The organism is Devosia pacifica (assembly GCF_014652635.1).
Lineage (GTDB): Bacteria > Pseudomonadota > Alphaproteobacteria > Rhizobiales > Devosiaceae > Devosia > Devosia pacifica.
Genome location: NZ_BMZE01000001.1, coordinates 56,676 through 114,346, shown reverse-complemented (window position 1 = coordinate 114,346; position 57,671 = coordinate 56,676). Strand labels below are relative to the sequence as shown.

Annotated in this window: 48 protein-coding genes, 3 tRNA genes and 1 pseudogene (2 of these 52 cut by a window edge); 10 read left to right on the top strand and 42 right to left on the bottom strand. The window is 59.3% G+C overall.

Going from position 1 to position 57,671, the window contains the following annotated elements; genetic code table 11:
• The 26 genes and pseudogenes from tsf to IE127_RS00435 form a co-directional block, all read right to left on the bottom strand.
• Positions 1 to 847, bottom strand: the 5' portion of a protein-coding gene (gene tsf / locus IE127_RS00560) for a translation elongation factor Ts (RefSeq protein WP_189422423.1). 77 nt of this gene lie to the left of the window's left edge; only the first 847 of its 924 coding nucleotides appear in the window; it begins with the start codon at positions 845 to 847; its stop codon lies beyond the left edge, outside the window.
• A gap of 77 nt (positions 848 to 924) precedes the next feature.
• Positions 925 to 1,710, bottom strand: coding sequence for a 30S ribosomal protein S2 (gene rpsB / locus IE127_RS00555; protein ID WP_189422422.1), 786 nt, complete (start codon positions 1,708 to 1,710; stop codon positions 925 to 927).
• Between the two features lie 174 nt (positions 1,711 to 1,884).
• Positions 1,885 to 5,340: a DNA polymerase III subunit alpha gene (gene dnaE / locus IE127_RS00550; RefSeq protein WP_189422421.1), complete on the bottom strand. Its 3,456-nt coding sequence runs from the start codon at positions 5,338 to 5,340 to the stop codon at positions 1,885 to 1,887.
• Between the two features lie 276 nt (positions 5,341 to 5,616).
• Positions 5,617 to 6,321 carry an ABC transporter ATP-binding protein gene (locus IE127_RS00545; protein ID WP_189422420.1) on the bottom strand — a complete coding sequence of 235 codons (705 nt, stop codon included), beginning with the start codon at positions 6,319 to 6,321 and terminating at the stop codon, positions 5,617 to 5,619.
• Positions 6,314 to 7,621: an ABC transporter permease gene (locus tag IE127_RS00540; RefSeq protein WP_189422419.1), complete on the bottom strand. Its 1,308-nt coding sequence runs from the start codon at positions 7,619 to 7,621 to the stop codon at positions 6,314 to 6,316. The genes IE127_RS00545 and IE127_RS00540 overlap by 8 nt, the downstream gene beginning before the upstream one ends.
• A gap of 59 nt (positions 7,622 to 7,680) precedes the next feature.
• On the bottom strand, positions 7,681 to 9,030 hold the full coding sequence (proS, locus tag IE127_RS00535) for a proline--tRNA ligase (RefSeq protein ID WP_189422418.1): 1,350 nt from the start codon (positions 9,028 to 9,030) through the stop codon (positions 7,681 to 7,683).
• A 301-nt stretch (positions 9,031 to 9,331) separates the two neighbouring features.
• Positions 9,332 to 10,225 (bottom strand): phosphotransferase family protein, encoded by an 894-nt coding sequence (locus IE127_RS00530; protein ID WP_189422417.1) that lies wholly within the window; start codon positions 10,223 to 10,225, stop codon positions 9,332 to 9,334.
• The gene (locus IE127_RS00525; RefSeq protein WP_189422416.1) at positions 10,225 to 10,470 is read right to left on the bottom strand and encodes a DUF1467 family protein; all 246 of its coding nucleotides are present in this window, start codon (positions 10,468 to 10,470) and stop codon (positions 10,225 to 10,227) included. The genes IE127_RS00530 and IE127_RS00525 overlap by 1 nt, the downstream gene beginning before the upstream one ends.
• Positions 10,471 to 10,472: 2 nt before the next feature.
• Entirely contained in the window at positions 10,473 to 12,149 is a 1,677-nt protein-coding gene (locus tag IE127_RS00520; RefSeq protein ID WP_244639836.1) for a ribonuclease J, read from the bottom strand.
• Positions 12,150 to 12,222: 73 nt separating this feature from the next.
• Positions 12,223 to 13,053: a biotin--[acetyl-CoA-carboxylase] ligase gene (locus IE127_RS00515; protein WP_189422412.1), complete on the bottom strand. Its 831-nt coding sequence runs from the start codon at positions 13,051 to 13,053 to the stop codon at positions 12,223 to 12,225.
• Complete coding sequence (nuoN, locus tag IE127_RS00510) at positions 13,054 to 14,499, bottom strand: NADH-quinone oxidoreductase subunit NuoN (protein WP_189422410.1); 1,446 nt, start codon at positions 14,497 to 14,499, stop codon at positions 13,054 to 13,056. It lies immediately after the preceding gene.
• 8 nt (positions 14,500 to 14,507) lie between these two features.
• On the bottom strand, positions 14,508 to 16,025 hold the full coding sequence (locus IE127_RS00505; protein ID WP_189422408.1) for an NADH-quinone oxidoreductase subunit M: 1,518 nt from the start codon (positions 16,023 to 16,025) through the stop codon (positions 14,508 to 14,510).
• Positions 16,022 to 18,127 (bottom strand): NADH-quinone oxidoreductase subunit L, encoded by a 2,106-nt coding sequence (gene nuoL / locus IE127_RS00500; RefSeq protein ID WP_189422406.1) that lies wholly within the window; start codon positions 18,125 to 18,127, stop codon positions 16,022 to 16,024. The genes IE127_RS00505 and nuoL overlap by 4 nt, the downstream gene beginning before the upstream one ends.
• Before the next feature lie 11 nt (positions 18,128 to 18,138).
• A complete protein-coding gene (gene nuoK, locus IE127_RS00495; protein ID WP_189424596.1) occupies positions 18,139 to 18,447 on the bottom strand; it encodes an NADH-quinone oxidoreductase subunit NuoK in 309 nt (102 codons plus the stop codon).
• A 16-nt stretch (positions 18,448 to 18,463) separates the two neighbouring features.
• A complete protein-coding gene (locus IE127_RS00490) occupies positions 18,464 to 19,072 on the bottom strand; it encodes an NADH-quinone oxidoreductase subunit J (RefSeq protein ID WP_189422404.1) in 609 nt (202 codons plus the stop codon).
• 10 nt (positions 19,073 to 19,082) lie between these two features.
• A complete protein-coding gene (nuoI, locus tag IE127_RS00485) occupies positions 19,083 to 19,571 on the bottom strand; it encodes an NADH-quinone oxidoreductase subunit NuoI (RefSeq protein ID WP_189422402.1) in 489 nt (162 codons plus the stop codon).
• Complete coding sequence (gene nuoH / locus IE127_RS00480) at positions 19,571 to 20,665, bottom strand: NADH-quinone oxidoreductase subunit NuoH (protein ID WP_189422400.1); 1,095 nt, start codon at positions 20,663 to 20,665, stop codon at positions 19,571 to 19,573. Before nuoH ends, nuoI begins: the two co-directional genes overlap by 1 nt.
• A 9-nt stretch (positions 20,666 to 20,674) precedes the next feature.
• Positions 20,675 to 22,756 carry an NADH-quinone oxidoreductase subunit NuoG gene (gene nuoG / locus IE127_RS00475; RefSeq protein ID WP_189422398.1) on the bottom strand — a complete coding sequence of 694 codons (2,082 nt, stop codon included), beginning with the start codon at positions 22,754 to 22,756 and terminating at the stop codon, positions 20,675 to 20,677.
• Positions 22,757 to 22,770: 14 nt separating this feature from the next.
• On the bottom strand, positions 22,771 to 24,078 hold the full coding sequence (gene nuoF, locus IE127_RS00470) for an NADH-quinone oxidoreductase subunit NuoF (protein ID WP_189422396.1): 1,308 nt from the start codon (positions 24,076 to 24,078) through the stop codon (positions 22,771 to 22,773).
• Positions 24,079 to 24,159: 81 nt separating this feature from the next.
• Positions 24,160 to 25,521, bottom strand: a complete 1,362-nt coding sequence (gene nuoE / locus IE127_RS00465) for an NADH-quinone oxidoreductase subunit NuoE (RefSeq protein ID WP_189422394.1) — start codon at positions 25,519 to 25,521, stop codon at positions 24,160 to 24,162.
• Positions 25,521 to 26,732, bottom strand: coding sequence for an NADH-quinone oxidoreductase subunit D (locus IE127_RS00460; protein WP_189422393.1), 1,212 nt, complete (start codon positions 26,730 to 26,732; stop codon positions 25,521 to 25,523). The genes nuoE and IE127_RS00460 overlap by 1 nt, the downstream gene beginning before the upstream one ends.
• Positions 26,729 to 27,346 carry an NADH-quinone oxidoreductase subunit C gene (locus IE127_RS00455; RefSeq protein WP_189422391.1) on the bottom strand — a complete coding sequence of 206 codons (618 nt, stop codon included), beginning with the start codon at positions 27,344 to 27,346 and terminating at the stop codon, positions 26,729 to 26,731. Before IE127_RS00455 ends, IE127_RS00460 begins: the two co-directional genes overlap by 4 nt.
• A gap of 12 nt (positions 27,347 to 27,358) precedes the next feature.
• Positions 27,359 to 27,826 (bottom strand): annotated as a pseudogene (locus IE127_RS00450) (NuoB/complex I 20 kDa subunit family protein); the annotation flags it as partial.
• An 80-nt stretch (positions 27,827 to 27,906) separates the two neighbouring features.
• A complete protein-coding gene (locus IE127_RS00445; protein ID WP_189422387.1) occupies positions 27,907 to 28,272 on the bottom strand; it encodes an NADH-quinone oxidoreductase subunit A in 366 nt (121 codons plus the stop codon).
• Positions 28,273 to 28,557: 285 nt separating this feature from the next.
• Positions 28,558 to 29,109 (bottom strand): outer membrane protein, encoded by a 552-nt coding sequence (locus tag IE127_RS00440; protein WP_189422385.1) that lies wholly within the window; start codon positions 29,107 to 29,109, stop codon positions 28,558 to 28,560.
• Positions 29,110 to 29,425: 316 nt separating this feature from the next.
• Positions 29,426 to 29,971, bottom strand: a complete 546-nt coding sequence (locus tag IE127_RS00435) for an outer membrane protein (protein ID WP_189422383.1) — start codon at positions 29,969 to 29,971, stop codon at positions 29,426 to 29,428.
• 264 nt (positions 29,972 to 30,235) lie between these two features.
• Here IE127_RS00435 and IE127_RS19795 point away from each other — a divergent pair, with 264 nt between their 5' ends.
• Positions 30,236 to 30,370, top strand: a complete 135-nt coding sequence (locus IE127_RS19795; RefSeq protein ID WP_280516626.1) for a hypothetical protein — start codon at positions 30,236 to 30,238, stop codon at positions 30,368 to 30,370.
• A 14-nt stretch (positions 30,371 to 30,384) separates the two neighbouring features.
• Here IE127_RS19795 and IE127_RS00430 read toward each other — a convergent pair.
• The 8 genes from IE127_RS00430 to IE127_RS00395 all read right to left on the bottom strand — a co-directional run bounded on the left by IE127_RS00430 (position 30,385) and on the right by IE127_RS00395 (position 37,573).
• Positions 30,385 to 30,461, bottom strand: a tRNA-Asp gene (locus tag IE127_RS00430).
• Between the two features lie 194 nt (positions 30,462 to 30,655).
• Positions 30,656 to 30,731, bottom strand: a tRNA-Val gene (locus IE127_RS00425).
• Positions 30,732 to 30,866: 135 nt separating this feature from the next.
• Positions 30,867 to 31,154: an HU family DNA-binding protein gene (locus IE127_RS00420; RefSeq protein ID WP_280516625.1), complete on the bottom strand. Its 288-nt coding sequence runs from the start codon at positions 31,152 to 31,154 to the stop codon at positions 30,867 to 30,869.
• 229 nt (positions 31,155 to 31,383) lie between these two features.
• The gene (gene lon / locus IE127_RS00415) at positions 31,384 to 33,810 is read right to left on the bottom strand and encodes an endopeptidase La (protein ID WP_189422379.1); all 2,427 of its coding nucleotides are present in this window, start codon (positions 33,808 to 33,810) and stop codon (positions 31,384 to 31,386) included.
• 144 nt (positions 33,811 to 33,954) lie between these two features.
• Entirely contained in the window at positions 33,955 to 34,950 is a 996-nt protein-coding gene (locus IE127_RS00410; RefSeq protein WP_189422377.1) for a small ribosomal subunit Rsm22 family protein, read from the bottom strand.
• Between the two features lie 72 nt (positions 34,951 to 35,022).
• Positions 35,023 to 36,300 carry an ATP-dependent Clp protease ATP-binding subunit ClpX gene (gene clpX / locus IE127_RS00405; RefSeq protein ID WP_189422375.1) on the bottom strand — a complete coding sequence of 426 codons (1,278 nt, stop codon included), beginning with the start codon at positions 36,298 to 36,300 and terminating at the stop codon, positions 35,023 to 35,025.
• Between the two features lie 171 nt (positions 36,301 to 36,471).
• On the bottom strand, positions 36,472 to 37,098 hold the full coding sequence (locus IE127_RS00400) for an ATP-dependent Clp protease proteolytic subunit (RefSeq protein ID WP_189422373.1): 627 nt from the start codon (positions 37,096 to 37,098) through the stop codon (positions 36,472 to 36,474).
• 244 nt (positions 37,099 to 37,342) lie between these two features.
• Positions 37,343 to 37,573, bottom strand: coding sequence for a hypothetical protein (locus IE127_RS00395; RefSeq protein WP_189422372.1), 231 nt, complete (start codon positions 37,571 to 37,573; stop codon positions 37,343 to 37,345).
• 142 nt (positions 37,574 to 37,715) lie between these two features.
• Here IE127_RS00395 and IE127_RS00390 point away from each other — a divergent pair, with 142 nt between their 5' ends.
• Positions 37,716 to 38,972, top strand: a complete 1,257-nt coding sequence (locus tag IE127_RS00390) for a cytochrome P450 (RefSeq protein ID WP_189422370.1) — start codon at positions 37,716 to 37,718, stop codon at positions 38,970 to 38,972.
• 10 nt (positions 38,973 to 38,982) lie between these two features.
• On the opposite strand, the gene IE127_RS00385 is transcribed toward IE127_RS00390, so the two are convergent.
• The 3 genes from IE127_RS00385 to IE127_RS00375 form a co-directional block, all read right to left on the bottom strand.
• On the bottom strand, positions 38,983 to 40,470 hold the full coding sequence (locus tag IE127_RS00385) for an NAD(P)H-hydrate dehydratase (RefSeq protein WP_189422368.1): 1,488 nt from the start codon (positions 40,468 to 40,470) through the stop codon (positions 38,983 to 38,985).
• Positions 40,471 to 40,557: 87 nt separating this feature from the next.
• A complete protein-coding gene (gene tig / locus IE127_RS00380; protein WP_189422366.1) occupies positions 40,558 to 41,952 on the bottom strand; it encodes a trigger factor in 1,395 nt (464 codons plus the stop codon).
• 44 nt (positions 41,953 to 41,996) lie between these two features.
• Positions 41,997 to 42,081, bottom strand: a tRNA-Leu gene (locus tag IE127_RS00375).
• 326 nt (positions 42,082 to 42,407) lie between these two features.
• Between IE127_RS00375 and IE127_RS00370 the strand changes: the two genes are divergently transcribed.
• Both IE127_RS00370 and glnA read left to right on the top strand, forming a co-directional pair.
• The gene (locus IE127_RS00370; RefSeq protein WP_189422364.1) at positions 42,408 to 42,746 is read left to right on the top strand and encodes a P-II family nitrogen regulator; all 339 of its coding nucleotides are present in this window, start codon (positions 42,408 to 42,410) and stop codon (positions 42,744 to 42,746) included.
• 68 nt (positions 42,747 to 42,814) lie between these two features.
• Entirely contained in the window at positions 42,815 to 44,224 is a 1,410-nt protein-coding gene (glnA, locus tag IE127_RS00365; RefSeq protein ID WP_189422362.1) for a type I glutamate--ammonia ligase, read from the top strand.
• Between the two features lie 55 nt (positions 44,225 to 44,279).
• On the opposite strand, the gene IE127_RS00360 is transcribed toward glnA, so the two are convergent.
• The 3 genes from IE127_RS00360 to IE127_RS00350 all read right to left on the bottom strand — a co-directional run bounded on the left by IE127_RS00360 (position 44,280) and on the right by IE127_RS00350 (position 47,139).
• A complete protein-coding gene (locus IE127_RS00360; protein ID WP_189422360.1) occupies positions 44,280 to 45,791 on the bottom strand; it encodes an ABC-F family ATP-binding cassette domain-containing protein in 1,512 nt (503 codons plus the stop codon).
• 528 nt (positions 45,792 to 46,319) lie between these two features.
• Positions 46,320 to 46,634: a hypothetical protein gene (locus tag IE127_RS00355; RefSeq protein WP_189422358.1), complete on the bottom strand. Its 315-nt coding sequence runs from the start codon at positions 46,632 to 46,634 to the stop codon at positions 46,320 to 46,322.
• Positions 46,635 to 46,686: 52 nt separating this feature from the next.
• The gene (locus tag IE127_RS00350; RefSeq protein ID WP_189422357.1) at positions 46,687 to 47,139 is read right to left on the bottom strand and encodes a hypothetical protein; all 453 of its coding nucleotides are present in this window, start codon (positions 47,137 to 47,139) and stop codon (positions 46,687 to 46,689) included.
• 203 nt (positions 47,140 to 47,342) lie between these two features.
• Between IE127_RS00350 and parE the strand changes: the two genes are divergently transcribed.
• The 5 genes from parE to IE127_RS00325 all read left to right on the top strand — a co-directional run bounded on the left by parE (position 47,343) and on the right by IE127_RS00325 (position 54,471).
• Positions 47,343 to 49,370, top strand: coding sequence for a DNA topoisomerase IV subunit B (gene parE, locus IE127_RS00345; protein WP_189422355.1), 2,028 nt, complete (start codon positions 47,343 to 47,345; stop codon positions 49,368 to 49,370).
• 252 nt (positions 49,371 to 49,622) lie between these two features.
• Positions 49,623 to 51,032, top strand: a complete 1,410-nt coding sequence (locus tag IE127_RS00340; RefSeq protein ID WP_189422354.1) for a DEAD/DEAH box helicase — start codon at positions 49,623 to 49,625, stop codon at positions 51,030 to 51,032.
• Positions 51,033 to 51,168: 136 nt separating this feature from the next.
• Positions 51,169 to 52,212, top strand: coding sequence for a GGDEF domain-containing protein (locus tag IE127_RS00335; protein ID WP_189422352.1), 1,044 nt, complete (start codon positions 51,169 to 51,171; stop codon positions 52,210 to 52,212).
• Between the two features lie 81 nt (positions 52,213 to 52,293).
• Positions 52,294 to 53,745 carry a cardiolipin synthase gene (cls, locus tag IE127_RS00330; protein WP_189422350.1) on the top strand — a complete coding sequence of 484 codons (1,452 nt, stop codon included), beginning with the start codon at positions 52,294 to 52,296 and terminating at the stop codon, positions 53,743 to 53,745.
• Between the two features lie 12 nt (positions 53,746 to 53,757).
• Complete coding sequence (locus IE127_RS00325; protein ID WP_189422348.1) at positions 53,758 to 54,471, top strand: alanyl-tRNA editing protein; 714 nt, start codon at positions 53,758 to 53,760, stop codon at positions 54,469 to 54,471.
• Positions 54,472 to 54,480: 9 nt separating this feature from the next.
• Here the strand turns inward: IE127_RS00325 and IE127_RS00320 are convergent, their stop codons facing one another.
• Both IE127_RS00320 and IE127_RS00315 read right to left on the bottom strand, forming a co-directional pair.
• Positions 54,481 to 55,509 carry a transporter substrate-binding domain-containing protein gene (locus IE127_RS00320; RefSeq protein ID WP_189422346.1) on the bottom strand — a complete coding sequence of 343 codons (1,029 nt, stop codon included), beginning with the start codon at positions 55,507 to 55,509 and terminating at the stop codon, positions 54,481 to 54,483.
• 8 nt (positions 55,510 to 55,517) lie between these two features.
• Entirely contained in the window at positions 55,518 to 56,537 is a 1,020-nt protein-coding gene (locus IE127_RS00315; protein WP_189422344.1) for an amino acid ABC transporter substrate-binding protein, read from the bottom strand.
• Positions 56,538 to 56,709: 172 nt separating this feature from the next.
• On the opposite strand from IE127_RS00315, the gene metC reads away from it, so the two are divergent.
• A protein-coding gene (metC, locus tag IE127_RS00310) for a cystathionine beta-lyase (RefSeq protein WP_189422342.1) crosses the window boundary here: on the top strand, positions 56,710 to 57,671 show its 5' portion. The gene runs 232 nt beyond the window's last position; the window shows 962 of its 1,194 coding nt (coding positions 1–962); the start codon lies at positions 56,710 to 56,712; the stop codon falls past the right edge of the window.

Sequence of the window (57,671 nt, the reverse complement as noted above, 5' to 3'; positions counted from 1 at the left end):
GCACGAACCGCGTCAGCTTGATCGGAGCGCCTGCGTCCTTCTCAGCGTTCTTGATCACATCGCCGACCTTGGTCTCGCCGTCGATAACGAAGGTCTGCGCCAGAAGCGTGACTTCTTCGTAGTACTTGCGGATACGGCCTTCGACCATCTTCTCGACGATTTCGGCAGGCTTGCCGGATTCGCGCGCCTGTTCAGAGAAGATAGCGCGCTCGCGCTCCACGGCAGCCTGATCGAGGTCGTCAGGGGAGATCGAGAGCGGATTGGTGGCTGCGATGTGCATGGCGATCTGACGGCCAAGCGCATTCAGCTTGTCCTTGTCGCCGGTCGATTCCAGCGCGACGAGGATGCCGATCTTGCCGAGGCCGTCCTTGACCGCGGAGTGAACATAGCTCGACACGACACCATCGCTGACCGAGACAGTCTCGGTGCGGCGCAGGTTCATGTTCTCGCCAATCTTGGCGATTGCTTCGGTCAGTTCGGCAGAAACCGAGTGGCCGCTGCCCGGATAGGGCATTTCGCCAAGCTTGACGACGTCGCCATCGCTGTCGAGCGCCAGCTTTGCAACGTCGCTCACGATCGTCTGGAACTGTTCGTTGCGGGCAACGAAGTCGGTTTCAGAATTGATTTCGACGATCGCAGAGCGCGTGCCATCGGTTGCGACACCGACAAGACCTTCAGCAGCAACGCGATCGGCCTTCTTTGCAGCCTTTGCAAGGCCGCGCGTCCGCAGCCAGTCAACCGCAGCGTCGATATCGCCATTGGTTTCGGCCAGCGCCTTCTTGCAGTCCATCATCCCGACGCCGGTGGCCTCGCGAAGTTGCTTGACCATTGCAGCAGTGATTTCCATGAGTTCTCACCTCGTGGCTGCGGCCCGAACAGACGGGCCGCATGTTTCAGCAAATGAATGTAGCCCGTATGACGGGATCAGTTCGCGGCAGCAGCTTCCGAACCGGATTCGGCTTCAAGAGCCTCTTCCGCCGGGGCTTCCTCGGACGCTCCGAGATCGACACCAAGATCGCTCGAGGAGCGGCCGATCCCGTCGATCGCGGCGCGCGAGATCAGCGAGACGTACAGCTCGAGCGCGCGGCTTGCGTCGTCATTGCCGGGGATCGGGTAATCGACGAGGTCCGGATCGCAATTGGTGTCAACGATGGCCACGACAGGGATGCCCAGGCGGCGCGCTTCCTTGATCGCGATCGCTTCCTTGTTGGTGTCGATGACAAACAGCAGGTTGGGCACATTGCCCATGTCCTTGATGCCGCCGAGGTCACGCTCAAGGCGCTCCATTTCACGGCTCATCATCAGGCGCTCCTTCTTGGTGCGCCCTTCCATGCCTTCCGCCTCGATCGCTTCGAGTTCGCGCAGGCGCGCGATGGAGTGCGAAATGGTCTGCCAGTTGGTGAGCATGCCGCCCAGCCAGCGGGAATTGACGAAATACTGAGCCGACTGGCGGGCAGCATCGGCCACCAGCGGGGCAGCCTGGCGCTTGGTGCCAACGAACAGAACGCGGCCGCCATCGGCGACGGTGTCGCTGACAAGCTGCAGCGCGCGGCTCAGCATCGGAACGGTCTGGCTCAGATCAATGATGTGCACATCGTTGCGCACGCCGAAGATGAAGCGTTCCATCTTCGGGTTCCAGCGGTGCTTCTGGTGGCCGAAGTGAACGCCGGCTTCGAGCAGCTGACGCATAGAAAAATCGGGCATTGCCATTGGGGCAAACTCCTTTACCGGTTATGCCGCCACGAGGCCTTGCGACGGAACACTCCGCCACCGGATGGATCGCAATCAAGCGAGCCTGCCTCGTGTGTGAGATACGGTCGCATTTGACCGCGTGCGCGCTATATCTCAGTCTGTCCGCAAGCGCAACCCGCCGCCTGCCCAATGCTAGTGCAGCCTGACATCTGTGACACCCTCGAGTGCCTTGATCCCGCCCGCCACTTCTGCCGAGACCTTGAAGCCACCAGGCAGCTCGATCTCGTATTCGCGCGCACCGCCGTCACGGATCACCACGAAGCTGACCTGCCCTTCGCCCCCGCTCTTGAGCTGCGCACGAATTGGCGACAAGCACTTGACGTCGGCCGCGAAGACGGTCAGGCGGCGATCTACTTTCTCAGCCACGGCATCGAGCGGCTCCGCCGAAATCAATCTGAGGCTGACACCTTCAGCCCGTTCTTCTCCGGACACCTGCAGGATGACCGAGCGTCCAGTCTGCAACAACGAACCGAACTGGTCGATCTGCTCGGAAAAGCCGATGCATTCGTAACTGCCGCTCTGGTCCGACAACGTCACGATCATCATCGGGGTCCCCTTGCGGGTTCGCCGGTCCTGTCGGGCGGAGACAGTTCCCGCCAGCCGCCCGGCCGATGCCCCCTCCTTCACCGCGCGCTCGAACTCCGTCCATTGCTGTACGCGCAGCCGATCGAAGACATCCGAATACGCATCGAGAGGATGAGCAGAAAGGTGAAAACCAATAGCGTTGCGCTCGCGGTCTGCGCGTTCGGCCATCGGCCACGCCGGCACATTCGGTGGAACTACAATCGGCTCGGGCACATCGGCAGCAAACATATCGATGATGCCATCGCTGCGATCCGAGGCATTGCGCTGGGCAGTGCCGATGATCGTGTCGATCACAGCCACAGCCTGCTCCCTGCGCTCCACCATCGCGTCGAACGCACCGGCATTGATCAGCGTCTCGAGCGTGCGCTTGTTGAGCACCTTCGGATCGACCCGGCCGGCAAAATCCGCCAGGTCCTTGAACGGGACGTCGCCCCGCGCCTCGACGATATGCTCGGCAACCTGCCGCCCGACGCCCTTCACGGCACTGAGCGCATAGTAGATGCACTTGCGCTTGACGGAGAACAACGTCTCGGAGCGATTGATACAAGGCGGGACGACTTCGATGCCCTTTTTCATCGCTTCGCGCCGGTAGTCCGAGAGCTTGTCGGTATTGCCCATGTCGAGCGTCATCGACGCGGCGTAAAACTCATGCGGGTGGTGCTGCTTGAGATAAGCCGTTTGATAAGAGACCCAGGCGTAGGCTGCAGCGTGGCTCTTGTTGAAGCCATAATTGGCAAACTTGGCCAGCAGGTCAAAAATGGTGTCGGCCAGGTTTTCGCTCAGTTCGTTCTTGAGCGCCCCTTCACGGAAACGGACACGTTGCTTGTCCATCTCCGCCTTGATCTTCTTGCCCATCGCTCGTCGCAGCATGTCCGCTTCGCCGAGCGAATAACCGGATAGCAGCTGCGCGATCTGCATCACCTGTTCCTGGTAGACAATGATGCCGTACGTCTCGTCGAGCACCTCACTCAGCGTCGCGTGCGGATACTCTACCGGTTCGCGGCCATGCTTACGGTCGATGAAGCTGGGGATATTATCCATCGGACCGGGCCGATAGAGGGCGTTCATCGCAATCAGGTCTTCAATCCGGTCGGGCTTCAGATCCATGAGGGCGCGGCGCATGCCGGCACTTTCGAACTGGAATATGCCGTACGTGTCGCCGCGTGCATAAAGCTGATAGGTCTCAGCGTCATCAATGGGAATGGCATCGATATCGAGATCTGTGCCGGCAGCTTTCACCATCTCGACGGCGTATTTGATGGTCGTCAGGGTCTTGAGACCAAGAAAGTCGAATTTGACGAGGCCGGCAGGCTCCACCCACTTCAGATTGTATTGGGTAACCGGCATGTCAGAGCGCGGATCGCGATAAAGCGGCACCAGCTCTTCCAGCGGTCGGTCGCCAATGACGATGCCGGCGGCGTGAGTCGAAGCGTGGCGATATAGCCCCTCGAGCTTGCGCGCAATCGAGACCAAATAGCCAACAGTCTCGTCACGTTCCGCCATCATGCGGAACTGCGGCTCCTCTTTCATCGTGCGCTCGATCGACCAAGGGTCCGCTGGGTTCGCGGGCACGAGTTTGCAGATGCGGTCCACCTGCCCATACGGCATTTGCAGCACACGACCGACGTCACGCAGGACGGCCCGCGCCTGCAATGTTCCGAACGTGATGATCTGCGCGACCTGCTTCGTGCCGTACTTGTCTTGGACGTAGCGAATCACCTCTTCGCGGCGGTCCTGGCAGAAATCGATGTCGAAGTCGGGCATCGAAACGCGTTCCGGGTTGAGGAAGCGTTCGAACAGCAGATTATAGCGCAACGGGTCGAGGTCGGTGATTGTGGTGCTGTAGGCCACGAGAGACCCCGCGCCGGAGCCACGCCCCGGCCCCACCGGAATATCACGGGACTTGGCCCACTGAATGAAGTCGGCGACGATCAGGAAGTAGCCGGGAAACTTCATGCTCTGGATAATGTCGAGTTCCATCGCAAGGCGCTCGCGATACTCTTCGATGGACTTGCCTGGCGCCGGTCCAACGGTCTCCAGCCGTCGCGCCAGCCCCTCCTCGGCCATCTCGCGAAGGGCCGCGGCCTCGGCGGCCACCGCCTCGTCCTCGCCGACATCAACCGCTGCGGCGAACTTCGGAAGTATTGGCCCCCTCGTGCGCGGCCGATAGCTCACCCTGCGCGCAATCTCGACAGTGTTCTCGAGCGCTTCCGGCAGGTCCGAGAACAGCTCCATCATTTCAGCGCGCGTCTTGAAATGATGCTGATCGCTCAGCTTGCGCCTCTCGGTTTGCGCCAGCACGGTGCCGCCAGCTATGGCCAGCAATGCATCGTGCGCTTCGTAATCATCTGACTTCTTGAAAAACGGTTCGTTCGTCGCGACCAGCGGGATGCCGTGACGATAGGCATAGTCGATCAGTCGCGGCTCGACAGTTGCTTCCTGCGGCCGTCCGTGGCGCTGCAGTTCGATATAGAAGCGGTCCCCGAATAGCTCGCGCAGTCGGTCCAGGCGCTTGCCGGCATTAATCTCGTGCCCCGCGGCAAACGCGGCGTCGACTGCGCCCTCCGGTCCACCGCTCAGACAAATGATGCCTTCGAGCGCCTGGGGGGTCATCCAGTCCAACCTCGCCTGCGCAAGCCCATCGTCACCTTCTAGATAGGACTTGCTGACCAGGTCAGACAGATTCCGGAAGCCGGTTTCGGTTGCCGCCATCAGGACGACGCTCGATTTCCCGCGCCAGCCCTGAAAGCCACGCTCATTGGTCCGCTCTTCGGCGGCCGCGAAGTCGACCGGCAGTTCGCAACCGATCAGGGGCTGGATACCCTTCTTCGCCGCCTTTTCCGAGAATTCGAGCGCTCCGAACAGATTCCCGGTGTCGGCGATGCCTAGAGCCGGCTGCATGTCCTCCTTGGCGAGCGACAGAATCGCCTCCAACTGCAGCGCGCCCTCAAGCAGCGAGAATGCAGAATGAACATGCAGGTGAATGAAGCCGGGTGAGTTCATCGTGGTCCCTCGTCTTGATCCGGTATCCACCAGCAACGGGGGCGCAGACAACCCGACACGCGATCAATCCACATCACAGTCACAGAAAACTGGAAAGCACATCCATCCAGGCGATCGAGCCGATCGTGAAGACGCAAAGGGTGACGAAGGCTGCAAGGTCTTTGACAAAAGCGAGCATGAGATAATCTCCCGTGTTTCCCTTTTGGTCTTATATGTTCCCTTTTTGTTCACGTCTACGCTCGTGTTCTCCCCGATGTTCACAGGGAGCGTCTGTGCTTAAGCGTTCGTTACCAACGGTAGCTGGTGATCGACCACTAGGCCGTCACGCAGAGTGACGATTCGGTCGGCTTTGCGCGCCAGATCGTGATTGTGAGTCGCGATCAGTGCGGCGGCCCCCTCATTCCGGATAAGGCCAGCAAGCGCTTCAAACACCAGATCGCTTGTTGCCGGGTCGAGGTTGCCGGTCGGCTCGTCCGCGAGAATCACACGAGGACGGTTCGCAGCTGCCCGGGCAATGGCCACGCGCTGCTGTTCCCCACCGGACAATTCTGCCGGGCGGTGATCCGCACGATGCGCTACGCCTAACAGGTCGAGCAGCTCCATCGCGCGCCTGTTTGCCTCCGGACCGGCATAGCCGGCGATCATCTGCGGCAGGGTGACATTTTCGCGTGCCGAGAATTCGGGCAGGAGATGATGAAATTGGTAGACATAGCCCACTGCGGAGCGGCGCAACAGCGTACGGCCACGGTCACTGAGTGCACTGGTTTTGGTGCCGGTAATCTCGATCTCGCCCGATTGCGCCCGCTCCAGCAATCCGCACAGGTGCAGAAGGGTCGATTTGCCGGCGCCCGACGGCGCGACAAGAGCCACGAGCTCACCGCTGTGAACCGTCAGGCTCGCCGCTTCCAGGACATGCACCTTCTTGTCGCCAACCCCATAATGGCGATGCACATTCTCGAGGATCAGATGCACATCACTCATAGCGCAAAGCCTCGACCGGGTCGTATTGCGCGGCCCGCCATGCCGGGTAGAGCGTTGCGAGGAAGCTCAGGCCCAGCGCAAGGCACACGACAGTCATAACTTCAGCCGGGTCTGTGCGGGACGGCAGGGACGAGAGGAAAAACACCTCGGGCGGGAAAATCGCGACGCCGAGGGTGCGCGACACGAAAGCACGCAGCGGCTCCGCATTGGCCGCGATGATCAGCCCGAGCACCAGCCCCACCAGCGTGCCCGCTACGCCAATCGCCGTTCCAGTGATGGAGAATATGCGCATGATCGCACCGCGCGTCGCGCCCATGGTACGCAGCACGGCGATGTCTGCCGCCTTGTCCTTCACCAGCATCACCAGGCTGGAGATGATGTTGAACGCGGCGACGACGATGATCATCGACAGGATCGTGAACATCACCACCCGTTCTACCTGCAGGGCCGAAAAGAAGGTCTCGTTACGTTGCTGCCAATCCGTCAGCACCAATGGCTGATCGATCTGGGCGGCCTGGATGCGCTGCCGCATTATGCCGACGGCATCCGGATCAGATATGAAAATCTCCGCTGCGGTGGCCTGATAAATTCGCTCATAGGCAGCGTCGATTTCCTCATCGGTCGCCATCGGATCGAGCGGCTCCTGCCCCTCTCGCAGCACATCGTCATAGAGCCGGAAATACTCCTGCGCCTGCTGCAGAGGCATGAACAGGAAGAGCGAATCGAATTCCACCATGCCGAGGTCAAAAATCACCGTAACCGGATACGACCGGATCTGTGGGGTCGTGCCGAACGGTGTTGTGGCGCCATCCGGATTGATAATCGTGACCGGATCTCCCAGGCCCACCCCAAGCCGTTGCGCAAGACGATAGCCAATTGCGACACCGGAACTGCCATCCCATTCGTCCCAGCCGCCCTGGATGGCGCTGTTTCTGAGAAGCGGAAGCTTTGCGATATTCTCGGAATCCATGCCGCGCACCGATACGCCGGTCGATTGGTTGTCGCCCGATGCAAGTGCCTGTCCTTCGACAAAGTAGACCGCGAACTCGACACCGTCGACGGTTTCGATCTGCTGGACCACCTGCTGGTAGTCTGTGAACTGCTCTTCAATCGGGAATGCGGTGAAGTGCCCGTTGAGCCCGAGGATCTTGCTCAACAGCTCCTCCCGGAAACCGTTCATTACAGACATGACGACGATCAGGGTCGCAACGCCAATGGCAACGCCGACGAGGGTCAGCGCCGCGATCACCGAGATGAATGTGTCCTTGCGCCGAGCCCGCAGATACCGACCAGCTACCATCCACTCGAATTTCGAGAAGGGCCCGGCCCCTGCTCTTTTGTCTGTTTGCGTGGTCGTGCTCAAACCTGGTCCATTCTTTGCGGGACGATCAGCGACTTCAAGCGGCTGACTGCCTCCGCCAGCGGCACAGCCTCGCGCTCGCCGCTCTTTCGATGCTTCAGCTCCACCTCACCGGACTTGAGCCCGCGCGGGCCAACGATCAGCTGATATGGGATGCCAACGAGATCCGCGGTCGCGAACTTCGCTCCGGCAGCCTGGTCGCGATCGTCGTAGAGTATATCAATCCCGGCATCAGCCAACTCCGCATAGAGCTCTTCGCAGGCAGAGTTGCAGGCATCGTCGCCGGCCTTGAGATTGATCAGCACAGCCTCGAACGGCGCGACGCTGACGGGCCAGATAATTCCATCATCGTCATGACTGGCCTCGATGATCGCCGGCAAGACGCGCGTCAGTCCGATACCGTAGGAGCCCATGTGCACAGGCGTATCCTTGCCGTCCGCGCCGGTGACATTGGCTTTCATCGGTTCGGAATACTTGGTGCCGAAATAGAAGGTCTGCCCAACCTCGATCCCGCGGGCGGAGACACGCTTTTCCTCGGGCACTGCCTGTTCATACTCAGCCATGTCGACGATGTCCTCGGTCGCCGCATAGAGCGATGTCCAGTCGTCTACGATCGGCTGCAGATCACCCTCGTAATCGGTATCGATACCGGGAATGGGCTTGTCGAGAAGGTCGGCATGGCAGAATACCGCGCTTTCGCCGGTATCGGCCAGCACGATGAACTCATGGCTGAGATCGCCCCCGATCGGACCGGTCTCGGCACGCATCGGAATGGCAGTGAGGCCCATGCGACGGAACGTGCGCAGGTAGGACACGAACATCCGGCGATAAGCCTTTACCGCAGAATCCTTATCTTCATCGAAGGAATACGCATCCTTCATCAGAAATTCGCGGCTTCGCATGGTGCCGAAGCGCGGACGCACCTCGTCGCGGAACTTCCATTGAATGTGGTAAAGGTTGAGCGGCAGGTCCTTGTAGGAGCGCACATAGGACCTGAAGATGTCGGTGATCATCTCCTCGTTGGTCGGGCCATAAAGGAACTCGCGTTCGTGCCGGTCCTCGATCCTCAGCATTTCCTTGCCATAGGCGTCGTAACGCCCGCTCTCACGCCAGAGATCGGCCGATTGGATCGTGGGCATCAGCAGTTCGATCGCACCGGCGCGGTTCTGCTCTTCCTCGATGATGCGCTGAACCTTCATCAGCACCTTGTAGCCAAGCGGCAGCCAGGAATAGAGGCCGGATGCCTGCTGCCTGATCATGCCGGCGCGCAGCATCAGCCGGTGTGAGACAATCTCCGCCTCTTTAGGTACTTCGCGCAGGACCGGAAGGAAGTAACGGGAAAGACGCATGAATACTCCGACTTTTGAGCGCCGACTCAAGGGCTCGATCAGCGCACGATAAAATCGGACTCGTCCAACCGTTGCAAGCATGGAAGCCATGCAGAATTTGCGTGACAGCTTTATGGCAAGTTGTTAGGGTCCGGCTCAATAAGACGAAGGCGGTCAAAACCGCTTATCGCCGACAACGTCAAGGGAGGAGCGTTGGCCGCCGCAGAAATTGCAGGCCTAAGACCAACGTCTTGTCGTGCCACCTAAAATAGCAGGGCCTCGTGCCCTGCTTTTTTATTTGTACGGTTCTTTGCGGACTGATTTATGACGCCGACGACAGCAATTGGTTGATGCGCCCGACGGTCCATGTGCACATCTGCTGATCGTCCGCTTTCTGGTATGCCAGCAACTGCCGCAACCCGATGTGAAGCTGGTAGGCATGAACCAGTGCCATATCCCTTTCGGAAAGGCAGAATTGGTCATCCTCTTCGAACAAGCGTGCCTGAGCCTCCATACATGCGAGCCAGGTGCGCCAGAAGAACTGGTTGGCTACATCGTAGAGCGGGTCACCGATCATCGCCTCGGACCAATCCAGAACACCCGTAATTCTTTTGCCGTCCGTGAGAAGGTTGTTCGAGCCGAAGTCGCCATGAACGAGGCCACGACGGTCCGGCGCAAGTTCAGACAGCCGAGCGACCAGCATCCATGCCTTCGGATTGAGGCTATCGCCCCAGCGGGTCTGGCGAGCCGCACTCGTGCTCTCAGCCAGGTATTCGGGCCAACTGCGGAACCTGCATCTCCCTTCGCTGTCCAGAGGGCCGGCGCTATCGGGAACGGGCGGTGAGAAACGTCGCAAGTCCTGGAGAGTCTCGGCTACGCTGCGCACCACCGGTGACAGACCCTCGGCGTCGAGTGATTGCACCGTGTCTCCATCGATATATTCGGTGATGCAGACGTGAAACCCGCCCCACGCGCCGATTCGTAGGACTGCCGGAACCGGAACCGCGGTCCCGGCCAGCCAGTTTGCGACAAGGCTGTCCTTGCGATACCCTTCTGCCTCTAGGGCAACGCGGACCACGAGACGCTGGCTTGGTGTTTCCGCCAGAAAGACCGCGCTTTCGTCGCCCCCGTTGAGCCGGTTCAACCGAAGATCAGCGCTCAGAAACTCGCTCAGAAACAGCTGCAGTGCCGCTACGTCTACGTCCGGCACAGCCATCAGCGCCAGTACTCTCGCAAGGTCGGATTACCTAAAGCCCATACCAGCAGCACGGAGAGCAACGCAGCGAGCACAGAGGTGATCAGCAGCTTGCGCCAGATCCGGAACAGCGCCGGGGCCCCCGGCTCCGTGCCGGGGGTAACCTCTCCCGCGTCACTCTGGCTGCGGGCGCCCCATGGGAGAACCATGAAGAGGCACAGCCACCAGACGACGAAATAGATCGCGATGATCGACCCGATCTGCATTGTCAGACCTTGTGAACGAATACAGTGACGTTCGGCTTGCGGCCCCAGTAGGAATTGACCTCGCCCCGAATTGCCTTGAACAAAGCCGATTGCAGGCCGTCGGGATCCGACGCCCGGCGCTTCGGCGCAAAGCTCTTGAGAACATTCGCGATCGTGTCCTCGATCAGGTCGCCAATTGGCTCGTCCTCGGTCTCTGGCAGGCCCTCGACGACAAGGTCAGGGCCGGAGGCGACCTGTCCCTGCCTGTCAACGCAGATCGACAGAACGATGTGGCCACCAAACGAAAGCCGCCGTCTGCTACGAACGCCACTCTCCTCAGGTGTGCACAACACAAGTCCGTCGAGATAAAGTTCGCCCGTCGGCACCTCGCCAGGGAACGCCATTGAATTCGGGAAAAGCCGAACCAGATCGCCGTTGCGCGCTTCCATGACGTTGGGAATACCAGCCTCCCGGCCAAGCGCCGCGTGCGCGTGCAGGTGCATGGCCTCACCGTGGACCGGCACCAACACCTCAGGCTTCACCAGACTGTAGAGCTTGCGCAACTCATCGCGCCGCGGGTGACCAGTGACGTGAACCAGTTCGTTGTTCTGCGTGATCACGTCGATCCCGCGATCAATCAGCATGTTCTGGATATCGATGACTTCCCGCTCGTTGCCGGGGATCGCCCAGGACGAGAAGACCACGCGGTCACCGGCATTGAGATCGATGACGGGATGCTCACCACGAGCAATACGGGCGATGGCCGCACGCGGCTCGCCCTGACTGCCAGTGCAGATGAGCACCGTCTTGTCGCGAGCGATAGACTTGAAGGCGTCCTGGTCGTGCAGCTTCGGCAGGCCTTCGAGCATCCCCAGCTCATGGGCGATGCCCATAATCCGGTGCAATGACCGCCCTGACATCACCACTTCCCGCCCAGCCTGCTGCGCCGCGCGGACGATCGAGACCACCCGACCGACATTCGAAGCAAAGGTTGTGAAGGCGATCCGGTGCGGCGCTTCGGCCACGAGTTTGGCGAGCGTCGCGGCAATTTCGGTTTCCGAAGGCGACTGCCCTTCCTTGAGCGCATTGGTCGAGTCGCAGACGAGGGCAAGCGGCAGATCGGTGTCGTCGCCGATCTGCTCGAGGCCAGCCATATCAGTGGCCGGAGAGGCTACAGGCGTTGGATCAAGCTTCCAGTCGCCAGTATGCAGAATACGACCGATAGGAGTGGTGATCAGCAGCGCGTTCGACTCTGGGATCGAGTGAGCCACATTGATGGGCTCGACCGTATATGGCCCGATCTCGAACGCTTTGCCCGGGCGCATGATGGTAATGTCTACATTCTCGACGATCCCGTCGCCCGCGCGTTTTGCGGCCAGCATTGCAGCAGTAAACGGGGTGCAGAACACCGGCTTGTCGAAAGCTGGCCACAGATCGAGCACGGCGCCATAGTGGTCTTCGTGGCTGTGGGTGAGCATGAGGCCAACAACGTCCTCGATATGGTCCTCAAGAAAAGCCGGGTCGGCCATGATCAGCTCGATTCCCGGAAGGCTCGGATCACCAAAGGTCACGCCGCAATCCACGACCAACCATTTACGGCTGTGCTCCGGACCGAAGCCGTACGCGGCCATGTTCATGCCGATTTCGCCTACGCCCCCCAGAGGAACGAAGACCAGCTCCTGCTGCTGTTCTCTTGCCATTACTGCACTTTCTTCCATAGGCAAGCACGTCTCCGCCGCACCGCGGCGGGCAGCTTGCGCATCGCTTTGTCGGTCAGCTTCGGGCGCTGGCCGTTGCCCCAAAATGCACGTCACCCGCCGTGATGGCGATGCGAGCGTTGTTTCCGTCACGAACGATGAGCCGTCCGTCGTCGTCTATCGATTCGAAAATTCCGCGAATGACTTCGCCGTCGCGCTGCACAGCGACCGGCGCCCCAAGCCCGGCTGCGCAGCTGCGCCAGCGCGCCAGAACGTCTGCGGTCCCGTGCCCATCTCGCCAAAGCGCGAACATGGCGACCCACGCTTCACTCAGCGCGGCAAATACGTCTTGTGCCGTCACCGTTGCCCCGAGCTCCGCCAGACTGGTTGCGGGATATGGCGTTCCCGCAGGGGCAGCGACGACATTCACCCCGATACCAATGACGATGGCGCGGCGACCATCGGGCAATGCCTGCGCCTCAAGCAGAATGCCGGCTAGCTTTGCGCCATCGGCCAGCACATCATTGGGCCATTTCAGCGCGAACCGGCCCTGCCCGTCAGCTATAGCGGCGGCATCAAGCCCGAGTTGGACTCCTGCGCCCGGCACGCTTTGCGAAAGCGCAGTGTTGAGAGCTACACCTGCGACAAACCCGATAGTACCTAGGGTCTCTGGAGCGGCATCAGGGATAATCAACAGGCTCGCGGCAAGATTGCCATATGGGGACGCCCATGGTCGTCCACGACGCCCCCGGCCGTTGGTCTGCTGCAGTGCCGCGAACCACAATCCGCCTGGATCACCTGCGCGCGCAGCCTCCAGGGCCTCGTTATTTGTCGACCCGATGGTATCGAACGCGCGCAACCGATAGCCGGCAGCGCGAGCTTTGGCACCAAGGGCGAAACCACTCACCTAGAGAAGGCTTCCCGCAGCCGCGTGGGCGACGCTCGCAAGCGGGCCACCAACCGTGAAATAGTAGGTCACAAGCAGAAAGCCGCTGATCGCCATGATCGCCGTCAGTTCGCCCGGCACCTTCTCGAAACGGGCCACCGGATCATCGAAGTACATCACCTTGACCACCCGCAGGTAATAAAAGGCCGAAACTGCGGATGCCAAAACACCGATGACCGCGAGAACGAAGAGTTGCGCTTCGACGGCGGCAAGAAAGACGTGCCACTTGGCAAAGAAGCCCGCGAGCGGTGGCAGGCCGATGAGCGAGAACATCAAAATTGCCATAATCGCCGCTGCGAACGGGCGTTCCCGCGAAAGTCCTGCAAGCCCGTCGATAGTCTCAACCGGTCCGGCATCTGTCCGCACCGAAAGGACGAATGCAAAGAGCCCGACCGTCATGGTGACATAGATCGCCATATAGATCGCGACACCCTCGACACCCACTGCGGTACCAGAAGACAGACCGACGAGTGCGAAGCCCACATGGCCAATCGACGAGTACGCCACGAGCCGCTTGATGGACCGCTGCCCGATGGCGGCGAACGCGGCAAGCACCATCGAAGCGATCGACAGGAAGATAATGATCTGCTGCCAATCACCCGTGACCGGTTGTAAGGCATCCATCACCAGGCGGATGAGCAACGCCATCGCTGCGACTTTGGGTGCAGTGGCCAGGAAAGCAGTGACCGGCGTCGGCGCGCCCTCGTACACGTCAGGCGTCCACATGTGGAACGGCACTGCGGACAGCTTGAAGGCCACGCCGGCCAGCAGGAACACGATGCCGAAGATCAAGCCGATCGAACGGCCCTCGATTGCGATCGCAGCCACGATCAGCTGCAGATTGGTGTTCCCGGTAAAACCGTAGATCAGCGAAGCACCATAAAGCAGCATGCCCGATGACAGTGCACCGAGCACGAAATACTTGAGGCCCGCTTCCGTCGCACGGCCGCTATCGCGTTTGATAGCGGCGAGCACGTAAACCGCAAGCGACTGCAGTTCGATGCCGAGATAGAGCGTCATCAGGTCGTTGGCCGAGACCATGGTGCACATGCCCAGGGTCGAAAGCAGCGCAAGCACGGCGTATTCGTACTTGTGCGTCCCGTTTTCTTCAGCATGCGGCAGCGACAGCATGAGCGCAAATGCCGAGGCCCCGAGCACAAGCGTCTTCATGTAGCGCGTGAACCCATCGGCGATGAACACGCCGTTGAACAGGATGCCTTCGCTGGGCGTGATGGCGACGTATACCGCCAGACCCAGCAGGAGCACGATTGCGGCATAGGTAATGCCGATTACGCGCTCTTTGTTGATGATCGCGCCTACCAGCAAGAGGACCAGCGAGGCGACGGCCAGAACCAGCTCAGGATAGGCCGGGGCAAGGCTCGCGAAGCTGACGATATCCGAGTTCATGACAACTCCTAGTGGGCGGCAGCAGCGACCGTCGCGGTCTCAAGACCGACGGAGCTGGAATAGTGAGCGACCAGTGCTTCAACGGCACCTGCCGTCGTATCGAGGATCGGCGCGGGATAGAATCCGAATGCGATGACCATGACGATGAGCGGATACAGCACGACCTTCTCTTTCAAGGACAGATCGAGCATGCCCTTCAAAGCGTCCTTGGTCAGCGCACCGAAGATGATGCGGCGATAGAGCCACAGCGCGTACGCGGCTGAGAAGATGACGCCAAAGGCCGCGCCAAATGCTACCCACGTGTTAACCTGAAAGACGCCGATCAAGGTCAGGAATTCACCGACGAATCCGGACGTACCCGGCAATCCGACATTGGCCATTGTGAAGACCATGAAGGCAAAAGCGTAGCGCGGCATGTTGTCGACGAGCCCGCCATAGGCCGAGATTTCACGCGTATGCATACGGTCGTAGACCACACCGACGCACAGGAACAGTGCGCCAGAGATCAGGCCGTGCGACAGCATCTGGAAGATCGCGCCCTGGATACCCAGTTCATTGCCGGCAAAGATGCCCATGGTCACGAAGCCCATGTGTGCGACGGACGAATAGGCAATGAGCTTCTTCATGTCTTCCTGAACGAGCGCCACCAGCGACGTGACAATGATCGCGGCGACGGAGAGGATGAAGACGAAGTTCGCAAGCTGTGCCGAGGCATCCGGGAACATTGGCAGCGAGAAGCGCAGGAAACCGTAGCCGCCAAGCTTCAACAGGATCGCGGCAAGGATGACCGAACCAGCAGTCGGCGCCTCGACGTGTGCTTCCGGTAGCCAGCGGTGGAAGGGCCACATAGGCATCTTGACGGCGAACGACGCAAAGAACGCCAGCCACAGCCATGTCTGCATACCCGTCGGGAAGCTGTGCGTCAGCAATTGCTGGATATCCGTTGTCCCGGCATCCCAGTACATCGCCATCATGGCGAGCAGCATCAGCACCGAGCCGACGAACGTATAAAAGAAGAACTTGTAGCTCGCCTGGATACGCCGTTTGCCGCCCCAGATACCGATGATCAGGAACATCGGCAGCAACGTGCCTTCGAAGAACACGTAGAACATCGCGAGATCGAGCGTGACGAACACGCCGAGCATCAGCGTCTCCAGAACGAGGAACACCAGCATGTATTCGCGGACGCGCGTCCCCACCGAGTCCCAGCTCGACAGGATGCAGAAGGGCATTAACAGCGCCGTCAGCACCACGAACAGGACCGAGATGCCATCAACACCGACGCGATAACCGATATTGTCGCCGATCCAGGCGCTGTCGACGACAAACTGGAAGCCCGCGTTTGACGGATCGAAGGCTGCCCACATCACGAGCGACAGCGCGAAGGTGACAAGCGTCGTCAACAGCGCGATGCTGCGCACAGTGTTGTCGCTCGCCCCGCCGCGACCGGGGACGAACAGCACCGCCACTGCCCCGAGAAGAGGCAGGAAGGTGATGATGGAGAGAATGGAGTTCTCGAACGTCATTGAAGCAGTCCCCCGGCCGCGATCGCCCAGGTCAAGATGGCCGCGACCCCGATAAGCATGGCGAAGGCGTAGTGATACAAGTAGCCGGACTGAAGCCGCACGACCCAGGACGTGACGTTCTGTACGCGGCGGCCGAGACCTTCAGTGAGCTTGCCGTCAATCAGCCAGTCATCGAATCCGCGCCAGAAGGCGCGTCCGATCCATAGGGCGGGACGGACGAAGATGACGTTGTACAATTCGTCAAAGTACCACTTGTTGAGCAGGAAGCTGTAGAGCCCCGGATTGCGCTCGGCCAGACCACGCGGGGTCTCGGGCGAGCGGATATACATGAACCAGGCGGTCACAAAGCCGAGGATCATGGCAATCGTCGCGGACCACTTCACCCACAAGGGCACGTGATGCGCTGCCTCGATCAACTCATGATCGACATAGATCGAGCCCGCGAAGAAGTGCTCGATGTGCTCAACCTCATGGAAGAACATGCCGTAGAAGACGACGCCCGAGAGAACAGCGCCAATCGCGAGAACATAAAGCGGCCAGAGCATTACAGCCGGACTCTCATGCGCGTTGTCATAGGCGCTGCCGTGATGAGCGTGGCCATGATCGTCGGCGTTGTCATCATCGACCGGCTCGTGATGCGTCTCTAGAGCGGCATGCTGCGGGTCCGGGTGCTCGGAGTGACCGTGCTGCGCATCACGCGGGCTGCCGTGGAAGGTGAGATGCACCAGGCGCCACGAGTAGAAGCTCGTGAACAGCGCGGCAACAACCAGCATCCAGAAGGCGAAACTGCCCAACGTGCCGCCATAGGCATAGGCGGATTCAATGATCGCGTCCTTCGAGAAGAAGCCGGCGAAACCGATGCTCGTGCCCGGAATACCGACACCCGTAAGTGCAAGCGTACCGATCATCATCATCGCGTACGTAATCGGGATCTTTTTTCGCAAGCCGCCCATATGGCGCATGTCCTGCTCATGGTGCATCGCGTGAATGACCGAGCCGGCGCCGAGGAACAACAGCGCCTTGAAGAAGGCATGCGTGAACAAATGGAACATGCCGGCGGAATAGGCACCGACGCCGAGCGCCACGAACATGTAGCCCAGCTGAGAACACGTAGAGTAAGCAATGACACGCTTGATGTCGTTCTGGACGAGGCCAATGGTGGCCGCAAAGAACGCGGTGATGGCACCGATGGTGATGACCACGGCCAGGGCAAATGGCGAAGTCTCGAACAGCGGCGACAAACGGGCAACCATGAAGACGCCCGCCGTCACCATTGTTGCGGCGTGAATGAGCGCGGAAACCGGGGTGGGCCCTTCCATGGCGTCTGGGAGCCAGGTGTGGAGAAGGAACTGCGCTGACTTACCCATGGCGCCCATAAACAGCAGCAGACAGATCACGGTCATCGCATCGAGGTTCCATGCCAGGAACTGCATGGTCGGAAGCTCTTCACCGAGTTCCGAAACAGCATGGAACGCGCCATCGAAATCGATGTGTCCAAGCACCATGAAGGCGCCGAAAATGCCGAGAGCGAAGCCGAAGTCACCGACGCGGTTGACAACAAATGCCTTCATCGCAGCCGCATTGGCGGCCGGACGCGTGTACCAGAAGCCGATCAACAGGTAGGACGCGAGACCCACGCCTTCCCAGCCGAAGAACATCTGCAGGAAGTTGTCCGCAGTCACCAGCATGAGCATGGCGAAAGTGAACAGCGACAGATAAGCGAAGAAGCGGCTGCGATGCGGATCCTCTTCCATATAGCCGATGGAATAGATGTGGACGAGGCTCGACACGGTGGTGACCACCACCAGCATGATCGCAGTCAGCGTATCGACACGCAGAATCCAGCGAAGATCCATGTCGCCGACCTGGATCCAGCGCATGATCTCGACCTTGAGGACCGCGCCGTGACCGCCCTCTTCCACGACGGCGCCGGCGAGACCATCGCCGAACGCCACCGGAATGAAAACGACCCAAGACAGAACCGCTGCCACGAGCAGCAGCGTCGTCGTGATGAGTTCACTCGGCCGGTGCCCGATGGTGCGGCCAAGCAAACCCGCAACGAGCGCCCCGATGAGGGGCAGAAAGACAATCGCCTGAATCATGTCCGACGCCCCTAGCCCTTCATCATGTTGATGTCATCGACCGCGATGGACCCGCGGTTGCGATAAAAGATCACGAGGATCGCCAGACCGATCGCGGCCTCGGCCGCGGCGACAGTCAGAATGAGCAGTGCGAACACCTGCCCTTGCAGATCCCCCAAGTGAGCAGAAAACGCCACGAGGTTGAGGTTCACTGCCAAAAGGATCAGTTCCACCGACATCAGGATGATGATGACGTTCTTCCGATTGAGGAAGATGCCGAACACCCCTAGCGTGAACAGGATTGCTGCCACGGTCAGATAATGACCGAGCCCGATCTCCAAGCCCATTTCAGTCCCCTTACAATCCTTGCCCGCTCTTGACCTTGACCACTTCCATGGTCTCGCTCGCGCGCCGCGCAACCTGCGTCGCCGGATCCTGCCGCTTGACGTTCGGCTTGTGCCGGAGCGTCAGGACGATCGCCCCGATCATCGCAACCAGTAGCACCGCCCCGGCGCCCTGGAAGACATAGATGTAGCGTGTGTAAAGGATCTGACCGAGCGCGCGCGTATTATCAATGCCGATGCCCATAGGCACAGCTGGCGACGCCGCGATTTCCGGCGATATGACGAAGCTGCCGGCAACAAGAAGCAGCTCCAGCAAAAGAATGATCCCGACTACTAGGCCGATTGGCGCGTACTGCAGAATACCCTGCCGCATGCTGCCGAAATCCACGTCGAGCATCATTACGACGAACAGGAACAGTACAGCAACGGCGCCGACATAGACGACAACCAGGATCAGCGCGAGAAACTCAGCGCCGGCCAACATGAACAGGCCTGCCGAATTCACGAAGCACAGGATCAGGAACAGGACGGAATGCACCGGATTGCGCGATGCAATGACCATCAGGGCTGAAGCCACCGTGATGGTGCCAAATACGTAGAAAAAGAAGAGCGGAAGCGTCATCCGAGCCCTCTCAACGGTACGGCGAGTCGGCAGCGATATTCGCCGCGATCTCGCGTTCCCAACGGTCCCCGTTCGCCAACAGACGGTCCTTGGAGAAGTACAACTCCTCGCGGGTTTCTGTCGCGAACTCGAAATTCGGCCCTTCGACGATGGCGTCCACCGGACAGGCTTCCTGGCAGAAGCCGCAATAGATGCACTTCACCATATCGATGTCGTAGCGCACGGTGCGGCGCGTGCCATCGTTCTGACGCGGTCCGGCTTCGATGGTGATCGCCTGCGCCGGACAGATTGCCTCGCAGAGCTTGCAGGCAATGCAGCGTTCCTCGCCGTTCGGATAGCGGCGAAGAGCGTGCTCACCACGGAAGCGCGGGCTCACTGCGCCCTTTTCGAAGGGGTAGTTGATGGTGGGCTTTGGGCTGAAGAAGTACCGCATCGCCAGAAAGAACGACGATACGAACTCCTTCAACAGAAGCGAATTGAGAAACTGTGCGGCACGCATCAGGCAACTCCTCCGTGCCAGCCCCAGCCGGTAAGCTGGAGAACAAAAGCCACCACAAAGATCATTACCAGCGAGATCGGCAGGAATACTTTCCAGCCAAGACGCATCAGCTGATCATAGCGGTAGCGTGGAACCATGGCCTTCGCCATCGCGATCATGAAGAAGACCAGCGAGAGTTTGAGTACGAACCAGACGACTCCCGGCACCCAGTTGAACGGCGGAATATCCAGCGGCGAGGCCCATCCACCAAGGAACAGGATGGTGGTCAACGCGCACATCAACAGGATCGAGACATACTCGCCCAACATGAACATCATGTACTGGGTCGAGGAGTATTCCACCATGAAACCAGCCACCAGTTCCGACTCGCCTTCCGGCAGGTCGAAGGGCGGGCGGTTCGTCTCGGCGAGGGCAGAAATGTAGAAGATGACGAACATCGGGAACAGCGGCAGCCAGAACCAGTTGAGGAACGACAGCCAGGGAAGCCCAATGGTGTGGGCAAGCCCCATCTCATGCTGAGCAATGACGATATCGGTCAGGTTCAGAGACCCGACGCAGAGCAGCACAGTGACGATCACGAAGCCAATCGAGACTTCGTATGACACCATTTGTGCAGCAGAACGCAATGCACCGAGAAAAGGGTACTTCGAGTTGGACGCCCACCCCGCCATGATCACGCCGTAAACGCTGAGCGAAGAGACGGCGAAGATGTAGAGGATACCGACATTGATATCGGCCATCGCCCAGCCGAAATCGAGTGGGACGACGGCCCAAGCGGCAAGTGCCAGTAGCACCGTCACCAGAGGAGCCAGCAAGAACACAGTCTTGTCGGCGCCAGCCGGGATCAGCGGTTCCTTGAGCACGAACTTGAGCAGATCGGCGAACGACTGCAGAAGGCCGAATGGCCCGACCACGTTTGGGCCGCGGCGGATCTGCACGGCAGCCCAAACCTTGCGGTCTGCGAGAAGAATGAAGGCGGTAAAGACCAGCAACGCCACCAGCAGCAGCAGCGCCTTATAGATAAAGCCGACCTGAGTGCCCCCGAGCCCCGGAATGCCCAGCAGATAGTCGAGAGCAGCAAGAATGAAGTCCATGTCGCTCCCCTACTCCGCTGCCTGCCGCTGCCCGGCAGCAAGCGCCGCGCACTCACCCATCACCGCCGACGACCTGGCGATGGGGTTTGTGAGATAGTATTCGCTTATCGGCGAAGCGTAGCTCGCCTTCTTCGGATTTGCCGAAACCTTGGCAATCCTTGCCACATCGTCAGCCTTGCCTGGCTCGACGAGATCGACTCGGGCCATATGCGGCACCTCCGCATAGAGCGCCGCTCTTAGCTGCGTCAAGGAGTTGAACGGCAGTGTCTTGCCGACAACGGCAGATAGGGCACGAATGATCGCCCAATCTTCCTTGGCATCTCCCGGCGGGAACACTGCACGCGCCGCAAGTTGGACGCGGCCTTCAGTGTTCACGTAAGTCGCATTCTTTTCGGTATAGGCCGCCGCCGGCAAAATGACGTCTGCCTTATGCGCACCAGCATCGCCGTGGGTGCCGATATAGACGACCAGCGTCTCGTCACCAAGCTGCGACAGATCGACCTCGTCTGCGCCCATCAGGAACAGGACATCGACACCGCCGGACAACATCGACGCTGTATCGAGACCACCCTGCTGCGGCACAAATCCGATATCGAGAGCGCCAACGCGCCCGGCCGCATTATGAAGCACCGCAAGGCCGTTCCAGCCGGAGACAACTTCAGCGGGGCTGCCGGCAAGATGCGCGGCCATCGCCAATGTATCTTGACCTGCATCGCCAGCGATTGCGGATTCACCAACGATGACAATCGGATGCGTCGCCTTGCTCCAGATTTCGGCGAAGTCGCCTGTGCCGGAAGCTAGCTCTGCCAGGGTTTCGGTGCCCGCACCGAGATAGGTGTACCCGTAGTTCAAATCCGCCTGCTCACCGATCACACCAATCGGCAGACCAGTTGCGCGCCAGACCTTACGAATGCGCGCATTGAGCACTGCGGCTTCCAGGCGCGGGTTGGAACCCACGATAAGAATTGCATCGGCCTGCTCGATACCGGCAATGGTCGGATTGAAAATATAACCGGCACGGCCTGCAGAAGGATCGAGTGTCGATCCCGCCGGGCGGCAATCGATATTGCCAGAACCAAGTTCGCCCATCAGCTTCTTGAGAGCGTAGAGTTCCTCAACCCCCGAAAGGTCGCCGGCAATGGCGCCAACCTTTGCCCCCGGGCGCTTCACTGCTTCTGCAATTGCTCCGAATGCCTCGTCCCAGGTGCTTGCAGCAAGCTTGCCGCCGCGGCGCACATAAGGCCGATCAAGACGCTGGCTGCGCAGTCCATCCCAGACAAAGCGGGTCTTGTCCGAGATCCACTCTTCGTTGATGGCCTCATTCACACGCGGCAGGAAGCGCATGACCTCACGGCCACGGCTATCGACGCGGATGCTCGAGCCGACGGCATCCATGACATCGATGGATTCGGTCTTGTTGAGTTCCCATGGACGGGCGGCGAACGCATAAGGCTTGCTGGTCAGCGCGCCGACCGGGCACAAATCAATGACGTTGCCCTGCAATTCGCTGGTCAGCGCGCGCTCGAGGTAGGATGTGATCTCTGCGTCCTCGCCACGACCCAGCAGCCCCATTTCCGAGATACCGGCCACTTCGGTCGTGAAGCGTACGCAGCGCGTGCAGTGAATGCAGCGCGTCATCGTGGTCTTCACCAGCGGCCCGAGATACTTGTCCTCAACGGCGCGCTTGTTCTCGTGATAGCGGGAGGCATCAACGCCATAGGCCATCGCCTGGTCCTGCAGGTCGCACTCACCGCCCTGATCGCAAATCGGGCAATCGAGCGGGTGGTTGATCAGCAGGAACTCCATCACGCCTTCGCGGGCCTTCTTGACCATCGGCGTGTTGGTGAACATTTCCGGTGCTTCGCCATTCGGCCCGGGCCGCAGATCCTTCACCGACATCGCGCACGATGCCTGGGGCTTTGGTGGGCCGCCTTTTACCTCCACAAGGCACATTCGGCAGTTACCGGCGACCGACAGGCGCTCGTGGTAACAAAAGCGAGGTATTTCGGCGCCGGCGGCTTCGGCGGCCTGCATCAGCGTGTAGTGATCGGGTACCTCGATGAGCTGCCCGTCTACCTTGATATTTGCCATGCTCAGTCTCCGTCCTACTCCGCGGCAACCGAAGGTACAGCGCCTTCGGAAGTCGAATTGTAGGTATAGGCGTCAATGCGCGCCTCAATCGTTGGCCGGAAATTGCGGATCAAACCTTGGATTGGCCACGCAGCCGCATCGCCTAGAGCGCAGATCGTGTGCCCTTCGACTTGCTTGGTGACCTCGAACAGCATGTCGATTTCGCGCTTTTGGGCACGTCCTTCGACCATGCGTTCCATCACGCGCATCATCCAGCCCGTACCTTCGCGGCAGGGCGTGCACTGTCCGCAGCTCTCGTGCTTGTAGAAGGCAGACAAACGCCAGATCGCCTTGATGATGTCTGTAGACTTGTCCATCACAATGACGGCAGCCGTGCCAAGCGACGAGCCGACTTCGCGCAGCCCGTCGAAATCCATCACCGCATCACGCATCTTTTCGCCGGGCACGCACGGAACGGACGATCCCCCAGGGATCACCGCCAGCAGGTTGTCCCAACCACCGCGAACACCGCCGCAATGCTTGTCGATGATCTCGCCAAAGGTGACACCCATGGCTTCTTCGAACGTGGCTGGCTGATTGACGTGCCCGGAAACGCAAAACAGCTTGGTGCCTGTGTTATTCTGCCGGCCAATTGACGCGAACCAGGCACCGGAACGACGCAGGATTTCTGGGACGACCGCAATCGACTCAACATTGTTGACCGTTGTCGGATTGCCGTAGACGCCCATGCCTGCCGGGAACGGCGGCTTCAGCCTTGGCTGGCCCTTCTTGCCCTCGAGCGATTCCATCAACGCCGTTTCTTCGCCGCAGATATAGGCGCCGGCGCCGTGATGCACGATGATATCGAGATCCCAGCCGTGGATATTGTCCTTGCCGATCAGCTTGGCGTCGTAGGCTTCCTGAACCGCGTGCTCGAGATGCTGGCGTTCGCGAATGAACTCACCACGCACATAGATGAACGCAAGATGCGCATCCATGGCCCGCGCCGCCAGCAGGCAACCTTCGACCAGATGATGCGGATCATGACGCATGATCTCGCGGTCCTTGCAGGTGCCGGGCTCCGACTCATCGGCATTCACCAGCAGATAGTGCGGCCGTCCGTCACTCTGCTTCGGCATGAATGTCCATTTAAGCGCAGTCGGGAAGCCGGCACCGCCACGCCCACGCAGACCCGAGGCCTTCACCTCGTTGGTGATCCAGTCACGCCCCTGCTCGACGAACTCCTTGGTGCCACTCCAGGCGCCACGCTTGCGTGCGCCTTCGAGCCGCCAGTCGCCCTGACCATAGAGATTGGTGAAAATGCGATCCTTATCGGCCAGCATGATCTGTCGTCCCTCTTGCGCAATTGGAGAGGTTAATGGCGGCGGCTGCCCCGGTGGCAGCCTTCATGGCGAGGCTTTCAGTCATGACTTGGTGTCCTTCCCGAATACCCTGCGATGTTCTTCGGCACCACCGGATTCCAGCACCTTCGCCTGCTCTATCCAGTTGTCGCGCTCAATGCGACCCTGAACCGATAGAGCCTTGTTCAGCGTTCCGACATCGTCATCACTCAAGGCCGCGATCTGGCTGAAACGGGTTATACCCGTCTCATTCAGTTTGGTTTCGATGGCAGGTCCGATGCCATTGATCAGCTTTAGGTCATCAGCTGGCCCCTGCGGCGGCGTAAACAGCTGCCGATTGCCGCCCTCTTCAGCAACCGGGTCGACTTCAGGTGTCCCTTCGACGGGTGCTTGCGAAGGCACAGAGCTTCCGACCCCAGCAGAAGAGCCACCCTCTGCAGGCTCACCGTGCGTCGGCTTGCCGACAGCGCGTCCGGTATCAGCCTTTCCGCCAGGCTCCTCAGATCCGTGCGCACCCTCACGCATGGTCTCGCTCGTCGTGCCATCCGCGCCGGCTTCGTCGTCAGCCTCTTCACGCTCTTCCTCGGCTTCCGCCTCGGAGACTTTGGCTTCAGCCGAGGGCCCTTTGACCGCCGGCGCTGATTCCGCCGTAACGTCATGCGGCCGCGCGGCCGTAGTCGGTTCCTGCTCCTTGGCAGGCTTTACCTCGTCCTTCTTCGGCTCAGTCTTGGCGGCCGGCTTTTGCGGCTCGGCAGGCGGGGCCTGTTCCTCGCCTTCCGGCTCTGGCGGCACAAACTTCTGACGCTCGGCCGTTGGCTCCTCGAGCAGCGTGGTACGACCTTCGACAGGTGCCGCAAATACCCGATCAATCTGAGTGCCCGGCGGGATGGAATCACCGCGGCCCTCAGCAAAGGCATCAATGATTTCTTCCATACGCTCCGGCGTCAGGTCTTCATATGTGTCCTGGCCAATGGCGATCATGGGTGCGTTGACACACGCACCCATGCATTCAACTTCTTCCCAGCTCAGAGTGCCGGCGGCGTTGGTATGGTGCGGGTCTGGGTGGATCTTCTTCTGGCAGACTGCACGGATGTCTTCAGCGCCACGCAACATGCACGGTGTGGTGCCGCAAACCTGAATATGCGCATTAGTCCCCACCGGCTGCAGCTGAAACTGCGTGTAGAAGGTCGCAACTTCGAGCACGCGGATATATGGCATGTCCAGCATCTCTGCGATCGTCTCGATCGCGGACCGACTGATCCAGCCTTCCTGCTCTTGCGCCCGCATGAGTAGCGGGATGACCGCAGACTGCTGACGACCAGGCGGGTAAAGCCCGATACGCTTTTCTGCCCACGCGGAATTGTCATTATTGAATGCAAAGTCTGTCGGCTGGACCGACTCGTCTGCGAGACGACGCGCTACCATCAGCGATCGACCTCCCCGAACACGATATCAAGCGACCCGAGAATGGCCGCAACGTCAGCGAGCATGTGGCCCTGGCACAAGGTATCCATGGCTTGCAAATGCGCAAACCCGGGAGCGCGAATCTTGCACCGGTAAGGCTTGTTGGTGCCATCCGACACGAGATAGACGCCAAATTCGCCCTTCGGCGCCTCGACGCAGGCATAGACCTCGCCAGCAGGCACCTTGTAGCCCTCGGTGTAGAGCTTGAAGTGATGGATCAGCGCTTCCATCGATTGCTTCATCTCGCCGCGCTTGGGCGGCACGACCTTGCCGTCCTCTGACGAGACTGGTCCCCGGCCCTCAGGCGCATTGAGCTTTTCGATACACTGCTTGATGATGCGGTTCGACTGACGCATCTCTTCCATGCGGATCAAGTAGCGATCGTAGCAGTCACCGTTCTTGCCCACCGGAATGTCGAAGTCGAATTCGTCATAACATTCGTAGGGCTGGGACTTGCGCAAATCCCAGGCAGCACCGGAGCCGCGCACCATGACGCCGGAAAAGCCCCAGCTCCAGGCATCCTCAAGCTTGACGACGCCGATATCGACGTTGCGTTGCTTGAAAATGCGGCTTTCGGTCAAAAGACCACCGATATCTTCCAGGGCCTTCGGGAACTGCTCGGCAAAATCGGCAATATCATCGATCAGATCCTGCGGAAGGTCCTGATGCACCCCGCCAGGGCGGAAATACGCAGCGTGCATGCGGCTTCCGGACGCCCGCTCGTAAAACACCATCAGCTTTTCGCGCTGCTCGAAGCCCCACAGCGGCGGGGTGAGCGCACCGATATCCATCGCCTGAGTGGTGACGTTCATCAGATGCGACAGCAGTCTGCCGATTTCCGAGTACAGCACCCGAATGAGCTGACCACGACGCGGCACCTCGATATCGAGGAGCTTTTCGACTGCCAGAGCAAATGCATGCTCCTGATTCATCGGAGCGACGTAATCGAGCCGATCGAAATACGGCACAGCCTGCAGATAGGTCTTGTACTCGATGAGCTTTTCGGTCCCGCGATGCAGCAGGCCGACATGCGGATCGACCCGCGTCACCACTTCACCATCAAGCTCGAGAACGAGCCGCAACACGCCGTGTGCTGAGGGGTGGACCGGCCCGAAGTTCAGATTGAACGTGCGGACATCGGCTTCATTGGCTTCTTGCGCTTCGATGGTCATGACTTCGCCTTCTCGTCCCCCGGCAGCACATAGTCCGTGCCTTCCCATGGAGACAGGTAATCGAACGAACGAAACTCCTGCGGCAACCGCACAGGCTCGTAGACGACGCGACGGCGCTCTTCGTCGTAGCGCACTTCGACAAACCCCGTCAGCGGGAAATCCTTGCGCAGCGGATGACCGTCAAAGCCGTAGTCAGTCAGGATACGGCGCAGATCGGCGTGACCCGAGAACAGAATTCCGTAGAGATCATAAGCTTCGCGCTCGAACCAATCCGCACCAGCGAACAGCTCGGAGATGCTGGGAACCGGGTCCATGTCGTTGGCTTCGGTCTTGATGCGGATACGCGTGTTGCGATGCGGATTCATCAAATGCAGAACAACATCGAACCTGTCTTCGCGTTCGGGATAGTCCGCCCCGCACAGATCGATGAAATTGATGAACTTGCACTCCGGATCATCGCGGAGGAAGCGAACAGCCTCCACCCACGACTCACGTGCCACGATCAGCGTCAGCTCACCGAATGCAAAGTACGACGCCACGACCGCGTCGCCGATGCCTGCGGAAATATGCTCACTCAATTGCTCGAGCGGGTGCTTTTGCGGAGCTTCATCCATGCGAAGCAATGCCTATCGTTCGATTGTACCGGTACGCCGAATCTTCTTCTGCAACAGCAGAATGCCATAAAGTAGCGCCTCGGCTGTCGGCGGACAGCCCGGCACATACACATCTACCGGCAACACGCGATCACATCCGCGCACGACCGAATAGGAGTAGTGGTAGTACCCACCGCCATTGGCGCAGCTGCCCATGGAGATCACGTAACGCGGCTCTGGCATCTGGTCGTAGACCTTGCGCAGAGCTGGCGCCATCTTGTTGGTCAGCGTACCGGCCACAATCAGAACATCAGACTGACGTGGCGACGCGCGTGGCGCGGTGCCGAAACGCTCGATGTCGTAGCGCGGCATCGACATCTGCATCATCTCGACGGCGCAGCAGGCAAGGCCGGTCTGCATCCACATCAGCGATCCGGTGCGCGCCCAGTTGATCAGTTCGTCTGTCGCGGTAACCAGGAATCCCTTGTCAGCCAACTCGTCAGACAGGCCGGTAAAAAACGGATCGGTCGTGCCCGTGGCTTGCGGCGCAGATCCTGCGCTGGGGGTCGAAGGGTTTGGGCTCAATCCCATTCAAGTGCTCCTTTGCGCCACTCGTAGACGAAACCGACAGTCAGCACGCCGAGGAATGCAATCATCGACCAGAAGCCGAACCAGCCGACGTCGTGAAACGCTACAGCCCATGGGAACAGGAATGCGACCTCGAGATCGAAAATGATGAAGAGAATCGACACCAAATAGAATCGAACATCGAACTTCATGCGCGCATCATCGAAGGCATCGAAACCACACTCGAACGCCGACACCTTTTCCGGGTCGGGATTCTTTATGGAGACGATGAACGGCGCGACCAGCAGGGCCAGTCCGATCACGCCTGCAAGTCCTATGAAGACGACGATCGGGAGATATTCGCTGAGCAAATCAGTCATGCGGCAGCCTGTGTTTGAGACCGACCTGGCGGACGGTTGGCACGCTGCAAGACGGGCGATTGGGGCCCGAAAAACCGGCGTGCCGGTTGATGGTTAGGGCCTATACCTTCGCCCCCGTCGATTCAAGGGAAAGAAACATGGACGTTTTTTGTCCACTTAATGACTTTGGCTGGAATCCGGCTCCAGAAACCAAAAACGGCGAACCGTCGCCGGTTCGCCGCATTGGGTCTGCAAGACATTCTTGGACGCAGGCGTAACCGTCTGCGTCGCTTGCAATACTATATCTTAGAAGTGGTAGAAGACACCAACGGTAGCCTTCGCGCCGGTGAAGAAGTCATCACCGTCGTCCAGGGTGCCGAGGCCGAGCACTTCGCCGCGAACCGAGACGTTCTCGGTAACGGCAACTTCAACACCACCGCCGAGAGCGAAGACGCCATCGTCATCGCCGTCAGTGACGGAAACGCCAACACCGGCCGAACCATAGACGAGGACTTCGTCGGTCACGACAGCGCCAACGCGAGCGAGGGCCAGGAACAGGCCGGCGTCATCGCCGTCCATCCAGACATAGTCGCCCTGGAGTTCAGCACCGAGGAGGAACGGATCAGCAACAGTGAAGTTGACACCAACAACACCACCGATCACGCCACCGACATCGTCATCGATGCCGTCGGTGAAGATTCCGCCGGCTTCAACACCAGCATAAAGGCCATCCCAGCTGAAGCCGGCCGGCTCATAGATCGGCTCGGGGGTCGTCGGAATGATGAGGTCGGCAGCCTGAGCACCCGAAACCATAAGAGCAGCGGCAGCAACGCCGATGGACAGAGACCGTACAAACATATCTTGCACTCCCATAGAGTTAACCGTAGTCGACCGATAAATGCCCGACGCGTTCTCGCCTGGCAAGCGGTACAACGCCGAATTTGGCGCTGCGGCTAACATTCGGTGACCATTTGGAGGCAGGTGTTGCCAGAAGGTCGCGGTATTGACCCACATTGGCACAACATAACCTCTTGCGCTCCCGCTAGGCCCTGGTGTTAGGGCGCATTCAGCGATTCTTGCGGCCCTCGTGCAGGCTGGTTTTTCACCCGGCCAACTGGGCAAAAAGAAGGGCGCCCGAACAGGACGCCCTCTCAAACTGCGGCTCTAGCCAGAATCAGAAGTGGTAGGCTGCGCCGATCGTTACCTGGTTGCTGTCGCCGCCGCCGTCAGTGTCGAAGCCATGCAGGTATTGCGCGCGGACCGAGACGTCCTCGTTGACGGCCAGCTCGACGCCGCCGCCGAGCAGGTACTCGCCTTCATCGGTGTCGTCGAGGTCGAGTCCATAGCCACCGGCACCATACACAGCGACATTGTCTGTCACCACCAGTCCCGCGCGGCCAAGTATCTGCCCCTGGACCGATTCTCCTATGTCCCCGGTCAATCCCTGCACTGCGACTTCCGCACCGAGAAGGTAGAAGTCAAACTGAGCGTTGACACCCGCGTTCAATCCAAGCGCCAACTCCGTGTCTCGGTCATCGCTGTTCTGAACGCCCGTAAAGACCCCGGCATAAAATCCCGACCAGTCGAACGCCGGATCATCATAGACTGGCAGCTCTGCGCTAGGGGCAGAAATCGCAACCGTATTGAGATCAGCCGCATGAACTGCTGCTGGAACAGACGCCGTAAGCGCGGCTATGACGACACGGCTCAGGATGCGCATGCGCGTTCTCCTTGATCGTAGAGTGCACGAGGTATGTCCGCAGAACGTAGTGCTCATTTCCAAAGTTCCGCAGACACCGGCGGCTATTACCCCGCGCGGCAATAAAGTGTTTCAACGGTCGATGGAGGAATTTAGATCGCGGCGGGGCAATACCGTGGCGGTGGGGCTGAAGAGCCGCCTCTGTTCTGGCGGTGGCCTGTACGGGTTCGCACGGCAACACCGGCGTTCGAGCAGAGTTGTGAGGGTACAACTCACGGAGGCCACATGACTCGTCGAAAACTTCGCTTGCCACCAAAGCCGGCGCATCTGCCGTACATGGAAACCGACATCGCAACGCCGCTACCAGACGGACCGGCCGTCGACGGCGAAAGCCCTGCGACGACAGAAACAGTACAGTAATTTTAAAGAGAGAATGGCGGGAGTGACGGGGCTCGAACCCGCGACCTCCGGCGTGACAGGCCGGCGCTCTAACCAACTGAGCTACACCCCCGAGGCGGAAGCGTGTGCCCCGCTGAGGTGGGCTTCGTTTACTGGTCACACTGGGCCAAGTCAACGCCCAAAATACGATTTCATGACATTTCTCAAGCAGCTCACCAGCGCACTTGAATTTGTACGTGAAAAGCTGACGCGGCGAATTGCTTTCGCACACCGGGCAACGTCAAAAATAATGGAAACGCAAGGGCTTGGTGGGCGATGACAGGCTCGAACTGCCGACATCCTCGGTGTAAACGAGGCGCTCTACCAACTGAGCTAATCGCCCTCTTCAGGAATACATCCCAAGCAGGTGGGGCTCTGATTAGGGCGTCGGCCGACGCGCGTCAACTCCCAGTCAAAAAAATACGACCCCGGCACTCAGGTGGCGGGGTCGTATGAATGCTATCAGAGACTGCGCGTCTTAGTTGATGGCGTCCTTCAGGCCCTTGCCGGGCTTGAACTTGGCCTGATTCGAGGCCGGGATCTGGATCTCAGCGCCAGTGGCAGGGTTACGACCCGTGCTTGCCTTGCGCTGCGACACCGCGAAGGTGCCGAAGCCAACCAAACGTACTTCTTCGCCCGACTTCAGCGAGCTTGTGATCGCGTCGAATACCGCGTCGACAGCTTCAGCAGCCTGTGCCTTGGTGATTGTGGCCTTGTCGGCAACGACGCCAACGAGATCGTTTTTGTTCATAGCAGCGTTCCTCAAAGTAGTTGCCCGCCCTCAATGGCGAACCAGGATGCCGCCAACCCTTTGGCGATTCTAACCCAAAGGCAAGGTTTTCCGGGCGTCTCCGGCTGCCGAACGGCGCAATTCTGTTAATGAACGGGAAAGTTATCGCCTGCAAGTCAGAATCAGCGGGTTCTCCGCGCTTTCCGGACAATCTTGTGATTCTGGCTCAGAAACAAAAATGGCGCCCCAAGGGGCGCCATTTGGCTCAGTGTGGCAGGCCGGTTGTCGCATCGTCCGGCTCGACATTCGTCGAGACCGCCGGCTGTTCATCGAAGTTCCATTCGATTGCTTCCGGCTCACGCACCAGCGCGCGCTTGACCACATCGTCCATCACCGAGACCGGGATAATCTCGAGCCCTTCTTTCACGATATCGGGAATCTCGGGAAGATCGCGGACGTTCTCCTCGGGAATCAGCACAGTCTTGATGCCGCCCCGAAGCGCCGCAAGCAGCTTCTCCTTGAGACCGCCAATCGGTAGCACACGACCGCGAAGCGTGATTTCGCCGGTCATCGCCACGTCATTGCGAACCGGAATGCCGGTCATCACCGAGATAATGGCGGTTGCCATGCCGATACCGGCTGATGGACCGTCTTTCGGTGTAGCACCTTCCGGTACGTGCACGTGCACGTCACGCGTTTCGAAGGTCGGCGGTTTGATGCCAAAGTCGATCGAGCGCGACCGCACATAGGCCATGGCGGCTGTGATCGATTCCTTCATCACGTCCTTCAGGTTGCCGGTCACCGTCATGCGGCCCTTGCCCGGCGTCATCACACCTTCGATGGTGAGAATTTCGCCACCCACCGATGTCCATGCCAACCCGGTCACAAGGCCCACGCGCGCCTCGGCTTCGATCTCGCCATGCTTGAAGACAGCCGGGCCGAGATATGCGGCCAGCTTTTCTTCGTCGATAACGATCTTCTCGGCCTTGGTGCGCAGAATTTCCGCGACAGCCTTCCGCATGAGCTTGGAAAGCTCACGTTTCAGGTTACGAACACCTGCCTCACGCGTGTACTGCTGGATCAGCTTTGTCAGCATCTCATCCGGCAGCTCAAACTCCTTGGCGTCCAGCCCATTCTCCCCGAGCGTTTCGGGGATCAGATGGCGCAAGGCAATTTCGTGCTTTTCCTGTTCGGTGTAGCCCGACAGCCGGATAATCTCCATGCGGTCCATCAGCGGCTCGGGAATGTTGAGCGTGTTGGACGTCGTGACGAACATCACATCGCTGAGGTCATAGTCGACCTCGAGATAGTGATCGCTGAAAGTGTGGTTCTGCTCCGGATCCAGCACTTCAAGAAGCGCGGAGGACGGATCGCCACGGAAGTCCTGGCCCATCTTGTCGATCTCGTCGAGCAGGAAGAGCGGATTGGACTTGCCGGCCTTGCGCAGCGACTGAATCACCTTGCCCGGCATGGAGCCGATATAGGTGCGGCGGTGACCACGAATTTCGGCTTCGTCCCGCACGCCGCCAAGCGCCATGCGCACGAATTCGCGTCCGGTCGCCTTTGCAATCGACTTGCCCAGCGATGTCTTGCCGACACCCGGAGGTCCGACAAGGCACAGGATCGGCCCCTTGAGTTTGCCGGTACGCGACTGCACCGCGAGATACTCGAGGATACGTTCCTTGACCTTCTCAAGGCCATAATGGTCCGCATCGAGCACAGCTTCAGCGTGTCCGAGATCGCGCTTGGTTTTCGACTTCTTGCCCCAAGGCAGACCCAGCAGCGTATCGAGATAGTTGCGCACCACTGTGGCTTCCGCCGACATCGGGCTCATGGCCTTGAGCTTTTTCAGCTCAGCCTCGGCCTTTTGCCGCGCTTCCTTGGAAAGCTTGGTCTTTTTGATACGCTCTTCGAGCTCTGCAACCTCGTTCGAGCCTTCTTCGCCGTCGCCCAGCTCGCGCTGGATGGCCTTCATCTGCTCGTTGAGATAGTACTCGCGCTGCGTCTTCTCCATCTGCCGTTTCACCCGGCTGCGGATACGCTTTTCAACCTGCAGCACACCGATCTCGCCTTCCATGAGGCCGAGAATCTTCGTGAACCGGTCGATGACCGAAACGGTCGCCAGAAGGTCTTCCTTCTCGCTGATCTTGATCACCAAGTGGCTGGCAATCGTATCCGCAAGCTTTGACGGCTCTTCGATCTGCTGGACGGCCGAGACGACCTCCGACGAGATCTTCTTGTTGAGCTTTACATAGTTCTCGAATTCGCTCTGCGCCGAGCGGGCCAGCGCCTCGATCTCGACAGGATCCTGCTCCGGTTCCTCGAGCGCACTCGCCTCGGCCTCGAAGTACTCTTCAGTCTGAAGATAGCGATCGATCGTCGAACGCTTCAGGCCTTCCACCAGAACCTTTACGGTGCCATCGGGCAGCTTGAGCAGCTGCAGCACCGTGGCGATCGTGCCGGTCTCGTAGATCTCGTCCGGAGCCGGATCGTCGTCCTGAGCGTTTTTCTGCGTGACCACCAGAATATGCTTGTCGTCACGCATCACTTCTTCGAGGGCTTTGACAGATTTTTCGCGGCCAACGAAGAGGGGTACGATCATGCCCGGGAACACAACGATGTCCCGCAAGGGCAGAACCGGGTAAACCCGATCCCGGCTGTGTTCACCGCCGGTAGGTTTTGCTTCCGACATCTCTTATCCTTTCCGAGCGCCCGGTGGGATGCAAGCGGCGCCCGTTCTGATTGAGCCCGAATGAACATTGGGCTCGATTCCGGTTAATAAATAGGTTCCCTGACGCACGAGACAAGTCAACGTCTCAATGAAACTGTTGAGGGATCAGCCTTCGGGCGTAACCGGCGCCCTATCCCCCCATTCTAGCCGAGACACCTGCCTGAAACGGGGCTTGTCCCGCTTCAGTATTTCCAGGTTATGCTCCTTGCCATCCCGGCAGCAAAGCGAGAGCCGGGTTGAGAACTTGGTTCTCTCGACTGGTTTGATGATACGTTGCCACTCCCGCGCCGGTTCATGTTCGGGCCGTGCGACCGCAATGTAGGAGAACTTTTCGTCCTCGAAGCCCAGCGTGCCGCTCTTGAGCAAACGGTGGTCGCGACTGCGCGGCAGGCGAACTGAAAAATGACACCAATCAGGCTCTCGTAGCGGGCATTCGCGGGCGTGCGGACAGGGCGCAATCAGAGCCGCGCCGAGTTGCAGAAGGTGGTCGCGCGCTTGCATCAGGCGCCTGTAATCGTGCGGACGTCCCGGCTCGACCAGGACTAGGACGCCCGATGTTCTCTGCCAAAGCGCCTCCACCAATGGCAGTACATCGGCCGCACTGAGCTCCGTCAGCCCATAGCTGAGTATCGTCAGATCCCGCTGTCCGTCAGGGAGTCTGCCCGGGTCTCGCAGATCCCCGGCGAGCCGCCGTGCAGATCGCAGCGCTTCGGGACCATCGAGCGATAGTAACCGTCCCGCCTCGAGGAAATGCGGGTTATGGTCTAGCGCCAGCACCTCCTCAATGCCTGGCCAGGAATCGAGCGCTGCCCATGAAGCGGTTCCGGGGCCGCTCGCGGCGTCAAGAACCGTTGCGGGTTGAAAATCCGGCAGTAGCTCTGCAATCTCTTCAAGCACGTAGCGCGCGGCTGCAAATGTCGCAGGCATGCGGCTCATCGCATACGCCAGGGCATCGGTTGCTGACGTGACGGTGCTCGAAGACGCGATGTTCTCTCGATATCCCTGGGACAAACCGGCCGAGGCATCCGCCAGGACGCGTCTGTTGGCGCTGTCAGCCAATGTGCGTAAGGCGTTTTCGAGTTCTGCAGGCAGTGCGCTCAAATCATCATCCAGAAATGCATCGGGGAGAGCCCATGGCCCTCCCCGCAATAACGTTCGTCGATGCGCTGCCGGCTAAGCCCCGGCAGGCATGTCTTCCTGCTTGCGCTCGGAATAGATGTAGAGCGGCCGGGCGTCCTTGCCGTTGACGATCTCTTCCGAAATCACGACTTCCTGCACACCTTCCAGCGACGGAAGATCGTACATGGTGTCGAGAAGGATCGCTTCCATGATGGAGCGGAGGCCGCGCGCACCGGTCCGGCGTTCGATAGCCTTCTGTGCAATCGCCTTGAGAGCATCGTCATGGAAGGTCAGTTCGACCTCCTCCATATTGAACAGACGCTGATACTGGCGAACCAGAGCGTTCTTCGGCTCGGTCAGGATCTGGACCAATGCCGCCTCATCGAGATCTTCGAGCGTGGCGAGTACCGGCAGACGACCGATGAACTCCGGGATAAGGCCAAACTTGACCATATCTTCCGGCTCTACGTCCTTCAGCACATCGCCAACGCGGCGATCCTGCGGATCTTTGACCATCGCCGAGAAGCCGATAGACGTCCCCTCGCCGCGCGCAGCGATGATTTTCTCCAGCCCGGCAAACGCGCCACCGCAAATGAACAGGATATTGGTGGTATCGACCTGCAGGAATTCCTGCTGCGGATGCTTGCGCCCGCCCTGCGGCGGCACGGAGGCGACAGTGCCTTCCATGATCTTCAGCAGCGCCTGCTGGACACCCTCGCCGGAAACGTCACGGGTAATTGAAGGATTGTCCGACTTGCGGGAGATCTTGTCGACCTCGTCGATATAGACAATGCCGCGCTGTGCCTTCTCAACGTTGTAGTCGGCGGACTGCAACAGCTTGAGAATGATGTTTTCGACATCCTCACCCACATAACCTGCTTCGGTCAGGGTGGTGGCGTCCGCCATGGTGAAGGGCACATCGAGGATGCGGGCCAGCGTCTGCGCGAGCAGCGTCTTACCCGAACCGGTCGGACCGATCAGCAGGATGTTGGATTTGGAGAGTTCCACATCCTGGTTCTTCGCCGCGTGATGCAGACGCTTGTAATGGTTGTGCACGGCGACAGAGAGAACACGCTTCGCACGTCCCTGCCCGATTACATAGTCGTCGAGGACCTTGCAGATTTCCGCGGGCGTCGGCACGCCATCCGACGACTTGACCATCGAGGTCTTGTTCTCTTCGCGGATGATGTCCATGCAGAGCTCGACGCATTCATCACATATGAACACAGTTGGGCCCGCAATCAGTTTGCGAACCTCGTGCTGCGACTTGCCGCAAAACGAGCAATACAGCGTATTCTTCGAGGTCTCGCCGCTTGTTGTGTCTTTGGACATCCAGTTACTCCTGAGGGGCTAACCCCACGTTCAGAACGCTAACTTCAAACGGTAACGTTCGAGGACTAAGAAAGTCTAAGCCGAATCGACCTTAATGGCCGATCCGGCATGACGCAATTCCAGTGTGGCCACAGTCCAATCATGAACGCGAAAGCGTTAACGCGCTCGCGATCAGGGGGCTTCGGGGGCCGCGCGCTTTTCGAACACGCTGTCGATAAGCCCGAAAGTCTTTGCTTCTTCGGGGCTCATGAAGCGATCACGTTCGAGCGCTGTCTCGATTTCCTCGTAGGTGCGGCCGGTGTGCTTCTCATAGATTTGATTGAGACGGCGCTTCAGGCCTTCCACTTCCTTGGCGTGAATCAGGATGTCGGTGACCTGCCCCTGATAACCGCCGGAAGGCTGGTGCACCATCACGCGTGCGTTGCTCAACGCGCCGCGCATTCCCGGCTCGCCGGCAGCAAGAAGCAGCGAGCCCATGGAGGCAGCCTGCCCCATGCACAGCGTCTGCACCTGTGGACGGATGAACTGCATCGTGTCGTAGATCGACAGGCCCGCTGTCACCACGCCGCCGGGCGAGTTGATGTACATCGAGATTTCCTTTTTCGGATTCTCGGACTCGAGGTACAGCAGCTGCGCGACAATCAACGAAGCCATGTTGTCCTCGACAACGCCGGTCACGAAGATGATGCGCTCACGCAGCAGGCGTGAATAGATGTCGAAGGCCCGCTCACCGCGGTTCGACTGCTCGACCACCATTGGCACGAGCGTGTTCATGTAAAGATCGTGCGGATCCTTCATTGTGTAGATGCCCCTTCGCGGCCGTGACTAGGATTTACGGCCATCAAGATGTGAATACTCGGAAAGCGCACCAGAAGCCGGAGCCATAGCGCTGACCAGATGTGACGTTTGCGCCGGAGTGTTCCGGTCGGTGAAGCTACCGCAACGCATCGAGCGAGAGATAGGCGGGAATATGACCGCATTCAATAGGACGCGGTCCGCTGCTTCGCAAGGCCGGCAGATCCGGGCAAATTGAGACAATCGCTCAGCTCGCGAACGAAACCGCTACGCCGCGCTTGCGAAAATGCGATTGCATGAGCTTGCGGCCCTGCCGGTTGTTTTGCGCCAGCTTCGAGGGGTCGAACACCGCTTCGCTGACACCTTCGCGCGCCATGGCAGCCTTCAGCTCGGCTATACGCATATCAAGCTCACGATTATCGTCGTGCAACGAGGCATAGATGTTCTCGATTGCCTGGTTCAAGGTGGGTTCGGCCAACGGCCCTCTCCTCTGATGGTTCGGCGGTGCGCAACCGAACATGCACGACTTTATACCGCGTTAATCGCATGCCGATGCCGCCGATATTGCGAACGCTGATCAAGCACCTAAAGTGTCGCGTGTCAAAAAGGGGCGCGTGGAAATGGCAGCAATCGTACAGGTTCGACCGATTACCGATATCCCGCCGGATCGATGTACAAGTGCCAATCCGCGCAACGCGCAATTCTATCAGAATCCCTACCCGTTTTATGCGGAACGGCACGCAGACCGGGATGGATTTTTCTGGACGGACTATGGCCATTGGTGTTTCGCCGGCTTCGATCAGGTCAATCGCCTTTTTCGCGACAAGCGGTTCGGCAGAGAGATTCTGCATCGCGCCAGTCGTCAGGAGATCGGCCTGCCGGAGCCGAAGGCGCACACGCGCGATTTCGACAAGGCCGAGCTTCATTCACTGCTCAATCTCGAACCGCCGGACCACACGCGCCTCCGCACTCTCGTCAATCGTGCATTCGTCTCAAGACAGGTGGAGCGGCTGCGTCCACGCATCGCAGAGCTGGCACACGAGCTTATCGATGGCTTCGAAACGCATCGGGAAGTCGACCTGATCTCCGCTTTCGCCGCTCCGCTACCTGCGATCGTCATCGCCGAACTGATCGGGGTGCCGCGGGACATGGCGCCACAGCTTCTGGAGTGGTCAAACCGGATGGTACGCATGTACATGTTCGGTGTCAGTGAGGAGACGGAACGGGACGCTAACGCAGCGGCCATCGCATTCATCGGCTATCTGAAAAGCCTGATGGCCGATCGGCGCCGGGCGCCCCAGGAAGATCTTCTGTCTCATATGCTGGCAAATGCGGGCACCGAGCAGACGCTGAGCGACGATGAAATTGTCTCGACCGCCATCCTTCTGCTCAATGCCGGCCACGAGGCGACCGTTCACACCACCGGCAATGGCGTTAAGGCCATTCTTGAAAGCGGTCTCAGCCCGGCACGGCTGTTCGCCGATCAGGCGCAGACGGCAGCGACCGTCGAAGAATGCCTTCGCTTCGACGCGCCTCTGCATATGTTCACACGATACGCGCTGGAAAACATGGAACTCGATCACGGCATCGTCCTGCAAAAGGGCGACGTCATCGGGTTACTGCTTGGAGCCGCGAACCGCGATCCGAAACGCTTTACAGCACCTGATGCGTTTGATCCCTTCCGCGAGAACAATCAGAATGTGAGCTTCGGCGCAGGCATCCATTTCTGCATAGGGGCGCCGCTGGCAAGAATTGAACTGCAGGAAGCGATGCGCGTGCTGTTCGAGCGCCTGCCGGCACTAAGCCTTTCAGAAGCGCCCGAATATGCTGACGTCTTTCACTTCCACGGCCTCAAGCGGCTTATGGTGGCGTGGTGAAGCATCGGCTCTAGAGGTAATCGTCCAAGGATAACGATGCCAGCACCTCCGGGATCAGCTCCGGCAGATCTTCGCTCGTCAGGCCCTGATGCCCGTAGGCGTTTGCTGCTTCGGCATGAATCCAGGCAGCAGCCGAAGTACCCTCAAAGCCCGGCATGCCTTGCGCCAGAAGCCCGGCAATAATGCCGGCAAGCACATCGCCCGCCCCTGCTGTCCCGAGTATTGCCGGCGCGTTGGCATTAATAGTGGCCCGGCCATCGGGGTCGGCAATCACGGTATCACTGCCCTTCAACAGAACGGTAGCGCCGGAATGCTTGGCCGCCGCGCGCGCTCTGTCCAACTTCGAGCCATCGAGATCGAAAATTCTCGAGAACTCGCCCTCGTGCGGCGTAAGAACGACCGGAGCAGACCGCCCCCGGATGGCACCGAACAGCTCTTCGGGATCGTCCTTGAAGCTCGTCAGCGCATCGGCGTCGAGAACCACCGCCGCGCCCGATTGTAGCGCGGCATGAACATTCTTGCGGGTCTCCTGCCCCACACCGGCCGCAGGACCGATCACTACCGCGTTGAGGCGAGTGTCATTCAGAAGCCCTTCAAGTCCTCCATCATCGATGGGCTTGAGCATCACCGCAGTCACATGCGCCGCCTGGACCAACAGAGCATCATGGCGCCCCGCAAGCGAAACCAGCCCGGTACCGGACCGCAGCGCCGCAGATGCTGCAAGCCTCGATCCGCCAGTCTCCAGCGGCCCACCGCTCAAGACCACGGCGTGCCCACGATCATATTTATGCCCGCCAAGGGAGGGTACCGGAATGCGCCACAACTCCGGACCATTCTCGGTGACCTGCGATCCGATCCGGTCGAGAACCTCATCAAGAATCCCGATATCGGTGCAGACAACGGCGCCGCAGTGCTGCCTTCCGGGGAGCAGCAGATGCCCCGGCTTCTTGCGGAAGAACGTTACCGTCAATTCGGCCTCGATCGCGACGCCGCGCACCTCGCCGGTCAACCCATCGATACCACTCGGCACATCGATACTGACAACCGGCTTCTTCGTGTGATTGACCGCCTGAACGAGACCGGCCAGTCCCCCTTCGATTGGCCGATCAAGCCCAGCGCCTAATAGAGAGTCGATTATCAGGTCGGCATCGTCGAGATCTTCTGCCTGTGGATGGTCGCAGCGACCACCCCAGGCGGCGGCGGCCAGTGCAGCGTCGCCTTTCAGCATCGATCGATCGCCAAACAGCCTCACCTGAACGGGCCAGCCGCGTTCTTTCAGCAAGCGAGCGACGACGAAGCCATCGCCACCGTTGTTGCCGGGCCCGCACAGTACCAGCACCGAACGCTGGTAGTATCGCTCGATTACCACATCGGCGACGGTGCGTCCGGCGTTCTCCATGAGTACGTAGGAGCGACCGAGACGCTCGCCCGCGAGCTTGTCAGCTTCACGCATCTGATCCGGCGTCAGCAGGACCGACGCTGCGCGTTCCTGCGCCATACACCAATGCTGCCGCTAATGACGACAGCTCCCTCAGAAAACAAAAAAGGGCCGCGCTAACGCGGCCCCCTGTAGATCGACCGACCCTTAGTGGTCGTGATGGTCGTGGTCGTGCTCAGCGGCCTCATACTCCTCATCCGACTGGATGAGCTTGGCCAGCTCTTCGCGCGTCATGGTCTTTTCGTTCTGCTTGGCCTTATCGGCTACGAAATCCACAACCTTGTTCTCAAACACGGGTGCGCGCAGGGAAGCGAGAGCCTGCGGGTTCTGACGGTAGTAGTCGTAAACCTGCTGCTCCTGGCCAGGGAAGCGGCGAACTTCGGCGATGAGCGCCTGCTGGTGCTCCTGCTCGCTGACCTGGATTTCGTTCTTGTTGCCGATTTCGGCGACAACCAGACCGAGACGCACGCGACGCTCAGCAATGCGCTGATATTGCTCGCGCGCTTCTTCCTCGGTCGTGCCTTCGTCCTCGAAGCTGCGGCCGTGATGCTCGATCTCATGGGTCACGCGCTGCCAGATCTGGTTGAATTCTGCTTCAACCAGCTGCTGCGGAACCTCGAATTTGTGCCCTTCATCGAGCAGGTCGAGGATCTGGCGCTTCATGTGCTGGCGGCTCATGGACGACAGAGCATTCTCCATCTGGCCACGTACGGCTTCACGAAGCTTGTCGACGCTCTCGAGGCCAAGTTTCTTGGCGAAGTCTTCGTCGAGCTCACCAGCAGCAGGAGCATCCACATGCAGGATGTTTACCTCGAAGGTGGCCTTCTTACCGGCCAGTTCTTCATTCTGGTAGTCATCAGGGAAGGTCACATCGACCGTCTTGGTCTCGCCCTTCTTGGCGCCAACAAGCTGCTCTTCGAAGCCCGGGATGAAATCGCCGGAGCCGATAACGAGGTGCGCATGGTCGGACGAGCCGCCCTCAAAAGCCTCGCCGTCGATCTTGCCTTCAAAGCTCAGACCAATGCTGTCGCCGTCCTCAACGACGGCGTCATCGCCCTTGCTCTCGTAGCCACGGTTCTGGCGAAAGACGCGCTGGACTTCCTTGTCGACTTCGGCCTCGTCGATCTCGACCACCGGCTTGGTGACCTCGATGCCGTCGAAGGACATGATTTCGACAGGCGGGAGCACTTCGTACTCCACCTCGAATGCGAGATCGGCCTTGCCTTCGAGCACCTGATTGATCACCGCCTGATCGTCCGGCAGATCGACCTTGGGCTGCGCGGCTGCACGCTCTTCGCGCTGCTCGAGCGTGTCAGAGACGGAGGAGTTGATTGCCTCCTGCATCACCTCGGACATGGCCGAACGACCGTACATCTTGCGCAGGTGCGAAACCGGCACCTTGCCCGGACGGAACCCCTTGAGGTTCGCCTTGCCCTTGAGTTCATCGAGCTTGGCATCCAGGCGCGTCGTAAGGTCGGTGGCCGGAATGGTCACACTTAGTTTGCGCTTCAGGCCCTCGTTCAGGGTCTCGTTTACCTGCATTCGGTGCTTGTCCCGTTTTGTTCTACTCGGTTTCGGCCAGGTAATGGTGCGGGTGAGAGGAATCGAACCTCCACGCCTTGCGGCGCTGGAACCTAAATCCAGTGCGTCTACCAGTTCCGCCACACCCGCAAGTGTGCCCGTCGGCCGGGTTGCGCGAGGGTCTAAACGAAGTTTTCGGGCCAGTCAAAGCTTGATTGCAAGGCGGCGGCTGCGCTTGCCATCCTGGGCAGCGCCTAATCCTCAGGCAGCCCCACATTCGCACCGCAAACATCCTGCTCTATAATTAGCCTCAGAGCCTACTTTTTAACCAGCGAAGGTGCTATACAACATGCCATTGAGGTGGCCAACTACGCCTAATTGCATGATATCTCAGATGAAAACCTTACCGACAATGGTGTGGCATGCACCATGCATAAATCGGCGTGGTACCCGCCAAGAGGCACGTGGAGGCTCATATGAAAAAGATCGAGGCTATCGTTAAGCCGTTCAAGCTGGACGAAGTCAAAGAAGCACTGCAGGAAGTCGGTCTGCAGGGCATCACCGTTACCGAAGCAAAGGGCTTCGGACGGCAGAAGGGCCACACTGAACTCTATCGCGGCGCCGAATACGTCGTGGATTTCCTGCCGAAGGTGAAGGTCGAGGTGGTTTGCCCCGACGATCTCGCCGAACGGGCGATCGAAGCCATTCGTGCGGCCGCCCAGACAGGGCGTATCGGCGACGGCAAGATTTTCGTTTATCCAATCGAACAGGCAATCCGCATCCGTACGGGCGAATTCGGCGACGACGCGCTTTAGGCTAGTGACCTAGGCGACGCGGCGCTCCACAAGCACTAAAACAACCTCCGACATTCAAGGGGAAACATATGGCAACCGGAAACGAAATAATCAGCCGGATCAAAGACGAGAACATCAAGTACGTGGATCTGCGGTTCACGGACATGCGCGGCAAGCTGCAGCACGTGACGATGGATTCCACGGCCATCGAAGCGGACACCTTCGAAGAAGGCATCATGTTCGATGGCTCTTCCATTGCCGGCTGGAAAGCCATCAATGAATCCGACATGGTGCTGATGCCGGATGCCGATTCAGCTTATATCGATCCGTTTTTCGGCGCTGCCACCCTGGCGGTGAACTGCGACATTCTCGAGCCTGCCACCTACCAGCCCTATAACCGCGACCCGCGTTCGATCGCCAAGAAGGCGGAAGCCTATGTCGGATCGAGCGGAATCGGCGACTCGGTTGTGTTCGGTCCGGAACCGGAATTCTTCCTGTTTGATGACGTGAAGTACTCGGCCAGCACCTACAAGGTCGGTTTCCAGGTTGATTCGACCGAACTCGGCACCAACTCCGACGCTGAGTACGAAGCCGGCAATACCGGCCACCATATCGGTCTCAAGAAGGGCTACTTCCCCGTGCCGCCGCTCGACAGCGGACAGGATATCCGTGGTGAGATGCTCGAAGCGATGGCCTCGATGGGCGTCAATGTCGAAAAGCATCACCACGAAGTGGCCTCGGCGCAGCATGAGCTTGGCATCAAGTTCGCGCCGATGATTGCCGCCGCCGACCATGTGCTGATCTACAAGTACGTCGCTCACCAGGTCGCCAACGCGTACGGCAAGACCGCGACGTTCATGCCGAAGCCGGTTTATGGCGACAACGGCTCCGGCATGCATTGCCACCAGTCGATCTGGCGCGACGGCAAGCCGCTCTTCGCGGGCGACCAGTATGCTGGCCTTTCGCAGGAATGCCTTTGGTATATCGGCGGCGTGATCAAGCACGCTCGTGCCATCAACGCCTTCACCAACCCGTCGACCAACTCCTACAAGCGTCTGGTGCCGGGCTTCGAGGCTCCGGTTCTGCTGGCCTACTCGGCGCGCAACCGCTCCGCATCCTGCCGTATCCCGTTCGGCCAGTCGCCGAAATCGAAGCGCGTCGAAGTGCGTTTCCCGGATCCGATGGCCAACCCCTACCTCGCCTTTACAGCACTGCTGATGGCGGGCCTCGACGGCATCAAGAACAAGATCAATCCCGGCGACCCGATGGACAAGGATCTTTACGAACTGCCGCCGGAAGAGCTCAAGGACATCCCGACCGTTTCCGCGTCGCTGCGTGAAGCACTTGGAAACCTCGACGCCGACCGTGACTTCCTCAAGGCTGGCGGCGTGATGGATGACGACTTCATCGACGCTTACATCAGCCTCAAGATGGAAGAAGTCATCAAGTTCGAGCACACCCCGCACCCGGTCGAGTACGAGATGTACTACTCCGCCTAAGCGGACACGGAAGTTGCGAAGGGCCGCCCACTGGGCGGCCCTTTTTTGATTGCACCTATCTTCCGAGGCTGTCGTAGAAACGCTTCGGGCTTTCGCACTCGACAAGGCGCCCTCTCTCGATCATCAGAAAGCGCGTGCCGACCGCCTCGACGAAAGCGCGATCGTGCGAAATGAGAATGCAGCCAGCCTGGCTCTCGATAATCTCTTCCTCGAGGCGCTCGCATCCCGCTATGTCCACGTGGTTGGTCGGCTCGTCGAGCACGTAAAAGTTTGGTGCCTTCAGGCGCAGTCCGAGCAGGCCGAGCCGCGCCCGCTGACCCGGAGAGAGCTCTCCGATAGGCCGGTTTTGCTGCTCTACGGAAAGCCCGGCCGCAGCGAGCAATGCACGTCCTTTCTGGTCCGCAACGTCGAAGTTTCGATTGAGCCAGTCGAAGCATTTCTGGCCCGTCGGCAGTTGCGACATTGCCTGGTCGGCATAGCCGAGAACAAGGCTTGGCGTGACCCAGAAGCCAGGCAGATCAGCGCCGCCTATGGCTTGCGAGATCCTTGTCACCAGCCGCGTCTTTCCAGCGCCGTTGCGGCCAAGCAGGACGATGCGGTCTGATTGGAAAACGTGAAGTTTCGGCACACGGAAAAGCGCGTCACCCACACCGTTGTCTACTACGACATTTTCAAGCGCCAGAAGCACTTTGGCCTGCGTGCCGCTATTGGTCAGCTTGATATCGCCAGCGCGCTCCTGATGCAGCGACTTCTGCGCTGCCTCAATGGCACCCGCTCTCGCCTTTAGCTGCTTCGCCTTGGTCAGCAACAGATCAGAGCCACTGTTGACGCCAACATTGTAGAGATCGGCTGCGGAACGGCGCAGCTTCTTGGCCGCCTTCAGGTCCTTTTGCTGCTTCGCCTCCTCGGCCCGGTCCAACTCGTCAAGCGCTGCGCGTGCAGGCGAGTATGGCAGGGAGAACACGTGTGACGTTTCAGGCCGAAGGAACATCGTGCGATTGGTCACGCTATCGAGAAAGCGGCGATCATGACTCGAGATCACCATTGGGAGCGTCGGTTCGACATTCAGGATCCAGTTTTCGAGATCCAGCATACGCTCGAGGTCGAGATGATTTGTGGGCTCGTCCAGCAGTAGCACATCGGGCTCCGAGACCATCGCCCGAGCGATCAGCACCATGCGTTGCCAACCGCCGCTTAGGGCCGACAACGGCAGATCCCGGGAGGCCTCCGGCACTGAAAGGCTTTCGAGAACAACGTCCACGCGCCAAGAGTCGAAGTCGCGGTGTATCGGATCCAGTCCGGATAGAACGACGTCGCGCGCGTTCCTCTCCCTAAATTCAGGCGAAACCTCCTGATCCACCAGCACAGCTTTAAGGCCTCGTGACCTGACGATGTCGCCCGCGCTGGGCTCGGCATCCCCCGCCAACATACGTAGAAGGCTGGTCTTTCCACGGCCATTGCCGGCAATGAGGCCGACGCGATCGCCGGAGCCGATTGAGAGATTAAGATGCGAAAACAGCGGAGTGCCGACTGTAAGGCCTACTTCGCGAAGTGTAATGGTTCCCATGATAACGACTTTCGAACCGCAGCTAGGCTGCGCTGGTGCGCGGCAGAGCGCGCAGGACAGGCCAGTCAGTTCGGGAAATCGTGTGTATCAGGATCCGCGAGTGACCAGCCCCACGGTGTAGCTCCGTGGGGCATGGACAGGTCCACGCTGACGATGCTGCAGCATCAGGTATGTCAATGCCGCCTCCTCAGCTAGCGTGACTGCTGAAATGTATTTACCGCGCCAAACATCGGCGAGCAAGACTTCAGGTAAAGTAGAAGATCGTGGTGAGCACCCCAAGAACCAGGGGCCGTGCTGCCGTGAGATGGGCAAGCCGGTACGCAATACCAGGAAATCCGGCTGACGCCCATCTCATCGAAACAGGAAGAAACGCCGAAGACGTTATATACGCAGAACTGCCGTCTTTGCCGCTTCGCATACGGTTACTCCAAACACACACCGTATGTTTGGAGTTATAGCCAGCCGCCCTTAAAAAAGTGCTTCGAGAAAGCAAACGGTTGGTAAATGCGTCGATCGATCTCGGGACACTCAGCGCTGGCCTAGGCGCTGCTCGCCCTCGATCGTGTCTGTGCAGCGGTTATACTGCAGCAAAAAAAGTTGTCCGCTCAGCTGTGCCCTGACCTGGATGACGTCTCCGCTCGGCGCGTTAAGCGAGATGTTCGTGTAGCCGCGCTGGCTGATTGCTTCGCGGATCTGATGATCGGTCAGACATAGCGCCCGTTCTGGCCCTCTCGGCTCGACAGTCCGTCGATCATCGTCCCAACCGAACTGGAGGCCAAAGGCGCGTGGGCCCTGGGCCATAGAAGGAACGGTGGCAGCAATCAGCACCAGCATACCAGCCATTCCAACCGCCGAACGTAATCGAGTGGAGATGAGCATTACCTGGGCCCCTCTCCTACCAACGACGCCGGTAACCACCGCGCTCAACACGGTGAAGGCGCTGAAGATCCCATACCTCGCCTGTGCACCGATCGACAGTCATCCCGATAAGCCAGCCATTCTGCACCCCTGTCACCTCAACATGATCGCGCCGGTGCTCACGAATGATCTCAACGCGATAAAAGCCGTTTCGGGATACCCCGTCGACGATCTCCCAGTCGGTCAGGCAACGCATGGTGTAACCTGACCGATCCCGGCGATGCGACTGGCCACGGTCCGCTTGCCAATCGCCACCCCTGCCCGATTGTACCGAAACGCCTGGGCCCGCCCCTCGAAGATCCCCTGGCAGCGTGAGCTCGAAGTTGAAAGAGGGCTGCGCCGCCACAGGGCCGGCCAACCCGATCGCCAAAATTGCCGCACCGGCGGCACCGAGACCGAAACGCTTGAAAGCGGAACCTAGGATTGGCATGTATGTCTCCATTGAGAAGGGCGAAGCTGCCTGTCATTAGCAAGCAATGCCGCAAGCCACTTGAACACAGCCGTAGCACTCCGTTCATCCGCCGTTCACCTCGGCATTGACCCACCAGTTTCACTTCCGGTCAAGTTGCGACACTGCGTGCTGTTATACTGACAACGCGACACGCAGCGATTCGTCATCAACACAGGATAACCATGTCCAACGCAGACGATCTTTTCGGAGAGAACCCGGCCGCAAAGGCTGCAGAAGAGGTCAGCACGCCCCGTCGAAAGGCAAGTTCTGCGCCTAACGCGACCGCCCCTTCGGGGTATTCGGCCATGGATATCGAGGTGCTGGAGGGGCTGGAACCGGTCCGCCGACGTCCCGGCATGTATGTGGGGGGCACCGATGCCACCGCGCTGCACCACCTTTTCGCAGAAGTCATCGACAATTGTATGGACGAGGCGATTGGCGGCCATGCCAGCCGGATCGAGGTGCATCTTGGGGCCGACGGCTACGTGTCCGTTACAGACAATGGCCGGGGCATCCCGGTGGAAGAGCATCCGAAATTTCCCGGGCGCTCCACCCTCGAGATCATTCTGACGACGTTGCATGCTGGAGGAAAGTTCGACTCCAAGGCCTATGAAACATCCGGCGGGCTGCATGGCGTCGGCATCTCCGTCGTCAATGCGCTGTCTGACGATCTCATCATCGAAGTCGCTCGCGACCAGATGCTTTACCGCCAGAGCTTTTCTCGCGGGAAGCCAAAGGGCGACGTCGAAACGGTGGGCCGGGTCAACAATCGGCGCGGTACCATGGTGAAGTTTCACCCTGACGCAGATATTTTCGGGGCGCAGGCGCACCTGTCGCCCTTGCGGTTGTTCCGGATGACGCGTGCCAAGGCGTATCTGTTTGGCGGCGTGGAACTGCGCTGGAGCTGCGACGAAAGCCTTGCAACAAACGATGTTCCGGCCAAAGCGGTCTTCCACTACCCGGACGGTCTTAAGGATTTCGTCGCCAATCGCATCGAAGGCGAGACCCGCATTGTAGACGATATTTTCGCGGGGAAGGCAGGTCGTCCAGGGTCACACGGAGCGGTCGAATGGGCCATAGCCTGGACGCTCGGAGATGGAGGCGTTTCTTCATACTGCAACACCATCCCCACGCAGGATGGCGGCACGCACGAAACGGGTATGCGCTCCGCCCTGCTGCGGGGGCTGAAAAACTACGCCGAACTCACCAAGACCAAGGCCGCCTCGCTTCTGACCGCGGACGACGTCCTGGCCAATTGCAGCGTCATGCTTTCCGTTTTCGTCCGCGAGCCTGAGTTCGTCGGCCAGACCAAGGACAAGCTGGCATCGAGTGAAGCTACCCGTATCGTTGACACGGCGCTTCGTGATGCGTTCGACCACTGGCTTGCCGCATCTCCGCATCAGGCCGGCAAGCTGCTCGATTGGGCCGTAGAGCGGGCAGAGGAGCGTCAGCGCCGCCGCAAGGAGCGCGAAATTGATCGCGCCAGCGCCACCCGAAAGCTTCGCCTTCCCGGCAAGCTCGCCGACTGCACGCAGACGGCAGCGGGAGGCGCTGAGCTTTTCATCGTTGAGGGTGACAGCGCTGGCGGCAGTGCAAAGCAGGCCCGTAACCGTTCCAATCAGGCAGTTCTGCCCCTGCGCGGAAAGATCCTGAACGTGGCTGGTGCGAGCCGGGAGAAGCTCGCGGCCAACCAGCTTATTTCGGACATGGTCCAGGCATTGGGGTGCGGCACGCGCGATCGCTATCGCGAAGAGGATCTGCGCTACGACAAGATCATCATCATGACCGACGCTGATGTCGACGGGGCGCACATTGCGTCTTTGCTCATCACGTTCTTTTTCCAGGAGATGCCGAAACTGGTCGATCAGGGGCACCTCTACCTCGCAATGCCTCCGCTCTACAGAATTTCGCAGGGCGGCAAGACCTTGTATGCGCATGATGACAAGCATCGCGAAGAACTCATGCGCACCGAATTCACAGGCAAGAGCAAGGTTGAAGTCACGCGGTTCAAGGGTCTGGGCGAAATGCCATTCGCGCATCTGCGCGAAACAACCATGTCACCGAAGACTCGTGTGCTTCAGCAGGTGCGAATACTGGACGATCGCGACGAGACCAAGATCACGGTCGACAGGCTGATGGGAAATAAGCCGGAATCTCGTTTCGCCTTCATTCAGGAGAATGCAGCGTTCGTTACCGACCTCGACATATAGGCGCTGTCTCATTATCCAAGACTTGAAATATCGTTGACTTGAAACGTCTTTACGCTATGGTCCGCGCAGTCGCGGCACCTACGATTGCGTCCTGGGCAGTGCATTGTTTTGCCTGCTTTGGCTCAGTCTGAAACATTGCCTGTTTAGCGGCTTTGGGGCCAGTATGACCCCTGCCCGCCCTCCGGCACCACCATCATGCGAATCCTCGAGCCATCGCCCCGCGAAGCCGAGACGTAGGACTGGACACACGTTTTGACACTAGATTTCACCGGCCTCGGCCTGTCACGCAAAGTCACCGATGCGGTCGTAGCGGCTGGATACACCCAGCCGACGGATATACAAGCGAAGGCGATCCCACTGGTGCTCGAACACCAGGATGTCATCGGGATCGCACAGACCGGCACTGGCAAGACTGCTTCATTTGTGCTGCCGATGCTGACGCAGCTCGAAAGCGGCCGGGCCCGCGCGCGCATGCCGAGAACGCTGATTCTCGAGCCCACGCGAGAGCTCGCGGCACAAGTTCACGAGAACTTCGAGAAGTACGGAAAGAACCACAAGCTGTCTGTTGCCCTGCTGATCGGGGGCGTTTCGTTCGATGAGCAAAACAAGATCCTCGATCGCGGCGCCGATGTTTTGATTGCGACGCCAGGGCGCATGCTCGACCAGTTCGAGCGCGGGCGGATTTTGTTGAACGGCGTTGAGATTCTCGTAATCGACGAAGCGGACCGCATGCTGGATATGGGGTTCGTTCCCGATATCGAGCGTATCTGTTCGCTGCTTCCGCCACGCCGCCAGACGCTGTTCTTCTCGGCCACCATGCCGCCGGAAATTGAAAAGCTGACGCGCAAGTTCTTGCGCGATCCCGTCAAGGTCGAAGTCGCCCGACAGAACTCGACGGCCGAAACAATTGATCAGCGTCTTATCCAGGTAAGCGCGACACCGCAGGAAAAGCGCGACGCTCTGCGCCGGCAGATCCGCGCTGAAGACGGTCTCACCAACGCGATCATCTTCTGCAATCGCAAACGCGATGTTGCAACGCTTGCGCGTTCACTGCAGCGGCACGGCTTCAGCGCCGGCGCCTTGCATGGCGATATGGACCAAAAAAGCCGGACCGAAACGCTTGATGCATTCAAGTCCGATCGCCTGAAGCTTTTGATCGCGAGTGACGTTGCGGCTCGTGGCCTCGATATCCCGGCGGTCAGCCATGTCTTCAACTTCGATGTGCCGGTGCATGCGGAAGATTATGTGCATCGTATCGGCCGGACTGGCCGCGCTGGTCGGTCCGGACGCGCCTTTACGCTTGTTGCGCCAGCCGACCGCAAGTATCTCGACGCCATCATGAAGCTGATACAGCGCGAAATACCTTGGACGGAGCAGACTGGCGCCGCGCAATCTGACGAGGCGACCGAAGCCGCGCCGGCGCCATCCCGCCGGTCACGCAGGAAGACCTCGAAGCAGGAGGCGGACAATGCCCCTGCCGCATCGGACACTTCGCCGTCTGTATCGGACGAGGAGAAGCCGAAGCGTTCCAGAGGCCGCAAGCGTTCCGCGAGCCGATCAAATAAAAACGAGGCCGCAGCCGAAATTCCTGCCAACTCGCCTTTTGGTCCGGATAGCCCTGTTCCGGCATTTTTGCTGCGTTCAGTGGCGGATAGAACCTAGGTTTTATTTACGTCAGCAGTTCGTGACTGAAGCAGGCAAGTGAAACCCGTGAACAAGTGGCGCGTGTTAACCGGGTGTTAACATTGCGGGGGTCAGACTCCCGCAGCCTTTGGGGGTTAGGGCAAGAGAGGGTCACGTGCCGGATGATGACGTAAAGCGCGCTTTCGATTATTCGGAAGCGGCTATAGGTTTGCTTAAACGTGGCGGAATTCCGCCACTTCCGCAGTACTACGAAGTGCTCTACACCTACGCATCGGGCACAAATCCTCATTTGAACGCTCGTATCAACGAGATTTTCCGGCGCGGTGACATGCCGGGCATGTCTCTGGCCGATCAGCTCTGCGCGGAATTCGCCAAGGTCGACGCAAGCGACCGAATTTCCAAGGTTTCAGCGCAGATGAATGAGCGGCTCGATGCCGTTCACCAGGCAATCGACGACGCAATGAGCAATGCCAGCTCTTACTCCGGTTCGTTGGCGGCAGCGAGCGGAGATCTGCAAAGCGATTTGTCACCACAAGAACTGCAAAGCCTTGTCGTCAAGCTGATGGCAGAAACGCGCGACATGCAGAGCGTGAACATGAGGCTCGAGAGCCAACTGCAGGTCTCGCGTGAGGATATCGCTGTGCTGCAGCGCGACCTCGACGATGTTCGACGCGAGTCGCTTACAGATCAGCTAACGAATATTGCCAACCGCAAAAACTTCGACAACACGCTCGACGCTGCGGTCAAGCGGGCACACCTGGAGGAGCGGCCGCTGGCACTGCTGCTCATCGATATCGATCACTTCAAGAAGTTCAACGACACCTATGGCCATCAGACAGGTGACCAAGTGCTCCGGCTGGTGGCGATGACTCTCAAGGCTAATGTCAAAAACCGTGACACTGCCGCCCGCTACGGCGGCGAAGAGTTCGCCGCGATCCTTCCTGCAACGAATTTGCGGGGTGCGAAAGCTTTGGCAGAGCAGCTGCGTATGGCGGTTCATGGCAAGGAATTGCTCAAACGCTCCACCCAGGAGAAGCTCGGTCGCATTACCGTGTCCATCGGTGTTGCCACCCTGCGGCGCGACGATACTCCTCAGTCTATCGTCGAGAGAGCGGACCAATGCCTTTATGCGGCAAAGGGCGCGGGCCGAGACTGTGTCATCGGCGAGGATACTCTGAGAAAAACGGTGGCAGCGTAGGCGATCGCCATCGTTTTCGCGGCGCTTGATGCGACATCGCATTCATTCGACACGCGTCGCTGAATTGTCTATCTCAAGCTGATGCTGGGCATAGACGATATCCTGCAGGCGATGCAGGCCGACATGGAATTGATTGCCGTCGTCCTAGCGGCCAACTACCTCCTCGCGGTGGTCTGCGCCGTTCGCGAGGTCATGAATTCCAGGACCTCGCAGGGCTCCATTGCCTGGCTGCTTTCCTTGTTGCTTTTGCCATTTCCAACCGCGTTCCTCTACCTTGTCTTTGGCTGGAAGTTTTTCGACGACTACGCGATAGACCGGATCAAGTTGGGTAGAACCCTTCGGCCGGTGCGCGCCCGAGATCTTGCTCTCATAGATCGTGAAGCCTCTCATCAGTGGCCGGTGCTGACGGGTGTCGCCGAACTCCCGTTCCTCGCCGGAAACAAAGTCGAACTGCTGATTGATGGCGCTGAGACGTTCGGTTCCATATTCGATGGCATCTCAAAGGCAGAGCGGTACCTGCTCGTGCAGTTCTACATACTGCGAGATGACCGCCTGGGCCGCGAACTGGCCGATAAACTCATTGAGCGTGCACGGGCTGGCGTCTCTGTCTACGTTCTTTACGATGAGGTCGGTTCCTCAAGCCTTCCAGCCGCCTACAGACAACGGCTGCGCGCTGCAGGCATCGAAATTGCCGCATTCAATCAGCGTCACAAATTCCTGCAGTTTTACGGTCCCGCACGGCTGAACTATCGCAACCACCGAAAAATCGTGGTCGCGGACGGAGAAACTGCGTGGGTCGGCGGCCACAATGTCGGGGTCGAGTATCTTGGCGAAGACACGCATTTCGGGGCATGGCGCGATACACATGTGCGGGTACGGGGACCAGCTGCACTGGCGTGTGCTCTCGTATTCCGCGAGGACTGGGAGTGGGCGACGGGCGAAATGCTTCCCGGCGATCCACCGGACCTCGTGGCCACACCTGGCGACCAGTCAGTTTTGGTCATGGGCACTGGCCCGGCGGATAGGCTGGAAGAATGCGCCATTGCCTTCACCGACGTGATAGCTCAGGCACGTGAGCGTTTGTGGATTGTAAGCCCTTACTTCGTACCCGACACCGATGTGCGCACCGCCTTGTTTGCGGCGCAGATGCGTGGCGTCGACGTTCGCATCATGCTGCCGGAGAAGCCGGACCACTGGCTTGTTTGGCTTGCGAGCATCGCGCATGCTGACGGCATGGTTGACCATGGCGTGTCCATGTATCGCTATACCGACGGGTTCCTGCACCAAAAGGTGCTGCTGATGGACGACCGGATCGCCAGTATCGGAAGTGTCAATTTCGACAACCGGTCGTTTGCGATCAACTTCGAAATCACGTTGTGGTTTCAACACCGCGATACGATAGCCAGCGTCGAAACCATGCTGTTGAAGGATTTTGAGGTTTGCCGCAAAGTTTCAAGGGCTGAGGTCGCGGGCCGCCCACTTTTGTGGCGCTTTATCACTCAGGCTGCGCGCCTTTTCTCCCCTATTCTCTAACAAGGAGTTCCCGTGACCGACTTTCTGTTTCGCGCCGACAGCTACATGCGATCAGCCGATGCGACCGTGCTGGAAGCCACCCACAAAGGCGGTGTTCTCCTTGATCAGACCATATTCTATGCAGCTTCCGGCGGGCAGCCGGGAGACACCGGCGAGATCAGGCGGTCGAATGGCACGTCCTTCAATGTGGTCGATACGGTTCACCCGAATGGGGACAAGACCCGCATCGCCCACCTCACGGGGGCCGATGCCGACCTTCCCGCTGCTGGAGAGAAAGTTACGCTCGAAATCGATTGGGAGCGACGGCATCGTCTGATGCGTATGCATAGTGCGCTACACCTGCTGTCGGTGGTGTTTGCATTTCCCGTGACCGGCGGACAGGTTGGCACCGAAAAGGGCCGTCTCGACTTCGATATGCCGGAAGTACCCGGAGACCTTCCTGCGCTTGAAGCTCAGTTGAATGCGATGATTGCGGACGATCATCCCGTGTTGGTCGAGTGGATCAGCGATCAGGAACTTGCGGAGCAACCGCAACTGATCAAGACAATGGCAGTCAAACCTCCAATGGGACAGGGGCAGGTCCGCCTTGTTCGCATTGGTGATGTTGACCTGCAACCGTGCGGTGGCACGCATGTTCGAAGCACAGCAGAAATTGGCCCGGTCCGCCTCGGAAAGGTCGAGAAGAAGGGAAAGATCAATCGGCGGGTAAGCCTGCACTTCGCGTGAGCAGTCTGGCTACCGGATCGGCGGTGCATAAATCAGGCCGCCATTGCTCCACAGGGAATTCTGACCGCGCAGCAATGCCGCACCGTTTTGCGGACCGAAGTTTCGTTCGTAGATCTCGCCGTAATTGCCGACCGCTCGAATGATATCCGTCATAAAGTCGGGTTCGAGGTCAAGCCCAGCGCCAAAATCTTCACTCAGACCAAGTAACTTCCGTAGGGCATCAGTTCTTGTGCCGGAGAGCGAGTCGGTGTTGAGCGCGGTCAGGCCCAGCTCCTCAGCGTTGATCAGCGTGAAAATGGTCCACCTGACAAGGTCGATCCATTGCGGGACATCATCGCGAACAACCGGCCCGATTACTTCCTTGGATATGCGCTCCGGAAGAATTCGATGCGCACTGGGGTCCGGCAATTCAAGCCGCATTGCGTGAAGGTCCCTGCCCGCCGCCGCAACGATATCGCAATAGCCTGCCCGATAAGCGATCCGAAGGTCCGCGAGGTCTTGATACAGGACCTCGCGATAGCTTGCCTGGTTCTGGAAAAAGAACTCGCGCAGCCGTGTGAGCTCTTCTCCGCCCTCGACAAGACAGATCGACAGATTGTCGAGCTCATAGGCTGAGACAAGGCCAAGTTCCTGCGGCACCATAAATGCCAGTCCATCGAAGAAGGTCGGCGTAACGTAACGTGCCCCGAACATCGCATCGCGCCCGAAGCTCCATGGAGCATTGCGCACGATGACGTCGACCTGGCCAATCTGCAACGGTGCGAAGCGGCTGCGCCCGGAGAGGGCCCGGAACTCAAGCTTGTTTGGGTCACCGAGCGCCGCTGCAGCGATTGCCCGGCAAATGTCGATATCAAAGCCGGTCCAGCGTCCCTCAGAATCCTGCTGGGCGAAGCCGGCTAGCGGGCCGACTGCGCCACAGATCAGGTAATCACGCTCGCGCACCTGCTCGAGGGTTTGCGCATGAACCGGCGACACGGCGATGGCACAAGACAGAAGCGCGGCACAGAGGACCAGCGATCGCGAGACAAGGCGCCACATCGATCGATCTACCGTATCGGCATGGCGTACTGAATGCCGCCATCCGTCCACAGCGCGTTGAGACCGCGCTCAAGCCCGATGCTGGTGGCAGGACCGATATGCCGTGCGAACACCTCGCCGTAGTTTCCGATATGCCGAATGATCCGGTATCCCCAGTCATTGGTTAATCCCAAGGGCTCGCCAAAGTCTCCCTCAACGCCGAGAAGACGGCGAACTGCAGGATTGTCCGATCCAAGCATTTGATCGACATTGTCCCGGGTGACGCCGAGTTCTTCGGCCTCGATCATCGTGTGATAGACCCAGCGATTGATGTTGAACCACTGCGCATCGCCCTGACGCACTGCTGGCGCCAAAGGCTCCTTGGAGATGACGTCTGGCAGAATGCGATGATCTTCCGGATTCTGCAGGTTGGAGCGTTCCGCAGCGAGCGCTGAAAGATCGCTTGTGACAGCGTCGCAACGGCCATCTTCATAAGCTGCGAACACCGCATCCTGATTCACAAATGTCTGGATTTCCGGCTCAATGTCATTTGCCGCAAAGAAATCCACCGCATTGAGCTGAGATGTGGTGCCTTCTTCCATGCAGACCCGCGAATCGGTCAACCCGTAGGCTGAGGCAACCTCTGAGTCTTCCCGCACCATGAACCCTTGTCCGTCGTAATAGAGGACACCGACAAAATCTATGCCGAGCGCCGTATCGCGACTCATCGTCCAGGTGGTGGTGCGCGCGAGAATATCGATCTCGCCAGCAACAAGCGCGTCGAAGCGCTCCTGTGCTGTGAGCGGAGTGAACCGGACAGAGGTCGGATCGTTGAAGATCGCCGAAGCTACCGCGCGGCAGAAATCCACATCCAAGCCGGTCCAGATGTTCTCGGCGTTCCGCGCCGAGAAACCGGGCGTACCCTCAGTCACCCCGCATTGAACGAACCCGCGGTCCCGAACGCGTTCCAGCGTCTGCGCACTTGCGGCCAGGGTTGCCGAAAACAGCATTGCGGTAGCAAGAACCAGGGACGTAACAGCGTGGTGCATGGTGGTGTCCTACTCTTCAACGTTCCGACAAGGCATGTCGGCCCTGTTGCAGGCGCCTGTGAAGCTGATAAGCATCGAAACTGCCCTCAACAAGCACTCAAGGCAACCCACGCGCGCTCGTGGTACTCCACGTTCGCGGCGACGAAAAGATACAATTGCAGGTAAGCGCCGGATGAGTTCGAACACCAATAAAAACGCGGATGGATTAGGCACCGAGACGCTGCTGACCCACCACGGTCGAGCGCCCGAAGATCAGTTCGGCTTCGTGAATACGCCCGTCTATCGCGGCTCCACCGTGTTGTTCAAAACGCTGGCGGATCTCGAAGCACAAAGTCAGCCATACCTTTATGGCCGTGCCGGGAATCCGACAACCACCTCGGTCGAGGCCTTGATCACAAAGCTTGAGGGTGCACATGCCACCCGTTTGGTCCCCTCGGGTCTTTCGTCGATTACCATTGCTCTTCTCGCCTGCGTGGAAGCTGGCGACGAGATCCTTGTGACCGACAGCGCCTACGAGCCGACACGCAAATTTTCGGACGGGATTCTTCAAAGGTTCGGTGTATCGGTGCGCTATTACGATCCGCGCATTGGCGGAGCGATTTCTGAACTTATCGGGGACCGCACAAAGGCCGTTTTCTGCGAAAGCCCTGGGTCTGGGACATTCGAGATTCAGGATCTGCCGGCCATTGCGGCGGCGGCGCATGCTGCTGGTGCCAGAGTGGTAGTAGACAATAGTTGGGCCACACCCCTCTACTATCAACCGCTGGCGCTTGGTGCCGACATCGTGGTTCATGCCGGAACCAAGATGTTCGTTGGGCACTCGGATGCCTTTGCCGGCACGATATCGACTACTGAGGAGTGCTGGCCGGATGTTGAGCGCGTGCGCGGGTTGCTGGGCTTTTATACGTCCGGCGACGAAGCATTTCTCGTTGCGCGTGGCCTCAGGACGCTTTCGATCCGCATGGAGGCTCACTGCACACGTGCGGTTGAACTCGCTGGCTGGCTGGAGGGGCAGGACGAGGTCTTGCGTGTTCTCCATCCGGCGCTGCCATCGCACCCGGACCATGCGCTTTGGCGACGCGACTTCACCGGCTCGGGGAGTCTGTTCGGGATTATTCTGAAGCCGGCGCCCCG

Bases quoted from the DNA above. Each gene is read 5' to 3' on its own strand.
- IE127_RS00545 (WP_189422420.1), bottom strand. From the start codon at position 6,321: ATGAGTGATGTGCATCTGATCCTCGAGAATGTGCATCGCCATTATGGG.
- nuoG (WP_189422398.1), bottom strand. From the start codon at position 22,756: ATGGCAAATATCAAGGTAGACGGGCAGCTCATCGAGGTACCCGATCAC.
- dnaE (WP_189422421.1), bottom strand. From the start codon at position 5,340: ATGAACTCACCCGGCTTCATTCACCTGCATGTTCATTCTGCATTCTCG.
- IE127_RS00315 (WP_189422344.1), bottom strand. From the start codon at position 56,537: ATGCACCACGCTGTTACGTCCCTGGTTCTTGCTACCGCAATGCTGTTT.
- IE127_RS00350 (WP_189422357.1), bottom strand. From the start codon at position 47,139: ATGCCAATCCTAGGTTCCGCTTTCAAGCGTTTCGGTCTCGGTGCCGCC.
- nuoN (WP_189422410.1), bottom strand. From the start codon at position 14,499: ATGAACTCGGATATCGTCAGCTTCGCGAGCCTTGCCCCGGCCTATCCT.
- nuoE (WP_189422394.1), bottom strand. From the start codon at position 25,521: ATGGTAGCGCGTCGTCTCGCAGACGAGTCGGTCCAGCCGACAGACTTT.
- IE127_RS00360 (WP_189422360.1), bottom strand. From the start codon at position 45,791: ATGGGAACCATTACACTTCGCGAAGTAGGCCTTACAGTCGGCACTCCG.
- parE (WP_189422355.1), top strand. From the start codon at position 47,343: ATGTCCAACGCAGACGATCTTTTCGGAGAGAACCCGGCCGCAAAGGCT.
- IE127_RS00320 (WP_189422346.1), bottom strand. From the start codon at position 55,509: ATGTGGCGCCTTGTCTCGCGATCGCTGGTCCTCTGTGCCGCGCTTCTG.
- rpsB (WP_189422422.1), bottom strand. From the start codon at position 1,710: ATGGCAATGCCCGATTTTTCTATGCGTCAGCTGCTCGAAGCCGGCGTT.
- IE127_RS00530 (WP_189422417.1), bottom strand. From the start codon at position 10,225: ATGGCTGTGCCGGACGTAGACGTAGCGGCACTGCAGCTGTTTCTGAGC.
- IE127_RS00385 (WP_189422368.1), bottom strand. From the start codon at position 40,470: ATGGCGCAGGAACGCGCAGCGTCGGTCCTGCTGACGCCGGATCAGATG.
- IE127_RS00505 (WP_189422408.1), bottom strand. From the start codon at position 16,025: ATGACGTTCGAGAACTCCATTCTCTCCATCATCACCTTCCTGCCTCTT.
- IE127_RS00455 (WP_189422391.1), bottom strand. From the start codon at position 27,346: ATGGATGAAGCTCCGCAAAAGCACCCGCTCGAGCAATTGAGTGAGCAT.
- nuoI (WP_189422402.1), bottom strand. From the start codon at position 19,571: ATGCGTGCCGCACAGTTTCTCAATTCGCTTCTGTTGAAGGAGTTCGTA.
- IE127_RS00445 (WP_189422387.1), bottom strand. From the start codon at position 28,272: ATGACTGATTTGCTCAGCGAATATCTCCCGATCGTCGTCTTCATAGGA.
- IE127_RS00540 (WP_189422419.1), bottom strand. From the start codon at position 7,621: ATGGTAGCTGGTCGGTATCTGCGGGCTCGGCGCAAGGACACATTCATC.
- cls (WP_189422350.1), top strand. From the start codon at position 52,294: ATGCTGGGCATAGACGATATCCTGCAGGCGATGCAGGCCGACATGGAA.
- IE127_RS00440 (WP_189422385.1), bottom strand. From the start codon at position 29,109: ATGTTTGTACGGTCTCTGTCCATCGGCGTTGCTGCCGCTGCTCTTATG.
- IE127_RS00390 (WP_189422370.1), top strand. From the start codon at position 37,716: ATGGCAGCAATCGTACAGGTTCGACCGATTACCGATATCCCGCCGGAT.
- clpX (WP_189422375.1), bottom strand. From the start codon at position 36,300: ATGTCCAAAGACACAACAAGCGGCGAGACCTCGAAGAATACGCTGTAT.
- tig (WP_189422366.1), bottom strand. From the start codon at position 41,952: ATGCAGGTAAACGAGACCCTGAACGAGGGCCTGAAGCGCAAACTAAGT.
- nuoF (WP_189422396.1), bottom strand. From the start codon at position 24,078: ATGCTGGCCGATAAGGATCGCATTTTCACCAATCTCTATGGTCAGGGC.
- IE127_RS00520 (WP_244639836.1), bottom strand. From the start codon at position 12,149: ATGGCAAGAGAACAGCAGCAGGAGCTGGTCTTCGTTCCTCTGGGGGGC.
- nuoL (WP_189422406.1), bottom strand. From the start codon at position 18,127: ATGATTCAGGCGATTGTCTTTCTGCCCCTCATCGGGGCGCTCGTTGCG.
- IE127_RS00355 (WP_189422358.1), bottom strand. From the start codon at position 46,634: ATGGCTGGTATGCTGGTGCTGATTGCTGCCACCGTTCCTTCTATGGCC.
- IE127_RS00460 (WP_189422393.1), bottom strand. From the start codon at position 26,732: ATGACCATCGAAGCGCAAGAAGCCAATGAAGCCGATGTCCGCACGTTC.
- IE127_RS19795 (WP_280516626.1), top strand. From the start codon at position 30,236: ATGACTCGTCGAAAACTTCGCTTGCCACCAAAGCCGGCGCATCTGCCG.
- IE127_RS00435 (WP_189422383.1), bottom strand. From the start codon at position 29,971: ATGCGCATCCTGAGCCGTGTCGTCATAGCCGCGCTTACGGCGTCTGTT.
- nuoH (WP_189422400.1), bottom strand. From the start codon at position 20,665: ATGGACTTCATTCTTGCTGCTCTCGACTATCTGCTGGGCATTCCGGGG.
- IE127_RS00525 (WP_189422416.1), bottom strand. From the start codon at position 10,470: ATGCAGATCGGGTCGATCATCGCGATCTATTTCGTCGTCTGGTGGCTG.
- glnA (WP_189422362.1), top strand. From the start codon at position 42,815: ATGGCAACCGGAAACGAAATAATCAGCCGGATCAAAGACGAGAACATC.
- IE127_RS00370 (WP_189422364.1), top strand. From the start codon at position 42,408: ATGAAAAAGATCGAGGCTATCGTTAAGCCGTTCAAGCTGGACGAAGTC.
- proS (WP_189422418.1), bottom strand. From the start codon at position 9,030: ATGCGTCTTTCCCGTTACTTCCTTCCGGTCCTGCGCGAAGTACCTAAA.
- IE127_RS00490 (WP_189422404.1), bottom strand. From the start codon at position 19,072: ATGACGCTTCCGCTCTTCTTTTTCTACGTATTTGGCACCATCACGGTG.
- IE127_RS00400 (WP_189422373.1), bottom strand. From the start codon at position 37,098: ATGAAGGATCCGCACGATCTTTACATGAACACGCTCGTGCCAATGGTG.
- lon (WP_189422379.1), bottom strand. From the start codon at position 33,810: ATGTCGGAAGCAAAACCTACCGGCGGTGAACACAGCCGGGATCGGGTT.